The sequence below is a fragment of the Mycobacterium sp. 852014-52450_SCH5900713 genome (assembly GCF_001667075.1).
Lineage (GTDB): Bacteria > Actinomycetota > Actinomycetes > Mycobacteriales > Mycobacteriaceae > Mycobacterium.
Genome location: NZ_LZIL01000069.1, coordinates 115,344 through 173,014 on the forward strand (window position 1 = coordinate 115,344; position 57,671 = coordinate 173,014).

At 67.3% G+C, this 57,671-nt stretch carries 42 protein-coding genes and 2 pseudogenes (2 of these 44 cut by a window edge); 21 read left to right on the forward strand and 23 right to left on the reverse strand.

The features are described 5' to 3' along the window. Positions 1–829, forward strand: the 3' portion of a protein-coding gene (locus A5773_RS21120) for an acyl-CoA dehydrogenase family protein (RefSeq protein ID WP_067792397.1). Its footprint begins 278 nt before the window's first position; the window shows 829 of its 1,107 coding nt (coding positions 279–1,107); its start codon lies off the left edge, out of view; the stop codon is at positions 827–829. Positions 830–832: 3 nt separating this feature from the next. Then, positions 833–1,255 (forward strand): PPOX class F420-dependent oxidoreductase, encoded by a 423-nt coding sequence (locus tag A5773_RS21125; protein ID WP_067792399.1) that lies wholly within the window; start codon positions 833–835, stop codon positions 1,253–1,255. A gap of 28 nt (positions 1,256–1,283) precedes the next feature. Here A5773_RS21125 and A5773_RS21130 read toward each other — a convergent pair whose 3' ends face one another. Beyond that, entirely contained in the window at positions 1,284–12,272 is a 10,989-nt protein-coding gene (locus A5773_RS21130) for a type I polyketide synthase (protein ID WP_067792401.1), read from the reverse strand. A gap of 332 nt (positions 12,273–12,604) precedes the next feature. On the opposite strand from A5773_RS21130, the gene A5773_RS21135 reads away from it, so the two are divergent. The 6 genes from A5773_RS21135 to A5773_RS21160 all read left to right on the forward strand — a co-directional run bounded on the left by A5773_RS21135 (position 12,605) and on the right by A5773_RS21160 (position 22,939). Continuing rightward, positions 12,605–14,026, forward strand: a complete 1,422-nt coding sequence (locus A5773_RS21135) for a condensation domain-containing protein (protein ID WP_066952777.1) — start codon at positions 12,605–12,607, stop codon at positions 14,024–14,026. A 76-nt stretch (positions 14,027–14,102) separates the two neighbouring features. Further along, a complete protein-coding gene (locus A5773_RS21140; RefSeq protein WP_067792405.1) occupies positions 14,103–17,102 on the forward strand; it encodes an RND family transporter in 3,000 nt (999 codons plus the stop codon). A 72-nt stretch (positions 17,103–17,174) separates the two neighbouring features. Continuing rightward, a complete protein-coding gene (gene pe, locus A5773_RS21145) occupies positions 17,175–18,260 on the forward strand; it encodes an acyltransferase PE (protein WP_066952879.1) in 1,086 nt (361 codons plus the stop codon). Positions 18,261–18,334: 74 nt separating this feature from the next. Continuing rightward, positions 18,335–19,393 carry a dihydrodipicolinate reductase gene (locus A5773_RS21150; protein ID WP_066952773.1) on the forward strand — a complete coding sequence of 353 codons (1,059 nt, stop codon included), beginning with the start codon at positions 18,335–18,337 and terminating at the stop codon, positions 19,391–19,393. A gap of 172 nt (positions 19,394–19,565) precedes the next feature. Next, entirely contained in the window at positions 19,566–20,033 is a 468-nt protein-coding gene (locus A5773_RS21155; protein WP_197505366.1) for an MmpS family transport accessory protein, read from the forward strand. Beyond that, on the forward strand, positions 20,030–22,939 hold the full coding sequence (locus tag A5773_RS21160; RefSeq protein WP_066952769.1) for an RND family transporter: 2,910 nt from the start codon (positions 20,030–20,032) through the stop codon (positions 22,937–22,939). Before A5773_RS21155 ends, A5773_RS21160 begins: the two co-directional genes overlap by 4 nt. Here the strand turns inward: A5773_RS21160 and A5773_RS21165 are convergent. The 10 genes from A5773_RS21165 to A5773_RS21210 all read right to left on the reverse strand — a co-directional run bounded on the left by A5773_RS21165 (position 22,936) and on the right by A5773_RS21210 (position 33,801). Next, positions 22,936–23,766, reverse strand: coding sequence for a DegV family protein (locus tag A5773_RS21165; RefSeq protein ID WP_066952767.1), 831 nt, complete (start codon positions 23,764–23,766; stop codon positions 22,936–22,938). The genes A5773_RS21160 and A5773_RS21165 overlap by 4 nt on opposite strands. A 4-nt stretch (positions 23,767–23,770) precedes the next feature. Next, positions 23,771–24,613, reverse strand: coding sequence for a diglucosylglycerate octanoyltransferase (gene octT, locus A5773_RS21170; protein WP_066952765.1), 843 nt, complete (start codon positions 24,611–24,613; stop codon positions 23,771–23,773). Beyond that, on the reverse strand, positions 24,603–25,277 hold the full coding sequence (gpgP, locus tag A5773_RS21175; RefSeq protein ID WP_067792407.1) for a glucosyl-3-phosphoglycerate phosphatase: 675 nt from the start codon (positions 25,275–25,277) through the stop codon (positions 24,603–24,605). The genes octT and gpgP overlap by 11 nt, the downstream gene beginning before the upstream one ends. Then, on the reverse strand, positions 25,274–25,663 hold the full coding sequence (rsfS, locus tag A5773_RS21180; protein WP_066952762.1) for a ribosome silencing factor: 390 nt from the start codon (positions 25,661–25,663) through the stop codon (positions 25,274–25,276). The genes gpgP and rsfS overlap by 4 nt, the downstream gene beginning before the upstream one ends. Next, the gene (gene nadD, locus A5773_RS21185; RefSeq protein WP_255360749.1) at positions 25,660–26,313 is read right to left on the reverse strand and encodes a nicotinate-nucleotide adenylyltransferase; all 654 of its coding nucleotides are present in this window, start codon (positions 26,311–26,313) and stop codon (positions 25,660–25,662) included. The genes rsfS and nadD overlap by 4 nt, the downstream gene beginning before the upstream one ends. A gap of 131 nt (positions 26,314–26,444) precedes the next feature. After that, positions 26,445–27,890 carry a VWA domain-containing protein gene (locus A5773_RS21190; RefSeq protein ID WP_066952760.1) on the reverse strand — a complete coding sequence of 482 codons (1,446 nt, stop codon included), beginning with the start codon at positions 27,888–27,890 and terminating at the stop codon, positions 26,445–26,447. 10 nt (positions 27,891–27,900) lie between these two features. Then, a complete protein-coding gene (locus A5773_RS21195) occupies positions 27,901–28,776 on the reverse strand; it encodes a MoxR family ATPase (protein ID WP_066952758.1) in 876 nt (291 codons plus the stop codon). 34 nt (positions 28,777–28,810) lie between these two features. Then, positions 28,811–30,094 (reverse strand): glutamate-5-semialdehyde dehydrogenase, encoded by a 1,284-nt coding sequence (locus A5773_RS21200; RefSeq protein ID WP_067792409.1) that lies wholly within the window; start codon positions 30,092–30,094, stop codon positions 28,811–28,813. 105 nt (positions 30,095–30,199) lie between these two features. Continuing rightward, entirely contained in the window at positions 30,200–31,645 is a 1,446-nt protein-coding gene (locus A5773_RS21205; RefSeq protein WP_066952754.1) for a mechanosensitive ion channel domain-containing protein, read from the reverse strand. Further along, positions 31,642–33,801: an adenylate/guanylate cyclase domain-containing protein gene (locus A5773_RS21210; protein ID WP_066952752.1), complete on the reverse strand. Its 2,160-nt coding sequence runs from the start codon at positions 33,799–33,801 to the stop codon at positions 31,642–31,644. Before A5773_RS21210 ends, A5773_RS21205 begins: the two co-directional genes overlap by 4 nt. A 230-nt stretch (positions 33,802–34,031) precedes the next feature. Here A5773_RS21210 and A5773_RS21215 point away from each other — a divergent pair, with 230 nt between their 5' ends. Both A5773_RS21215 and A5773_RS21220 read left to right on the forward strand, forming a co-directional pair. Beyond that, positions 34,032–34,709, forward strand: a complete 678-nt coding sequence (locus A5773_RS21215) for a cation transporter (protein WP_082948331.1) — start codon at positions 34,032–34,034, stop codon at positions 34,707–34,709. Positions 34,710–34,773: 64 nt separating this feature from the next. Further along, complete coding sequence (locus A5773_RS21220; RefSeq protein ID WP_067792414.1) at positions 34,774–35,652, forward strand: ribokinase; 879 nt, start codon at positions 34,774–34,776, stop codon at positions 35,650–35,652. Here A5773_RS21220 and A5773_RS21225 read toward each other — a convergent pair. Further along, positions 35,649–36,473, reverse strand: a complete 825-nt coding sequence (locus A5773_RS21225; RefSeq protein WP_067792416.1) for a GntR family transcriptional regulator — start codon at positions 36,471–36,473, stop codon at positions 35,649–35,651. The genes A5773_RS21220 and A5773_RS21225 overlap by 4 nt on opposite strands. A 72-nt stretch (positions 36,474–36,545) precedes the next feature. Between A5773_RS21225 and A5773_RS21230 the strand changes: the two are divergent. The 6 genes and pseudogenes from A5773_RS21230 (at position 36,546) to A5773_RS21255 (ending at position 41,737) form a co-directional block, all read left to right on the forward strand. Then, positions 36,546–37,966: pseudogene (locus A5773_RS21230) on the forward strand (MmgE/PrpD family protein). Positions 37,967–37,976: 10 nt separating this feature from the next. Then, a complete protein-coding gene (locus A5773_RS21235; protein WP_067261601.1) occupies positions 37,977–38,861 on the forward strand; it encodes an oxaloacetate decarboxylase in 885 nt (294 codons plus the stop codon). Beyond that, a pseudogene (locus A5773_RS21240) lies at positions 38,852–40,098 on the forward strand (aconitase/3-isopropylmalate dehydratase large subunit family protein). The gene A5773_RS21235 and the pseudogene A5773_RS21240 overlap by 10 nt, the downstream one beginning before the upstream one ends. Then, complete coding sequence (locus A5773_RS21245) at positions 40,095–40,655, forward strand: 3-isopropylmalate dehydratase (protein WP_066952739.1); 561 nt, start codon at positions 40,095–40,097, stop codon at positions 40,653–40,655. Before A5773_RS21240 ends, A5773_RS21245 begins: the two are co-directional and overlap by 4 nt. Beyond that, positions 40,652–41,200, forward strand: a complete 549-nt coding sequence (locus tag A5773_RS21250; protein ID WP_066952737.1) for a YbhB/YbcL family Raf kinase inhibitor-like protein — start codon at positions 40,652–40,654, stop codon at positions 41,198–41,200. The genes A5773_RS21245 and A5773_RS21250 overlap by 4 nt, the downstream gene beginning before the upstream one ends. Positions 41,201–41,329: 129 nt before the next feature. After that, a complete protein-coding gene (locus tag A5773_RS21255; RefSeq protein WP_066952735.1) occupies positions 41,330–41,737 on the forward strand; it encodes a hypothetical protein in 408 nt (135 codons plus the stop codon). A gap of 48 nt (positions 41,738–41,785) precedes the next feature. Here the strand turns inward: A5773_RS21255 and A5773_RS21260 are convergent, their stop codons facing one another. Then, on the reverse strand, positions 41,786–43,828 hold the full coding sequence (locus A5773_RS21260; protein WP_067261598.1) for an NAD(+) synthase: 2,043 nt from the start codon (positions 43,826–43,828) through the stop codon (positions 41,786–41,788). Between the two features lie 59 nt (positions 43,829–43,887). Between A5773_RS21260 and A5773_RS21265 the strand changes: the two genes are divergently transcribed. Continuing rightward, positions 43,888–44,427, forward strand: coding sequence for a cysteine hydrolase family protein (locus A5773_RS21265; RefSeq protein ID WP_067792419.1), 540 nt, complete (start codon positions 43,888–43,890; stop codon positions 44,425–44,427). A 27-nt stretch (positions 44,428–44,454) separates the two neighbouring features. Further along, entirely contained in the window at positions 44,455–45,303 is an 849-nt protein-coding gene (locus A5773_RS21270; RefSeq protein ID WP_066952729.1) for an NAD-dependent deacetylase, read from the forward strand. Here the strand turns inward: A5773_RS21270 and A5773_RS21275 are convergent. Then, positions 45,300–46,577 carry a cytochrome P450 gene (locus tag A5773_RS21275; protein ID WP_067792421.1) on the reverse strand — a complete coding sequence of 426 codons (1,278 nt, stop codon included), beginning with the start codon at positions 46,575–46,577 and terminating at the stop codon, positions 45,300–45,302. The two genes, A5773_RS21270 and A5773_RS21275, sit on opposite strands and share 4 nt — an antisense overlap. Before the next feature lie 106 nt (positions 46,578–46,683). Here A5773_RS21275 and A5773_RS21280 point away from each other — a divergent pair, with 106 nt between their 5' ends. The 3 genes from A5773_RS21280 to A5773_RS21290 all read left to right on the forward strand — a co-directional run bounded on the left by A5773_RS21280 (position 46,684) and on the right by A5773_RS21290 (position 48,358). After that, a complete protein-coding gene (locus A5773_RS21280) occupies positions 46,684–47,334 on the forward strand; it encodes a TetR/AcrR family transcriptional regulator (RefSeq protein ID WP_067792423.1) in 651 nt (216 codons plus the stop codon). A 77-nt stretch (positions 47,335–47,411) separates the two neighbouring features. After that, a complete protein-coding gene (locus tag A5773_RS21285) occupies positions 47,412–47,903 on the forward strand; it encodes a MarR family winged helix-turn-helix transcriptional regulator (RefSeq protein ID WP_067792426.1) in 492 nt (163 codons plus the stop codon). A gap of 23 nt (positions 47,904–47,926) precedes the next feature. Then, positions 47,927–48,358 (forward strand): DUF5313 domain-containing protein, encoded by a 432-nt coding sequence (locus A5773_RS21290; RefSeq protein WP_066952722.1) that lies wholly within the window; start codon positions 47,927–47,929, stop codon positions 48,356–48,358. Between the two features lie 5 nt (positions 48,359–48,363). Here the strand turns inward: A5773_RS21290 and proB are convergent, their stop codons facing one another. From proB to A5773_RS21335, 9 genes are all read right to left on the reverse strand, one after another. After that, positions 48,364–49,467, reverse strand: a complete 1,104-nt coding sequence (gene proB, locus A5773_RS21295) for a glutamate 5-kinase (RefSeq protein ID WP_066952720.1) — start codon at positions 49,465–49,467, stop codon at positions 48,364–48,366. Further along, positions 49,464–50,906 carry a GTPase ObgE gene (gene obgE / locus A5773_RS21300; RefSeq protein ID WP_066952719.1) on the reverse strand — a complete coding sequence of 481 codons (1,443 nt, stop codon included), beginning with the start codon at positions 50,904–50,906 and terminating at the stop codon, positions 49,464–49,466. Before obgE ends, proB begins: the two co-directional genes overlap by 4 nt. A gap of 96 nt (positions 50,907–51,002) precedes the next feature. Further along, entirely contained in the window at positions 51,003–51,257 is a 255-nt protein-coding gene (gene rpmA / locus A5773_RS21305; RefSeq protein ID WP_046186480.1) for a 50S ribosomal protein L27, read from the reverse strand. 15 nt (positions 51,258–51,272) lie between these two features. Next, positions 51,273–51,584 carry a 50S ribosomal protein L21 gene (gene rplU / locus A5773_RS21310; RefSeq protein WP_007169506.1) on the reverse strand — a complete coding sequence of 104 codons (312 nt, stop codon included), beginning with the start codon at positions 51,582–51,584 and terminating at the stop codon, positions 51,273–51,275. A 213-nt stretch (positions 51,585–51,797) separates the two neighbouring features. After that, a complete protein-coding gene (locus tag A5773_RS21315; RefSeq protein ID WP_067792429.1) occupies positions 51,798–54,608 on the reverse strand; it encodes an Rne/Rng family ribonuclease in 2,811 nt (936 codons plus the stop codon). A 331-nt stretch (positions 54,609–54,939) separates the two neighbouring features. Next, positions 54,940–55,350, reverse strand: a complete 411-nt coding sequence (ndk, locus tag A5773_RS21320; RefSeq protein WP_066952715.1) for a nucleoside-diphosphate kinase — start codon at positions 55,348–55,350, stop codon at positions 54,940–54,942. A 72-nt stretch (positions 55,351–55,422) separates the two neighbouring features. Continuing rightward, complete coding sequence (locus tag A5773_RS21325) at positions 55,423–55,773, reverse strand: DUF4233 domain-containing protein (RefSeq protein WP_067261586.1); 351 nt, start codon at positions 55,771–55,773, stop codon at positions 55,423–55,425. After that, positions 55,770–57,215, reverse strand: a complete 1,446-nt coding sequence (locus A5773_RS21330) for a folylpolyglutamate synthase/dihydrofolate synthase family protein (RefSeq protein WP_066952711.1) — start codon at positions 57,213–57,215, stop codon at positions 55,770–55,772. Before A5773_RS21330 ends, A5773_RS21325 begins: the two co-directional genes overlap by 4 nt. Then, positions 57,212–57,671 carry the final stretch of a valine--tRNA ligase gene (locus A5773_RS21335; RefSeq protein WP_067792432.1) on the reverse strand. Its footprint extends 2,198 nt past the window's final position, so the window shows 460 of its 2,658 coding nt (coding positions 2,199–2,658); its start codon lies beyond the right edge, outside the window; it ends in the stop codon at positions 57,212–57,214. The genes A5773_RS21330 and A5773_RS21335 overlap by 4 nt, the downstream gene beginning before the upstream one ends.

A 57,671-nucleotide genomic window follows, 5' to 3' on the forward strand; every position in this document is an offset into this window, starting at 1 on the left:
GATCGCCGAGTTGGGCACCGACGCCCAGAAGGAAGGGCTGGACGACGTCGCGGCCGGCCAACGCTTGCTGGCCTTCGCCCACCTGGAACCCGGACATCGCAACCCGACCGCGGACGTGGGCACCAAGGCTGTGCGGCAAGGAGATTCGTGGACATTGAGCGGGCGCAAGAACCCGGTGCTCGCCGGTGACTGCGCCGACGCCCTGGTGGTCAGCGCCGCCTTGCCGGACGGCGGCACCGGCCTGTTTCTGGCCGACGCGAGCGCGGTCACGCGTCACCCGTACCGGACCTTCGACGGACAACGCGGCGCGCAGGTCGATTTCGAGGCCACACCGGCGGAACCCTTGGGCGAAGCGGCGGACGCGTCGCAGGCTATCCGCAACGCGGTGATCCGCATCCAGGCTGGGCTGTGCGCCGAAGCGGTCGGGGCGATGGAGGAGGCGCTGCGGCTGACCACCGATTACCTCAAGAGCCGCAAGCAGTTCGGCGTCACGCTCAACAAATTCCAGGCGCTCACGCAGCGCGCGGCCGACATGTACGTGTCGCTGGAACTGGCGCGCAGCATGGGACTGTACGCGTCGATGTCGATCGCTGACGGCAATTTCGACCCGGTGATCGCCTCGCGGGCCAAGCTGCAGATCGGCCGCTCGGGCCGGCACATCGCGCAGGAGGCGATCCAGCTGCACGGCGGAATCGGTGTGACCGCGGAATATCCGGTCGCCCACTACGCGGCCCGGCTCACCGCGATCGAAAACACGCTGGGCACCTCCGGCGAGCACCTGCACAACCTGATCGACCACATCGGCGACTACGACCTGGCCCGTCTCTAGCGCATGACAGAGCTCTCCGGCAAAGCCGTCGAGTTCCTGTCAGCCGGCACCCGCACCGGGATGCTCGGTTATGTCGCCGGCGACGGCCGACCCCTGGTCGCGCCGGTGTGGTTCGTGGTCGACGGGGACCAGCTGGCGTTCAACACCGGCCGCGAGACGTCGAAAGGCCGTGCCCTGCACCGCGATCCGCGTGTGGTGATCTGCGTCGACGATCCCCACCCGCCGTATTCGTTCGTTCAGGTCCAGGGCGTCGCCACGGTGAGTGAGGACCCGGCCGACGTGCTCGACGTCGCCACCCGAACCGGCGCCCGGTACATGGGCGCCGACCGCGCCGAGGAGTTCGGCCGCCGCAACTCCGCGCCCGGCGAGCTTGTGGTGCGGGTGCGCCCGACCAAGGTCATCGCCGGTTTCGATATCAGCGACTGACGCCGGCGCCGAAGAATCGCCGCCCGGATCATCCGCCGACGGGTTCGATTGACTCCGGGGCCAGGTCCGGCACCTGACTGGCCAGGTACTCGGCGAGCGAGCTGATCGTCGGATAGTCGAAAACCGCTGTGGCGCTGATGGTGAACGCGCCACCGAACTGGCCGTACAACCGATTACGGAGTTCGACCGCCATCAGTGAATCGGTACCGAGGTCGAGGAAGCGGCTGGTCGCGGCGGGAGGTTGCGCAAGCCGCAGGAATTGTTGTACTTCCCGCTGCAGGAATTCCGTCAGGAAACTGACTCGCTCCGCCTCCGGTACCTCGTGCAGCTTCTTGAGCAGCTCGCTGTCGCCGGGTGCCGTCGCGGCGTCGCTCGGCAGCAAGTGGTCGAGAATCGGTGGGCGTGAACCGCGCAGCATCTTCGCGGCACGCTGCCAGTTGGCTTTGATCACGGTCGCCTGCCCCGTTCCGTGGGCGACGATTTCGCCGAGCGCATTGAGGGCAGCCGTGGGTTCCATCGAAACCAGGCCTTGCGCACCGAGATTGGCGCGCGCCGCCTCCGAAGCGGCCATGCCGCCGTGCGCCCAGGGACCGAAGTTGACACTGGTCGCGGGAAGGCCTTGCGCTCTGCGTTCGGCGACGAGCCCGTCGAGCAGCGCGTTGGCGGTTGCATAGTTGGCCTGGCCGGGCGAACCGAGCACGCTGGAGATCGACGAGTAGAGGACGAAGAAGTCCAGATCGTCCTTCCTGGTCAATCGGTGCAAGTTCCACGCCCCCAATGCTTTCGGCAGCAGGGCTGTCCGGAAGCGTTCGACACTCTGCTGCGGCAGCAGCGCGTCGTCGAGTACGCCCGCCAGGTGCACCACCCCCGCCAGCGGCGGCAGCTCCGCCCGGATCCGCTCCAGCAACTCCTCGACCTGGGACTCGTCGCCGATGTCGGCCGCAAGGGTGTGGATCCGGCAGCGGTAGCGCTCAGTGATGTTGGCGATCACCTGTTGTGCGTCCGCGTCGGGTGCGCGGCGGCCGGTCAGCACGATGTCACCGGCACCGAGTTGGGCCAGGTAGGACGCCGTGTGTAGGCCGAGGGCACCAAGGCCCCCGGTGATCAGATAGCTCCGATCGCCCTGCGGCTGCAGCGGGTTGGGCATCTGCAGCACGATCTTGCCGATATGCCGCGCCTGCTGCATGCGCCGAAACGCGGTTTTGGCCTCGCTCAGGGGGTAGATCTCGGCGGACAGCGGTGCCCACTCGCCGCTGCCCAACCCGTCCGACACTTCGGCCAGCAACCGCCGGATGCGCTCGGGGTCTTGCAGAATGGTCCCGTCCAGCGCCACCACTTCGTAGTCGATGTCGGGACGGGCCTCCGCCATTCGCTCCGGAGTCCAGATGTCTCGCTTGGCGATCTCGGCGAAGCGGCCGCTGTGGGCGGTGGCCCGTACGGTCGCTTCGACAAAGCCCTCGTTGGTCAGGCTGTTGAGCACCACGTCGACGCCGGCACCGCCGGTGTCGGCGAGGATTTGGTCGGCGAAATCCGTTGTGCGCGAGTCGTACACATACTCGACGCCCAACTTGCGCAGGGTCGCGCGCTTGTAGGCGCTGGCGGTCGCGAAGACGGTCGCCCCGTGCTGCTGCGCCATTTGGATGGCGGCCAGTCCGACACCACCGCTCGCGGCGTGAATCAGCACGCGGTCACCGGGCCTCAGCTGCGCCCAGTCGAAGGCGAGCCGGGCCGTGAGTGCGGCAGCCGGAATGGTCGCCGCGGCCACCGCGCTGAGCCCGTGCGGTACCGGCGCCAGCAATTGAGCGGGAACATTGATCCGACTGGCAAATGCTCCCTGCATGAAGCCGAAGACGCGCTGGCCGACCTCGAATCCGGTTACGCCGGCACCCAACTCGGTGACGATGCCGGAGAAGTCGCCGCCGATCAGCCCCGGATCGCCCGGGTAGAGGCCCAGCACATTGAGCACATCCCGGAAGTTCAGACCGGCGGCCTCCACCCGAACTTGCACCTGGCCCGCAACCGGCGACAGCACTTCCGTCTCGGCGAGTCGCAAGTTGTCGATGGCGCCGCGTTCGGTCGGCGCGAGGACATAGTCGCCCGCGCGCGGCACCGCGAGGTAACCGCTGCGTGCCCATGGCACCAGCCTCGATGCCAGGAACTTTCCTTGCCGCAGTGCCAGTTCCGGCTCTTGAACGGATCCGTCCGGTGTGCGGAGCAGGCGCGCTAGCGAGTGCGCGGCCGCATCCGATCCGTCGTGGTCGATCAGCCTGCAGCGCAGTGTGGGCTGCTCGGCGATGGCGGTGCGTCCCAGCCCCCACAGCGCCGCCTGCACGGGATCGACCTGCTCGCCGGCTTCGGTCGCCACCGCTCGTTCGGTGACGATCCACAGCCCGCCGGGCAGTTGCACTCCCTCTTCGGCCAGCAGGGCGCGCATGGCGCCGAGGAGGTTGTCGACGTCGGCCTCCAGCCGAGCGCCGAATTCGTCACTTGACTCCTCCGCGTTCGGCCGGCCCCTGCCGCGCCAGACGATGCCGGTGACCGGCGTACCGCTCTCATGCGCGTGCGCGATGAGCTGCTGCCAGCCCTGCCGGCCCATCGCCCCTTCGGACCGGATACAACCCGGCAACTCGGCCGCCAGCTCGTCGAACCCTGCGACCAGCCATGGGCCGGGGGCCTTCTCGCCGTGCCCGGGATCGCTGATCGCCTCCGGCACCGGCACCTCGTGCCAGCCAAGCGTGTACAGCAGCCGGGAAACGTCGCCGCCAAGCCCGCGCAACAAGGCTTCCCGGGGCGCGCGTTTGACGGTGAACTCGCGTATTCCGCCGAGGTGACGGCCATTCCGATCCACGAAATCGAGATCGAAGACCTGAGTTTCGCTTTCGACGCCGCCGGTACGCCACTTCGCTCGGCAATAGAACCGCTGCGGCATCCGATCCGACAGCACCACTCGCCCGTACCGCAGCGGGAGAAACAGATCCGGAACCGCTCCGCGTTCGGTCGCCGCTAGCAGCGCCGGGAAGGCAGGGAAGGCGACGCCCGTGCACAGGTCCAGCAGCACCGGATGGACCGGCTCACTTCCCAGGTGTTCGGCGAGTTCATCGCCGACGACGACATCGCCGATCGCCTCACCTTCGCCCACCCACAGCGATTTCAGGGACGTCGACCAGGTCGGACCCCATGCCAGCTCCATGTCGGCGAAGGTGTCGAACAGCTGCTGGGGACGGGTGCGGTTCAACCGCTCGATCGCCGCTTCGACGGGGTCCGCCGGATCAACTGCCGACTCTTCGTCGACACCGGTGAAGACGGCGCCATCGGCGTTCAGCGCCCACTCGGCATCGCGGACGCCATATGGGCGGCTGTGCACTTGGAAGGTCCAGCCGCCGCGATCCTCGGAGGGATGCAATGTCAGCTGCACCTCGCGAGATTGCTTGTCGGCCAAGATGATCGGCTCATAGAAGAAGACGTCTCGTACGTGAGCCGGCGTTCCGACCGCCGCGAGGGCCATCGCCGCGTAGGTCGCGCCCGGAACGACGACGGTGCCATAGATGACGTGATGGGACAGCCACGGCTGGGACTTGACGGACAACCGGCTGGTATAGACGACGTCACCCGAGGCGAGGTCCTTTTCAGCGCCCAAGATGGCGGATACCGTGCCGCCCTGAGCATCGGTGCCTGCGATCCCGGACGCCTTGGGCCAAAAGTGCCGGCGCTGGAACGGATAGGTGGGCAGGTCGATCCTGCGGCGTGGGAGTTGTTGCAGCGCAGCGAACTCGAGCCGATGTCCGGCAACGTACGCCGCGGAAAGCGCTTCGGCCATCTGGCGCCGGGCGCCCGCTCCCTTGCGCAGGGAAACGATCGCCCGTGGCGCCGGCGAGTGTTCCGGCCAGACCTGCACCGCAGCCGCGGTCAGAATCGGTTGCGGCCCGATCTCCATCAACACCGAGCATCCCAGCGCCGCCAGCGTGCGGACGCTCTCGGTGAACTGCACCGGCTGGCGGGAATGCCGCCGCCAGTATTGCGCGTCGAGCGCGGTTTCCGCCGTGAGCACGGCGCCGGTGCGGTTGCAGACCAGCGGCCGTGTCGGTGTGGCGAACTGCAGCCGCGCCGCATACGACTCGAATTCGTCGAGCGCCGGCTCCAGCAGCTCCGAGTGGAAGGCGTGGCTGGTATCCAGCCATGTGCAGCGGATCCCGTCATCGCTGAAGATCGCGACAATCTTTTCCAGCTCGGCACCCGGACCCGACAGCACCGTATTGCGGCCGTTGTAGGCGGCGACCGAAACGGCGGAGAACTGCTTGGCGGCGTCCTCCACCTGCTCGGCGTCGGCGAACACCGCCACCATTCGACCGCCCTCGGCCAGATTGCCGAAGAGCCGGCCGCGTTCGGCCATCAACCGTGCCCCGTCCTCGAGGCTGAAGACTTCGGCCACGCATGCCGCCGCATACTGGCCGACGCTGTGCCCAAGCACAACGTCGGGTTCGATGCCCCACGACTGCCACAACCGGGCCAGGCCCATCTCGATCGCGAAGAGCGCCGGCTGAGCAAAAGAGGTGTGCCGCAACGCGTCTCCCCCGGAGTCGCGGTCGGTGTCGAACACCACCTCCAGCAACGGACGCGGCAGCAGATCTTCGACCGCTTCCGCGCACCTCGTCACCGTTTCGGCGAATACCGGCTCCGTGTCGAACAATTCGCGAGCCATCCCCGGGTACTGGCTGCCCTGGCCGGTGAACAGCCACGCCGTCTTCGGCGGGTCGGCACACTCGCCGCGGACCACACCCGGTCGCACCCGGCTCTCGGCCAATTCGGCCAATGCGTCGCGGGCACCTTTGACGGAATCGACGACCAGGGCGGCGCGGTGTTCGAAATGCGAACGCCCGACGCCGGCCGTGAAGCACACGTCGGCGATGTCAACCTCGGGGTGTGCGTCCAGCCAGGTGCCGTAGCGCTGCGCCAAGGCCGCCAACGCCTGCGGCGAGCGCGCCGACAACGCAAACACGCCGAGCCAATCACCCGAGACGCCCGACTCCGGCGCCGTCGCGTCACCGTTTGCGGGGTCGCCGGCCACCGTTTGCGGCGGCGCCTCCTCGAGCAGCACATGGGCGTTCGTGCCGGTGAACCCGAACGAGCTCACTCCGGCCCGGCGGGGCCTGCCGTCGGTCTGCCAGGGCATCGCCCTGTCCACCACCCGCACCGGCAACGAGTCCCACGGAATATGCGGCGAGGGATTCTGGAAATGCAGGTTCTGCGGCAGAAGTTCGTGCTGCAGAGACAACACGACCTTGATCAAACCGGCGACCCCCGCGGCCGACTCGAGGTGGCCGAGGTTGGTCTTCGCCGATCCAATGAGCAAGGGCCGGTTCGGGTCACGGCCGGCGCCGTAGACGGCCGCCGCGGCCTGCACCTCGATCGGGTCACCCAGGGAGGTACCCGTGCCGTGCGCTTCGAGGTAATCGATGTCTGGACCGGCGACGCCGGCCCGGGCCAGCGCCGCGGAGATAAGCCGCTGCTGCGCACCCCCGTTGGGCACGGTCAAACCGCTGGAGGCGCCGTCCTGATTGACCGCGCTGCCCCGAATGACGGCACAGACGCGGTCGCCACTGCGCTGCGCATCGCTCAGCCTCTTGAGCACCAGAACGCCGCAGCCTTCACTGCGCACGTAGCCGTCGGCGGCGGCGTCGAAGGTCTTGCACCTTCCGTCCGGCGACAACATCCGGGCGCGGGAGGCGGCGACGATCGAGGCCGGACTCAGCAAGACGTTCACCCCGCCGGCCAGCGCCAGATCGCAGTCACCGGAGTGCAACGCCTGGCAAGCCTGATGGACGGCCACCAGCGAGGAGCTGCACGCGGTGTCCACCGCCACGGCCGGTCCTTCCAGCCCGAGCGCGAACGCGACTCGGCCCGCGATGGCATTGAGCGCATTGCCGGTGATGAAGTGTGCTTCGATGCTCTCGACCGAGTCCCGCGACAGCAGGTGTGAGTATTCGTTGGCGGCCACGCCGACGAAGATGCCGCTTCGGCTACCGCGCAGGGCCGCAGGGGAATAGCCGGCGCGTTCCAGCCCCTCCCAAGCGATCTCCAGCATCAACCGCTGCTGCGGGTCCATCCATAAGGCCTCGCGCGGGGAGATACCGAAGAACTCCGGATCGAATTCGTCGATCCCGTCGAGGAATCCGCCGCTGCGGCTGTAGATCTTGCCCGGCGTTTCGGGGTCCGGGTCGTAGTACTCGTCGATTTCGAAGCGGTCATCCGGGATCTCCCGGATCGCGTCGACAGCGCCGGACAGGACTTCCCAATACGCTTCGGGATCGGGCGAGGCCGGAAAACGGCACGCCACCGCGACGATCGCGATCGGCTCGTCCGCGGACCCGGTCGACAGCGACGGCGGCGGCTGGGTAGCCGCCTTGGAGCCCGCCTGCGCGGTGAGGCCGAGGACGTCGGTGAGCAGGTACTCCGCCACGTCGGTGACACGCGGGTAGTCCATCGCCAGGGTCGCCGGCAGTTCCTTGCCCACCGCATGTTCCACGCGGCGCCGCAATTCGACCGCCATCAGCGAATCCATGCCCAGGTCGAAGAATCCGGCCTCCTCCCGAATCTCCGCCGCGTCGATCCGTGTCACCTCGGCGACAACATCGCGCAGGTAATCGACGAGGAGTTTCTTGCGCTGCTGCGCCGGGGCGAGGGTGAGCTGTTCCACGAACCGCGTGGGCCCAGCGGAAGGTTCGGGGGCCGTCACCGACTCGGGCACCTCGCGGCCGACCTCCTCGAGGAAGGACCGCTTGCCCGCCTGCTGATAGAGCGGCAGGAAACGGGACCAGTCGATCCGAGCCACCACCCCTTGCGTCGCAGAAGCCACGATGAGCTCGGCCATTCCGGCCAGCGCATCAGCGGGCGGCAGCGTGCGGACTCCGCGTTGCTCCAGTCGCGCACGTGCGTCTTCGTCGGCCATGCCGGCCGTCCACGGACCGAAGTTGACGCTCACCGCAGTGACACCCTGCTCGCGGAGCCGCCAGGACAATCCGTCCAGGAAGGCGTTGGCCGCGCCGTATGCGGTCTGGCCAAAGCTGCCCCATACCGAGGCGATCGAGGATGTGCTGAGGAAGAAGTCCAGCGCCAGGTCCACGGCAGCCTCGCTCAAATGCCAAGCGCCCCAGACCTTTCCCGCGAACACCCGATCCACTTCAGCATCGTCCAGGTGGCGCAGCGGCGTGTTACCGATCTCTCCGGCGGCATGGACGATCCCGGCGAGCGGCGGTAGTTTGGCCTGCACGGTGGCCAGCAGGCGAGCAACGTCGTGCGGATTGGCGACATCGGCTGTGATGACCCGCGTTTGGCAGCCCCACTGTTCGCGCATGGCATCGATCCGCCGTTGCGCCGCATCGCTGGGCGGGCGCCGGCCCGTCAACACCAGGTGCCCGGCACCGTGCGCGGCCAGGTATCCGGCGATTTCCAGCCCGACCGCGCCCAATCCACCGGTCACCAAATAGGTGGCCTCGGCACGCAAGGCGAGCGGTGTTCCGATCGGCCGCCCTTCGCGCCGGGTCAGCCGGGCGACATAGACACCTTCGTCTCGCAGCGCGACTTGGTCTTCGCCACGCGGCCCTGCCACCACCTGACTGATCAACCGGGTCCACTCGCCGGCAGTGCCTTCGGACAGATCAGCCAGCCCGCCCCACAACTGCGGATGCTCGAGGGAAGCGGCGCGCCCGAACCCCCACAGACAGGACTGTGCGGGCCGTACGCTGTCGGCCGCGGTGACACGTTGCGCGCCACGGGTTATCAGCCAGATGGGTGCGCGGATTTCGGCGGCGGCAGCGGCGCGGAAGAGTCGACGCGTTCCGCCCAGGACATGGTGTTGCATCCGCAACAAGGAACGCATCGATGGCGCATTGCCCCGATCGAGCCCCGCGCAATGCAGGATGCGTAGCGTCGGTTGCTCTGCCGCCGCCGCGCGCAGCGCCGATTCGAGCCGCTCCTCTTCGGCGTCGGACACCGGCAGCCCGACGATCCGGAACGGATGACCCTGAGCGGTCAGCGCGTCGGCTAACGGTGCGACCGCTTCGGCGTCATCGCCGATCAACAGCCAGGAAACGGTGTCCGTGCGGGTGGCCGCGGCAACGGATTTCTCCCAACGGATCTCGTACCGAGCATCCGCAATGGACTCGGTTTCCCGCTGTCGGTTGTGTTGTGCCGCAAGCCTGGTCAGCACGTCGGTGGTCTGCCGGCTGGCGTTCGCACCGTCGATCAGCGCGGCAAGTTCCTCGATCCGGCCGTCCTCGAGAAGTTGGACGGCTTCGGTGCGCGTGGCATCGGCTTTCGCGGGCACCTGGGTGGATGGAACGTCGTTGTCCCGGAACCAGTACCGGCGATGCTGGAACGGATAAGTGGGCAAGTCGAGCTTGCGCGTCGGCCCCTGCTGCAGAGCCCCGAAGTCCGGCAGGTGACCGCCGGTGTAGGCGGTGGCAAGGGCTTCGATGATCTGGCGGTGGTCGCCGCCGGTTCGGCGCAACGACGGGATCGCCCGCGGCGCCGCCGCCCGGTCAGGCCATGCCCGCAAAGCCGCGGCGGTGAGCACCGGTTGCGGACCCACCTCCAGCAGCATGGCGCAATTGAGATCGGCCAGGGTGGCCACACTCTTGGCGAATTCGATCGGCTGGCGCGCGTGGCGGCGCCAGTACGGTCCATCGAGTTTCGCATTCCGGCCGAGGGCGGCGCCGGTGCGGTTGCATACCAGAGTCCGTTGTGGCGAGCAGAAATCGAATCGGCTTGCGTACGACTCGAATTCATCGAGGGCCGGGTCCAGCAGCGCTGAATGGAACGCGTGGCTGGTGTCCAGCGACTCGCATCGAACACCGTCGGCGGTCAAGCTGGCCACCGCCCGGTCCAGATCCTCTGCTGGTCCCGACAGCACGGTATTGGCACCGTTGTAAGCGGCCACCGAGAGCCGCGGGAATTCGTCGGTGAAGCCCTCGACCCGCTCCGCGGCGGCGAAGACCGCCACCATCCGACCGCCCGCGGGCAAACCGCCGAAGAGGCGACCGCGTTCGGCGAGCAACGACGCTCCGTCCTCGAGGCTGAACACACCGGCGACGCATGCGGCGGCATACTGGCCGACGCTGTGACCCAGCACCACGTCGGGTTCGAGGCCCCACGACTGCCAGAGCCTCGCCAAGCCCATCTCCACGGCGAACAACGCCGGCTGGGCGTTGTTCGTCCGCCGCAGATCTTCGGAACTCGCGGGGTCGAAAATGACGTCCAACATTGGCTTTTCGAGCGCGCCATCGACCACCGCCGCGCAACGGGTCATCGTTTCGGCAAACACCGGTTCGGTTTCGAACAACTCCCGGGCCATGCCGGCGAACTGGCTGCCTTGACCCGGAAACAACCACGCCGTCTTCGGCCTGTCGTCGCACGTTCCCCGCACCAAACCCGGCGCGGGACGGTCGTCGGCGAGCGCCCCGAGCAACTCCGCGGCGGACTCCGTCGAATTGACCACCAACGCGGCGCGGTGCTCGAAGTGAGCTCGGCCGACGCCGGCGGTGAAGCACAGCTCTGACAGGCTGGTATCCGGATGCGCGCTCAACCAGCTGCGGTATCGACCGGCCAGCTGCGCCAAGGCTTCTGGGGTGCGCGCCGACAGCGGCAGCACGCTGAATCCTCCGTCCGCGGTCTTCGCGACGGGTACCGCGGGCGCAGCGAGCTGGGGCGCTTCCTCGAGGATGACGTGCGCGTTGGTCCCGGAGAAGCCGAACGAACTGACCCCCGCAACCCGGGGTCGACCGTTGCGCTCCCAGCTGGTGGCCTCGTCCACCACCCGCACCGCAAGCCGATCCCACGGGATGTAGGGCGATGGGTTCTCGAAGTTCAGGTGCTTCGGCAAAACCTGGTGCTCGAGCGACAGGACAACCTTGATGATTCCGGCGATCCCCGCGGCGGCTTCCAGATGCCCGATATTGGTCTTCACCGACCCGATCAACAGCGGCCGGCCCGCATCACGACCCTCGCCGAGTACCGCGGCCGCGGCCTGGACTTCGATCGGGTCGCCCAGCGATGTCCCGGTCCCATGCGCCTCCAGGTATCCCACGTCGCGGGCGGAGACGCCGGCGCGCTTCAGCGCCTCGGCGATGACGCGCTGCTGGGCGACACCGTTCGGCACGGTCAGTCCGCCCGACGCGCCGTCCTGATTCACCGCGCTGCCGCGGACCACCGCCCGAATCCGGTCACCGTCGCGGATCGCGTCGTCCAGCCGTTTGAGGACGACGACACCGCATCCCTCACCGCGCACGTAGCCGTCCGCCGCCGCGTCGAACGTCTTGCAGCGGCCATCGGGCGCGAGCATGTGCGCCCGCGAAAAGGTCATCATCGTGGCCGGGCTGAGCAGGACATTCGCACCGCCGGCCAGCGCGAGGTCACATTCCCCCAGCCGCAGCGCTTGGCAAGCCTGATGGACCGCCACCAACGACGAGCTGCACGCGGTGTCGACCGTGACGGCCGGGCCCTGCAGCCCCAACCGGTAACTGATCCGCCCGGCTGCCGCGGCGGCCGCCGTCCCGATCGCCATGTACGCGTCGATCGCGTCGTACTTCAGCTCATCCGAGACCATCGCCAGGTAGTCATGGGTGGACAGACCAATGAAAACCCCGGTGTTGGTATTCGCCAAAGCCGTTGGGGCCGTGCCTGAATGCTCCACCGCCTGCCATGCCGTCTCCAGCAACAGCCGATGCTGTGGGTCCATCAGCATGACCTCACGCGCCGATACCCCGAAGAACGGCGCATCGAACCCCACTGCGTCGTCGACGAAGCCCGCCCGTCGGCTCACAATCTTCCCGGGCGCGTCGGCATCGGGGTCGAAGAATTCCTCGACACGCCACCGGTCCGGGGGCACCTCTGACACCGCATCCCGCCCGTGCCGCAGCACGTCCCAGAACTCCGACGCGTCGGCAGCACCCGGAACACGGGCTGCGTAGCCGACTATCGCGAAACCCGATGCCTTCTCTGTTGAAGCTTCGGCGGTTCCCATGCATCTGTCCTCTCGCATCGACCCGCGAAGGTAGATCCCCGGGGCCGGCCTCCGGCGACGGGTCCGTAACTCCGGACCAAACCGTGTGACCCGATCACTGCACCACATGCCGACCCGGTACGCAGGAGAATCGTTCCCCCTACGGCGAGTAGTGTCGCCGGATGCCAGACTGCGTCCCACGCCGGGCCGCCCATCACCCTAATCGGTAGCCCCGCCTGTCGCTGCGAGCACGTGCGGCCCGGCATGTCGGGGACGGTGGGTGCCGAAGAAGCTATCTTGATCTCGCCAGCGGCCGGCCGGAACCGCAGCGCTGGCGGAACGAGGAGAAGATATTGCGTATCGGGAAAATCACCATCGGCTCAATCCGTGATTGGACGCCGAGCCCAGGAGTTCTCATCTCCTGGCACCCGACACCCACGGCCCGGGAAAGGGCCCGGCAAGCGCCGGTCAGCCCGGTGCCCGTCAGCTATATGCAGAGTCAGCATCTTCGGGGTTATCACCGGCAAACGACCTCGGGGCTCGACTATTCACGGCAAATCATCGCGACCTGCGAAGTCCCCGGCCAGTGCGACATCTCCGCCATGAATGACGCGCTCAATGCATATTTGCGCCGGCACGACACGTATCGCAGCTGGTTTGAGCACACCGACGCGGGCGACATCATTCGGCATACCATCGACGATCCCGCCGATATCGAATTCGCGCCCACCGACCACGGCGAAATGGCCGTTGACGACTTGCACAACCATGTGGTGGCCACACCCGATCCGCTGCACTGGGAGTGCTTCAGCTTCGGGATTGTCCAAAACGAGAATCACTTCACCTTCTACGCGAGCATCGACCACGTCCACGGGGACGCGGCGCTGATCGGCATCACGATGGTGGAGTCCCACGCGCTGTACATGGCGTTGACGGGTGGCGCGGGGCCCCTTGCGCTGCCCGCCGCCGGCAGCTTTGACGATTTCTGCGCCGAAGAGCGCCGCTACACGTCAGACTTGACCCTGGATTCGCCGCAGGTGCGCGCGTGGATCGACTTCGCCGAGAACAACGATGGAAGCCTGCCGGAGTTCCCTTTGCCACTGGGAAATCCGTTGGAGCCCAGCAAGAGTGAGATGATCACGGACACCCTGATGGACGCGCAACAAACCGCGAGATTCGAAGCGGCCTGCTCGGCGGCGGGTGCGCGCTTCGTCGGCGGCTTGTTCGCCTGCCTCGCCCAGGTGGAACACGAATTCACAGGTGCCGCCACCTATTACGGACTCACCCCCAGAGATACCCGAAAAACTTCGGACAACTTCATGACCCAGGGTTGGTTTACCGGCTTGGTTCCGATCACCGTGCCGATTGCCGCCGTGTCCTTTAGCGATGCCGCCTGGGCGGCTCAGAGTTCTTTTGACTCGAGTCTGAACATGGCGAAGGTCCCCTATTACCGCGTGCTGGAATTGGCGCCGTGGCTGAGCAGGCCCCGCCCTAACTTTCCGGTGACAAATTTTTTGCATGCGGATGCCGCTCCGATGAACGCCGTGCTCGCGGCAGCTGAGATGGGCTACACCAACAACATTGGGATCTACTCCGACGGAAGATATTCGTACCAGCTAACGATCTATACCTTCCGGTACGAGGAAGGCACCGCGATGGCGATAATGTTTCCAGACAACGCGGTTGCCCGAAAATCAGTCGCCCGGTATGTCGCGGCAATGAAGTCCGTCTGTATGCGGGTCGCTGATAGCGGGCATTGGGGGCGCGTTGCCTAGCGGGGAACAGTGCGATGGCTACTGATTTTCTCCGGACTCGGCCTTTTCACGCGGCCGGGAGCGTAGCGAGGTCGATGTGCGACGGCTAGCTGATTTTGTGGTGCGTTGGCCCGGGGTCGTCATAGGTTTCTGGGTCCTGATCGCGGTCGCACTGCCGCTGACGTTCCCGCCCCTGAACGAGATGGCGCAGAAGCACCCACTCGCGATGCTGCCGAGCGGCGCGCCGTCGAGCGTGGCCGCCCGGAAGATGACCGAAGCGTTTCACGAATCGGGCGCCGAAAACCTCATGCTGGTGGTGCTCAGCGATGAGAAAGGGCTTGGGCCCGCCGACGAAGCCACCTACCGCAAGCTGGTGAGCGCCCTGCACGACGACCGGCGCGACGTGCTGATGTTGCAAGATTTCGTCAGCACGCCGCCCTTGCGTCCGGTTTTGACCAGTAAGGACCGCAAATCCTGGGTGCTGCCGGTCGGCCTCGCCGGCGAATTGGGCACACCAAAGTCCTACGCCGCCTACCTCCGCGTTGCCGACATCGTCAAACACAACGTCGCCGGATCCCCGTTGACAGCGAACCTGACCGGACCCGCTGCCACCGTCAGCGATCTCACCGTCGCGGGCGAGCGGGATCGCCTTCCGATTGAACTGGCGATCGCCGCCCTGGTGCTCGTCGTCCTGCTGGTGGTCTACCGCAACCCACTCACCATGCTGCTGCCGCTGCTCGCGATCGGAGCGTCGATGGTGATCGCGCAGGCCGTCGTCGCCGGAATCTCGCAAATCGGCGGCCTAGGCGTTTCGAACCAGTCCATCGTCTTCTTGAGCGCCATCATCGCCGGCGCGGGAACCGACTACGCGGTCTTCCTGATCAGCCGCTACCACGACTATCTGCGACGCGGCGCGGACTTCGACGAAGCCGTGCGGCGGGCGCTCACCTCGATCGGAAAAGTGATCGCCGCATCCGCGGCCACGGTCGGAATCACTTTCCTCGGAATAAGTTTCGCCCGAATGGGTGTGTTCTCCACGGTGGGTGTCTCGTCGGCCATCGGGATCGGCGTCGCCTTCCTCGCTGCGATGACCTTGCTGCCCGCCATCCTGGTAGTGGCCGGGCCGCGCGGCTGGGTCAAGCCCCCACGCGAACTGACCGCCCGGTTCTGGCGACGTTCGGGGATTCGCATCGTGCGCCGGCCCGGCGTGCATCTGGTTGCCAGCGTGCTGGTGCTGATCATCCTCGCCAGCTGTGCGGGCTTGGTGCGCTACAACTACGACGACCGCAAGGCCCTGCCGTCCTCGGCACCGAGTTCGATCGGGTATGCCGCGCTGGATCGCCACTTCCCGGTCAATCAGTCCATTCCCGAATACATCCTCGTCCAGTCACCGCACGACCTGCGTACGCCGCGGGCGCTTGCGGATCTGGAGCAGATGGCCGACCGAGTCAGCCAACTGCCGAACATCGCTGCGGTCAGCGGCGTGACCCGGCCCGCGGGCGCGGTGCCGGAACAGTTCAGGGCCACCTACCAGGCGGGCGCCATCGGCGCTCGCCTGGGCGCCGGTTCGGCCCTGATCAGCGACCACGCCGATGATCTCAACCGACTGCTCGCCGGGGCCAACACCCTGGCCGACAACCTCGGCGATGTGCGGGGCCAGGTCAACCAGATGGTCGCAGGGATGCAAGGCCTGACCGAGGCTTTCACTTCGATGAGGACCCAGTACGGCGGCGACAAGTTGGTCAAGGAAGTCGTCACCGCCGCCAAGCTCGTCAGCAGCATCAATTCCCTCGGCCATACCATCGGCGTCAACTTTGCGGCCGTCAAGGACATGTTCGCCTGGGTGGCCCCGGTGCTGGCGGCGCTCGAGGGCAACCAGGTTTGCGATGCCGATCCGTCCTGCAGCGCCACCCGCGCCCAATTCGAGCGTGTGGTCAATGCCCGCGGTGACGGAAGCCTCGACCAGATCAACGATCTGGCCGGACAGCTCCAGGCGTTCCAAGACCGGCAGACCCTCAACGCCTCGGTGGATCACCTGCGTGGTGCACTCGCCAACTTCGTCAAGGCGCTGCATGCCATGGGGCTGGACCAGCCCGGCGGCCTGCAGGCCGACCTGAACCATCTGCAACAAGGCGCTGACCGGTTCGCCAGCGGAAGCCGGCAAGTGGCCGATGGGGTGGACCAACTCGTCGACCAGATCAAACAGATGGGTACGGGGCTCGGCGAGGCGTCGGCGTTCCTCCTCACGCTGAAACGCGACGCGGCGGAACCGTCGATGGCGGGGTTCAACGTTCCGGCGCAGCTGCTGCACATGGAGGAGTTCAAAAAGGCCGCCAAGGCGTTCATTTCGCCCGACGGGCACTCGGTGCGGTATTTGGTGCAGACCAAACTCAACCCGTTCAGCGCCGAGGCGATGGATCAGGTCAGCGCGATCAGCGATACCGCCAGAGGAGCCCAACCGAATACGTCATTGGCGGATGCGTCGATATCGATGGCCGGATATCCCGTTACGCTCCGGGACACGCGAGACTTTTACGAGCACGACATCAAATTCATCATTGTCGTCACCATCATCGTCGTGCTGATGACGCTGATCGCGCTGCTGCGTGCGGTCGTCGCGCCGCTGTATCTGGTCGCTTCCGTCGTTATCTCGTACTTGTCGGCGGTGGGTATCGGCGTCCTGACATTTCAATTCCTACTGGGCCAGCAATTACATTGGAGCGTCCCGCCGTTGGCCTTTGTGGTATTGGTCGCCGTCGGGGCCGATTACAATATGCTTTTCGTCTCGCGAATGCGTGACGAATCCCCGAACAGCATGCGTTATGGCGTCATCCGCGCGTTGAGTTCGACCGGCGGTGTGATCACCGCGGCGGGTTTGATCTTCGCCGCCTCGATGTGGGGCCTGGTGTTTTCCAGCATCGGCACCGTCGTCCAGGGTGGCTTCGTGATCGGGATCGGAATCTTGCTCGACACCTTTCTGGTCCGCACCATAACGGTGCCCGCCTTGGCTACGCTGGTCGGGCGGGCCAGCTGGTGGCCGTCACGGCCGGGAGCGCAGCGGTCGCGAGCCCAGTCACCGGCCGGGACCGCGGACTAGTACCAGTCAGCTGCGAGGCCGACGAGCGATATGCGACACTACGAGACCAAGTCGGGCAGGCGGGAAGTGGCGATGCGGCAAGTACTCGCAGGAGTTACCGCTGTGGTAACCCTCGGCGTCACAGGATATTTCGGCCTCGGGATCGCGACGGCCGATGACGAGCCCGGCGACGGGACGGCGTACGCGTTGGGCGGCGCGCACGTTCCCGGCATTCCGTACGACGAGTACGGCAGGCGCCTGGGTGCCGGCTGGTTTCCCGGGCTGAGCCGAGAGATCGTCGACTACCCGGCGGGGCAGGTGCAGGGCCACGTGCTCGAACGGCTCTTTCCGGGGATTGGTCGGCTCGATGAATCCTTCCCGGGTTTGGGCGTGGATGGCCCCAGCGTCGGCGAGTCGGTCGCCGTGGGGACCGAGAACCTGGATGCGGCGATCCGCAGGGGTGGGCCCGGTGCCGCGATCGGGTTGTCCGAGGGTTCGCTTGTGGTTGACGCCGAGCAGGCCCGGCTCGCGAACGATCCGACCGCTCCCCCACCAAACCAATTGGTCTTCAGCACATTTGGCAATCCGGTCGGGCATCACGCCTTCGGCGAGAGTTTCCTGACCTCATTCTTTCCGGTCGGCGCCGTCGTTCCTGCAATGGACTACCGCATACCGCCCCCCGTGGAAAGCCAATACGACACCAAGGCCTTCGTCGCCGCCTACGACATGATCGCCGACTTTCCGGACCGGCCGGACAACCTGTTAGCGCTGGCCAACACGCTCGTGGGCGAAGCGACCGGTCATACCGCGGTCGCGTTCACCGACCCCAGCATGGTGCCGCCGCAGAACATCAGGACGACCGTCAACTCCAGGGGCGCGAAGACGACGACGTATCTGATTCCCGAAAGGCACCTCCCGCTGGTACTGCCCTTGGGCTACCTGGGCGTGCCGGAAGACGTGCTGAATCAGCTCGACGCGGAGCTGACCCCGATGGTGAATGCGGGCTACTCGCGCAACGACGACCCGCTTACCGCTCCGCTTCAAGTGGATCCAGTGCGGGGCTTCGACCCCGCGGCCGTGATCGCACCGGCCAGTCAGGCCACCTTCGGCGGGGGCGGCGATCCCTTTTCGCAGCTGATGTCCAGTGCCATGGCTGCGCTGAATCAGGGCAACCGCTGACCTTGAGGGTGTAGACACGCCCGGGCGTATGGCGGCGATAATGACCCAAATTCGCCCACGTCAAAGGAGACGCGATGAGCAAACCCCCGACGGACCGCCCGCTGCGCGTCATCCAGTGGACGACCGGCAACATCGGGCGACGTTCGCTGCACGCCATCATCGGCAGGCCGGACATGGAGTTGGTCGGGGTGTACGCGCACGGAGCGGACAAGGTCGGCGTGGATGCCGCCGAACTGGCCGGCTGGCCGAAACCGACCGGCGTGCGCGCGACGAACGACATTGACGCGCTGATCGCCCTAGGTGCCGACGCGTGCTGCTACAACCCGTTGTGGCCCAACATCGATGAGCTGGTGCGCTTGCTGGAGGCGGGCGTCAACGTGTGCTCCAGCGCGGCCTGGATCACCGGCGGCAAGCAGACGCCCGAGGACCGCGAACGCATCGTGGATGCTTGCAAACGAGGCGGTTCGACGATCTTCGGCAGTGGGGCGCACCCGGGCATGACCAACATGGTGGGCATGGTGCTCAGCGGCGCGTGCGAACGCGTCGACGAAATCCGGATCACCGAGTCCGTGGATTGCTCGACCTACGAGTCGGCGGAAACGCAGACGGCGATGGGCTTCTCGCAGGATCCCGACACGCCGGGGCTGGCGGAAAGCGTGCGGCGCGAAAGCGAGGTCTTCGCCGAATCGGCCGCCATGATGGCAGACGCGATCGGCGCGAAGCTGGACCGGATGACCTTCGACGTGACCTTCACCGCGGCCACCGGGGATTCGGATCTGGGCTTCATGAAAATCCCCGCGGGAACGGTCGGCAGCGTCTATGGATACCACCGCGGCTGGCAGGGCGACCGCAACGTGGTCAGCGTCGGGTTCAACTGGACCATGGGCAATCATGTGGTGCCGCCCAAGCCGCTGGAGCACGGCCACGTCATCCAGGTGTACGGACTGCCCAACATGCGGACGGTCCTGCATTGCCTGCCACCGAAGGATTGGACGGAGCCCGGGTTCATGGGGTTGGGAATGATCTACACGGCGATGCCGGTGACCAATGCGGTCCCGGCGGTGGTGGCGGCCGAGCCCGGGATCGTGACGCTTGCCGATCTGCCGCCGGTCACCGGCAGGGTGGCCCGGTAACGGCCCGGAACCATATGCGGTTCACCACATCGGAGGCACCCGGAGGAACGCTTGCGTGCACTAAGGTTTAGAGTGCTTAGCTGAGCAAATTGTCGAGGGACATCGGTGTCGTCGGCGACGTAGGTGAGCTTTGCGGCAGCGCCGGGGTGGCGGTAATGCGGAAGGCGGTCAGGTGGTGGCTAGTCCAGACTCAGGTCCACGTACCGGCACCGTGACCCGCGTCCTCAAAAGGGCGTGGATACCGCTGCTTCTGGTGGTGGTCTTGGCCCTTTCGGCGTTGATCGTGTCGCGGCTCCACAAGATTTTCGGCTCGCAGGATCTCAACGCGAACTCCGGCAAGGGGATCGAAATCGTGCAGTTCAACCCGAAGGTCGTCGTGTACGACATCACGGGGCCACCCGGGGCCACCGCCAACATCAACTACTGGGACGAGAACGCCAACACCCATCAGGTCAATGCGGCGCCACTGCCGTGGTCGACCACCATCTCGACCACCTTGCCCTCGGTGAGCGCCAACATCATGGCGCAGAGCGACAGCGGTGAGATCAGCTGCAAGATCACCGTCGACGGCGTCGTCCGCGAACAGCGGAACTCCGACGGCCACAACGCGCAGACCTTCTGCCTGGTGAAGTCCGCATGAGCGACGGCACGGGCAAGGGCCACCTGGGCACCGCGGACACCGAGGACACCGGACCGGTCACGACGCCGGCCCAAGCAAAGGCCGAGCGCGGCCACCGGCCATACCTGCCCCACTCGATCCGAATCTTCGCGGTGCCGATCATCGTGGGCTGGGTGTTCGTCACGGTCCTGGTGAACGTCATCGTCCCGACGCTGGAAAAGGTCGGCGAGGCCCATTCGGCGCCGATGACACCGCTGGACGCGCCGTCGATGAAGGCGATGATGCGGCTGGGCCACAACTTCCGCGAGTTCGATTCCAACAGCACGGTCATGATCGTGCTGGAGGGCCAGCAGCCCCTCGGCCCGGACGCGCACCAGTACTACGACAAGCTGATTCGGGACCTCCGCAAGGATCCCCAGCACATCCAGCACATCCAGGACTTCTGGGGCGATCGGCTCACCGCCGCGGGCGCGCAAAGCGCCGACGCCAAGGGCGCGTACGTGATGATCAACCTGGCCGGAAACCAGGGCACCACGCTGGCCAACGAGTCGGTGGACGCCGTGCGCAAGGTGATCGACGAGAACAAGGCACCACCGGGTGTGAAGGCCTACGTCACCGGTCCCGCCGCGTTGTCCGACGACATGCACATCATCGGTAACGCCAGCCTGGCCAAGATCACGCTGTTCACCTTGGGTGCCATCGCGATCATGTTGCTGCTGGTCTATCGGTCCATCGTCACCACGCTGGTCCAGCTGTTCATGACCTTTGTCGCGCTGGCCTGTTCGCGGGGTGTCGTCGCCGTTCTCGCGTACCACAACGCATTTGGGCTCACCACTTTCGCCGCCAACATCCTCACCATGCTGGCGATCGCGGCCGGCACCGACTACGGCATCTTCCTCGTCGGCCGTTATCAAGAAGCGTTGCGCGCCGGCGAGGATCGAGAAACCGCGTACTACACCACCTTCAAAGGGGTGGCCCCGGTTGTGCTGGGGTCGGGGCTGACCATCGCCGGGGCGACGTACTGCCTGAGTTTCACGCGGTTGCCCTGGTTCAACACCATGGGCGCCCCTGTGGCGATCGGCATGCTGGTGGTGGTGCTGGCCGGACTGACGCTGGGTCCGGCGGTTGTCTTCGTGGGCAGTCGCTTTCACCTCTTCGAGTCCAAGCGGGCGGCCAAGCGCGGGCGGCTCTGGCGGCGGGTGGGCACCGCGGTGGTGCGCTGGCCCGCACCGGTTTTGGCCGTGAGCGCCGCGGTCGTGTTGGTGGGCATGGTCGCGTTGCCGAGCTACAAGACGAGCTACAACGACCGCTACTACCTACCGACCTCCGCCCCATCCAATCTCGGGCAGGCGGCCGCCGACCGCCATTTCTCGCAGGCCCGGATGAACCCCGACATGCTGATGGTGGAGTCCGACCATGACATGCGAAACCCGGCCGACATGCTGGTGTTGGACCGGGTCGCCAAGAACGAGATGCGCACGCTCGGCATCGCCATGGTTCAGGACATCACCAGGCCGCTGGGCATTCCGATTCAGCACAGCTCGATACCGTTCCAGAACAGCATCCAAAGCCAGACGACGATGCAGAACATGGGCTTCCTGAAGGAGCGCATCGCCGACATCCTCAGAATGGCCGACGACCTGCAGACCCAGATCGAAACCACACAGCGCCAATACGAGGTGTCACTAGACCTGTCGAACGCCGCGGACGACAGCGCAAAGACCACGGCCGTGACGTCGCAAATCACCGATACCCTGCGTGACCACATCGCGGATTTCGACGACACCTTCCGGCCGATTCGCAGCGTCTTCTACTGGGAGAGGCACTGCTACGACATCCCCGTGTGCATCGGGTTACGGTCCCTCTTCGACACGTTCGACGGGTTCGACCAGCTCGCCGAGCAGTTCCACTACCTCACCGCCGACATCGCGCACACCGCCAAAGCCACCCACGACCTGAATGCGCTGTTTCCCACGCTGATCACCACGCTGAAGACCACCAGGGGCATCACGCTCACCCTGTACCAGACGTTCAAGGCGATGATCGACCAGATGGAGGCGATGAGCAATACGGCGATCGTGATGGGGCAGAGCTTCGACGCGTCGAAGAACGACGACTTCTTCTACCTGCCGCCGGAGGCTTTCGACAACCCCGATTTCCAGACGGGCCTTCGCATGTTCTTGTCGCCCGACGGTAAGTCGGCGCGATTCTTCATCACCCACCAGAGCGATCCGATGACGCCGGAAGGTATTTCGCGGGTCGACGCCGAGCGCACCGCCGCGCAGGAGGGACTCAAGCAGTCGTCTCTGCAGGACGCCAAGGTCTATCTCGGCGGCACGGCCCCGACGTTCAGGGACATGGCCGACGGCGAGAAGTACGACCTGATGATCGCCGTGGTGTCGGCCCTGACGCTGATCTTCATGATCATGCTCCTGCTGACTCGAAGCGTGGTTGCCGCGCTGGTGATCGTCGGCACTGCGGCCAGCTCGATCGCCGCGTCATTCGGCCTGTCCGTGCTCATTTGGCAGGACCTGTTCGGCATCAGAATCCACTGGATCGTGATGGCGCTGTCCGTCATCATCCTGCTGGCCGTCGGATCCGACTACAACCTGCTGCTGGTCTCGCGATTCAAAGAAGAGATCCATGCCGGGCTCAAGACCGGAATCATCCGGTCGATGGCGGGTACCGGTGGGGTGGTGACGGCCGCGGGCCTGGTGTTCGCCTTCACGATGGCCTCGATGCTCGGCAGCGACTTGCGGGTGCTGGGCCAGTTCGGCTCGACGGTGTGCATCGGTCTGCTGCTCGACACCCTGATCGTGCGCACGCTGCTGATGCCGTCGATCGCGACGCTGCTGGGACGATGGTTCTGGTGGCCGCAGGTGGTACACCCCCGCGGCGACAACGCCCGGCGCGCGGTGCCGGCTTAAGTCGGCAGCTGCACGACCACCGCGACGGCTCCGGCACCGACATGCAGCGCCAGCACCGGCCCCAGCGGGGTGATGATCGCCGGCTCGCAGACCGGTAGTCTGCGCGCCAGCTCCGCCGCCACTTCCTTGGCGCCGTCCGGGTTGGCGACGTGATGAACCGCCAGCGCGGCCGGACTGTCGCCGGCGACCCCGCAGACCCGGTCGATCATCGCCTCCGTCGCGTGGGTGACGGTGCGTACCCGTTGCGCCAGAACGAGTTTGCCGTCGTCGATGCGCAGCAGCGGCTTGAGCGCCAGCGCCGTGCCCAGCCATGCCTTGGCGCCGCCGATTCGCCCGCTGCGGCGCAGGTTGTCCAGCCGGTGCACCACCATGAAGGCGTGGCTTTGCCGTGCGGCCGCGGTCGCCGCGCCGGCGACAGCGTCGAGGTCACCGCCGGCGGCGGCGGCCCGCGCGGCGGCCAATGCGATGAAGCCCGTGCCCATGGCGGTCGACTTCGAGTCGACGACCCGTACGTGGGCGTCCAGGTCGGCGGCGGTCCGTTCCGCCGCGCCGCAGGTGCCCGACAGTGCGGACGAAATGTGCACCGCCACCACGCCGTCCCCGCCGCTGTCGGCCAGCGCCTGCTGGTAGGCGTCGGCCAGTTCGGCCGGTGTGGCCGCCGCGGTGGTGGCGTGACGCTTGTAGATGTCGTCGGGGATCTGGTCCACGCCGTCACGCAAATCGACACCGTCGAGCAGGATGTGCAGCGGCACAACCCGTATCGCCCACTGCTCCAGCAAGTCGGCCGGCAAGCGCGCCGACGCGTCGGTCACCACTACGACGGACATCGAGCTACCCGCGTGGCTTGTCGGTGTGAACGCCGGTCTGATTGCGCGGCTCTCCCCCGCAAGCGGGAGGTGCCCCCACCTCATCGCGCTGCGCGTCCCCCGCAAGCGGGCGGTGCCCCCCCTGCATCGTCGCCACGCCGGCTTCGGCCAGGGCCTTCAGCATCAGCTCGGCGACCGCCTGGTGCGCTTCGAAATTCCAGTGAATGCCGTCGGGATTTCCGCGCCCACTCATGATGTGCTCGGCGACAGCCGCTTTGAGGTCCACCAGGGGAACGTCGTGGGTTTGCGCCCACTCCGTGATCGCCGCGGCGGTCGCCGGGCGGCCATGGTGGGCCCTGCCGTAGGTGTCGGCGATATGCACCGACGGCAGCGAGGCCACGATCGGGATACCCGGGCGGTTGAAATCGATTGCGTTGCGGGTCTGTTCGAGGTACTCGGCGCTCAGGTGCGCGGGCAGCGCGGACCGGGCCACCGGCGAGAGCCTGGGCTGCAGCCAGCCGTAGCCGTCGCGGACCCAGCGCCGCACTCGCGGCGGGCGCACGTAGCGGATCAGTTCGCGCAGCGCGGTCGGCAGCACCGACGGCAGCGAATCCATGCCGCCGGTCGCGAAAATGACCGCCCCGGCCCTGGGCAGCGCCGCCCAGGCGCGCGGGTCCTGGGTCGCCGCCCACCAGATATCGCGGCAGGTCCAGCCGATGCGACCGATGAGTTCCACATCCCAACCCAATTGCGCTGCAACGATATTGGGCCAGATGCGCGGATCGTCGGCGGGCAGGCCGCCGGTGGGCCCGTAGTAGGCCAGCGAGTCGGCGAAGATCAGCAGGGTGGGCCGTGCATCAGAAGACATCGTTGGGCACCTGCGCCGAAGCGTTCCACACATCGAGGCGCCAGCGGATGCTGTCGAAACCCGCCCCGGAGTCGTCGGCATGGCCGGAAAGCTGCACCCAGCTGGCGTTGCCCATGCCGCCCAAGGTCGGCCAGTTCGCGACCGGAAGCTTGAGCAGCGCGGCCGACAGCGCGGCGATCAGCCCGCCGTGGGCCACCAGCACCACCGGCCGATCGGCGTGCTGGGGGCCACCCCATTCCGGCTCGCCGGAGACCAGTTCGGTAACCAACGGAACGCTGCGGGCGGCGACGTCGACCCGGCTTTCGCCACCATGGGGCGCCCAGGTGGCGTCTTCCCGCCAGGCCAGCCGGGCACCGGGGGCCTGCGTGTCGACCTCGGTGTGCGTCAGCCCCTGCCAGTCGCCGAGATGGGTTTCCCTCAACCGCGGATCCACCCGGATCGGCAGGCCGGTCCGCTCCCCGAGCCGGATCGCCGTGTCGTAGGCGCGATGCAGATCCGACGACACGATGAGCAATGGCTGTAGCTTGCCGAGCACCTCGGCGGCGGCGATCGCTTGCGCCCGCCCGAGCTCGCTGAGTTGGGAATCCAGCTGCCCCTGCATGCGGCTGCCCGCGTTGAACTCGGTTTGCCCGTGCCGCAACATGATCAGCCGACGAATCGTCATTGCGCGCCCGCCGAGTCGTCGGGAACCGCGGCCAGGTCCACCGGCACGACCGGGCAGTCGCCCCACAACCGGTCCAGGGCATAGAAGTCGCGGTCGTCCTGGTGCTGGATGTGCACGACGATGTCGCGGTAGTCCAGCAGCGTCCAGCGGCCCTCCCGGGTGCCCTCCCGGCGCGCCGGCTTGTAGCCCGCCCTGCGCATCTTCTCCTCGACCTCGTCGACTATGGCATTGACCTGCCGCTCGTTGGACGCCGAAGCGATGACGAAGCAGTCGGTGATGACAAGTTGACCGGACACGTCGATCACGACGACATCGTCGGCCAGTTTCGAGGCGGCCGCGCCGGCGGCCACGGTCGCCATGTCGATCGCCTCCTGCGTGGCGGTCATGTGTTCTTCCCGGCGGGCAGGGTTGATCGGCTCACGGTGTCCTTCGATTGTTCGCCGCGATACAGCCGGCGCTTGGAGACGTACTGCACCACGCCGTCGGGCATCAGGTACCACAGGGGCCGGTGCTGCTCGGCGCGCAGACGGCAGTCGGTCGACGAGATCGCCAGCGCCGGGATCTCGACGAGCGTCAGCACGTCCTCCGCCAGCTCGCCCAGCACGCCGGTGATGTGTTCGCGCCGCAGCTCGTAGCCGGGCCGGCTGACGCCGACGAACCGCGCCAGCTCGAACAACTCCTCCCAGCCCTGCCAGGACAGGATGGAAGCGAGCGCGTCGGCCCCGGTGATGAAGTACAGCTGCGAATCGGGGTTGAGGGCGTGCAGTTCCCGCAGGGTGTCCTTGGTGTAGGTGGGCCCGGCGCGGTCGATGTCGACCCGACTCACCGAGAAGCGCGGGTTGGACGCGGTGGCGATCACCGTCATCAGGTATCGGTCCTCGGCGGCGGAAACGTGGCGGTCCTTCTGCCAGGGCTGACCGCTGGGGACGAACACCACTTCGTCGAGGTCGAACAGGTCGGCGACCTCACTCGCGGCAACCAGGTGCCCGTAATGGATGGGATCGAACGTCCCACCCATCACTCCCAGCCTGCGCAGCTGCTTTTGCACGATTTGCCAGCTTACTTGAGGCGGCGATCCGGCCCGATTCCTCAGCCCGCGGGCCGGTCGGCACCCCGGGGGCCTCCCGCGAGCGTCACGCCAGCGTGACGCAGGGAGGAAGAACGCCCTCAGACCGGTAGCAGCTGGTCGATCACGGCGGCGAGCTGCTTGGCCGACCGGCATTCGTGCATCGTGATGACCTCTTGGTAACGCGGCACCGCCGAGTCGCCGCTGCCCCACAGGTGTTTGGGCTCGGGATTCAGCCAGTGCGCGTGCCGGCTGGCGGTCACCATGTGGGCCAGCAGCTCGGTCTCCGGATTGCGGTAGTTGGTGCGGCCGTCACCGAGCACCAGCAGCGAGCTGCGCGGGGAAAGGACGTTGGGGAACGCCTGCACGAACGACGCGAAGGCGTTGCCGTAGTCGGAATGCCCGTCGCGGCTGTACACGCCGGCCTCCCGGGTGATCCGCTGGATCGCCACGGCCAGGTCGGCTTCGGGCCCGAACATGTGGGTGACCTCGTCGGTGGTGTCGATGAACGCGAACACCCTCACCCGCGAGAACTGTTGGCGCAGCGCGTGTACCAGCAGCAGGGTGAAGTGGCTGAACCCGGCGACGGAGCCGGACACGTCACACAGCACCACCAGCTCCGGGCGCGCGGGGCGGGGTTTGGCCAGCACCACGTCGATCGGCACGCCCCCGGTGGACATCGACTTGCGCAGCGTCTTGCGCAGGTCGATCACGCCCGCGCGGCTGCGGCGCCGCCGGGCCGCCAGCCGGGTGGCCAGAGTCCGGGCCAGCGGAGCCACCGCCCGTTGCATCTGGCGCAGCTGTTCGCCGGAGGCCCGCAGAAACTCGACGTTCTCGGAAAGCTGTGGGATGCCGTACATCTGGACGTGGTCGCGGCCCAGCTGCTCGGCGGTCCGCCGCTTGGTCTCGGCGTCGACCATCTTGCGCAATTGCGTGATCCGCTGCGCCGCCATGGCTTTGGCGATCTGTTCCTGGGTGGGCGTGGGTTCGTCGCCGTACGGGGCGAGCAGCCCGGCCAGCAGTTTGCCCTCCAACTCGTCCAGGGCCATCGCCTTGAGCGCCTGGTACGACGAGAACGACGGGCCGCGGCTGGAACTGTATTTGCCGTAGGCCTCCACGATGCGCGCGATCATCGCGACCAGCCGCTGGTCCATGTCGGCGAGCTCGGGGTTCTCGGTGAGCAGATCCAGCAGCATCTGGCGCATCGCCTCGACGTCGTCGGGCGGCAACGAGGTATCGCCTTGCGCGTCGGCCTCCTCGTCGGTCACCACCGCGCGGGTGCCCAGCGCCGCGGGAAACCACAGGTCGAACATGGCGTCGTAAGTCTCGCGGTGTTCGGGACGGCGCAACACGGCGCAGGCGATGCCCTCGCGCAACACCTCACGATCGCCCAAACCGAGGGTGGCCATCACCCGCCCGGCGTCCACCGTCTCGGACGGTCCCACCGAAATCCCCACCGCGCGAAGGGCTTCCACGAAGCCAACCAGGTGGCCGGGCAGCCCGTGCGGGGCGAGGGGCCGGGTCGGTCGGATGCGGCGGGGGGCCATCGGTGCGTCCCTAGTTCAACCGGAGCTCGCCGGTTGCGCGCTGCTGGTCGGACTGATGCTTGAGAACCACGCCCAGGGTGGCGGCAACGACGGAGTCGTCGATGGTGTCCAGGCCCAGCGCGAGCAGCGTCCGGCCCCAGTCGATGGTCTCGGCGATGGACGGCACCTTCTTGAGTTGCATGCCGCGCAGCACGCCGATGATTCGCACCAGCTCCTCGGCGAGGTGCTGGGGCAGCTCGGGCACCCGCGACAACAGGATGCGGCGTTCCAATTCGGGACTGGGAAAGTCGATGTGCAAGAACAGGCAGCGACGCTTGAGGGCCTCCGACAGTTCGCGGGTGGCGTTGGAGGTCAGCAGCACGAACGGCGTCCGCTCGGCGGCGATCGTGCCCAGCTCGGGCACGGTCACCGCGAAGTCGGACAGCACCTCGAGCAGCAGGCCCTCGATTTCGATGTCGGCCTTATCGGTTTCGTCGATCAGCAAGACCGTGGGCTCGGTGCGCCGGATGGCGGTCAGCAGCGGACGCTGCAGCAGGAACTCCTCGCTGAACACGTCGTCCTTGGTCTGGTCCCAGTCCCCGGAGCCGGCCTGGATGCGCAGGATCTGCTTGGCGTGGTTCCACTCGTAGAGGGCGCGAGCCTCGTCCACCCCCTCGTAGCACTGCAGGCGGACCAGTCCGGAACCGGTCGCCTGGGCGACGGCGCGGGCCAGCTCGGTCTTGCCCACGCCGGCGGGGCCCTCCACCAGCAGGGGCTTGCCCAGCCGGTCGGCCAGGAACACCGCGGTCGCGGTGGCGGTGTCGGGCAGGTAACCGGTCTCGGCCAACCGTCGCGAGACGTCGTCGATGTCGGCGAACAGCGGCTTGGGCCGGGCGGGCACGCTCACTATCTCGGTTCTCCTAAAGCACTTTTCGTCGCGGTCAGGCGGGGCGGATTTGCCCGTCGCCCCACGCGATCCACTTGGTCGAGGTCAATTCCGGCAGCCCCATGGGGCCGCGCGCGTGCAATTTCTGGGTGGAGATGCCGATCTCGGCGCCGAAACCGAACTGCTCACCGTCGGTGAACGCCGTCGACGCGTTGATCATCACCGCGGCGGCGTCGACGCCGTCGCTAAACCGTTGCGCCGCAGCCATATTGCTGGTGACGATGGCCTCGGTGTGCCCGGTGCCGTACTCGTTGATGTGGGCGATCGCGGCGTCGATGCCGTCGACCACCGCGACAGCGATGTCCATCGACAGGTACTCGCGGCGCAGGTCGTCCTCCCCCGCGTCCGCCGAGAACCCGCCGTGCACGGTCACGCCGGCATCCTCCAGGGCGGCCACCAACCGGGGCAGCGCCTTCTTGGCGATGGCGGCATCGACCAACAGCGTCTCGGCGGCGTTGCAGACGCTGGGCCGACGGGTCTTGGAGTTCAGCAGGATCCGTTCCGCCACGTCCAGGTCGGCGCCCTCGTGGACGTATACGTGACAGTTGCCCACGCCGGTCTCGATGGTGGGCACCTGCGCGTCGCGGACCACCGCGTTGATCAGGCTGGCTCCCCCGCGCGGAATCACCACGTCGACCAGGCCGCGGGCCTGGATCAGGTGCGTGACCGTCGAGCGGTCGGCGGCCGAAAGCAGTTGCACCGCATCGGCGGGCAGGTCCTCGCTGACCAGCGAAGCGCGCAGCACCTGCACCAGCGCCTGATTGGACCGGGTGGCCGAAGAACTTCCGCGCAGCAACACGGCGTTGCCCGACTTGAGCGCCAGACCGAAGGCGTCGACCGTCACGTTGGGCCGGCCTTCGTAGATCATGCCGACGACGCCGAGCGGCACGCGCTGCTGCCGCAGATGCAAACCGTTGGGCAGGGTGTAGCCACGCAGCACCTCGCCGACCGGGTCAGGCAACCCGGCGACCTGACGCAGGCCGGCGGCAATTCCCTCGACACGTCTGGGGTCCAGCGCCAACCGGTCGAGCATCGCGGTCGGGGTGCCGGAGGCCTCGGCGGCGCCGAGGTCTTCGGCATTGGCCGACAGGATCAAATCGGTGTGGGCCGCTATCGCGTCGGCCGCCGACCGCAGTGCCTGGTCCTTGGCGACCGTCGGCAGCAATGCCAGGACGCGGGACGCGACCCGGGCGCGGCGGGCGGCGTTGTGGACCTCCCGGCGCAAGTCAGACTCCCGCTGTTGAGCCCCACCGCTGAGGAATGGTGCTTGCAGACTCATTGAACCAGGGTATCGGGCCTTAACCGGCCAGGTGAGGCGGCCCGGGTATTACGGCATCCGCCCCGCGCGTAACGCGCCGACTATCAAGTCGCGGTCTCCGGTGGGTCAGCGAAGTGTTTTTGCCGCCGTCGGTACCCCGATGCGGGCCGGGCTGGTCCGTTCACGGTGCGTCACCTGTCGCACCTTGGCTTGTCGCTCCTCGATGAGTCGTCCTAAGTCTTGGAGCAGCAATGGCTTACGCATCACCAGATGCTCGAGGTGCTCGCGATCGATCTGCAGTGCCGTCACCTCGTCCAGCGCATACGCGCCGGCGAGGTTGGGCTGGCGGGTCAGCGCGGTCAGGCCTAGGAACGATCCCTCGTCCAGGGTGGTGACTGGCACCACCGAGCCGTCGTCGGTCGTCGCCGTCAAGCGCACCCGGCCGGCCACCAGGAAGGTCATGCCGGGCGAGACCTGGCCGGCGGATTCGAGGATTTCGTCGGCACCGTAGCGGACGAGCTTCGCGTACGGGACGAGCGATTGCTGATCGGTATGGCTCAGCCGCAACGCCGGCGCGACGACCGTGCGCAAGGCTTTTTCCACGCGTTGTTTGGTGGAGTAGTTGTCGTCGGCACCGTCAAGATGCAGGCGCGCCCGCCGCGCCGCATACCAAACCCAGCGCAGGAAGGTCGCTTCGGTGGCTTCGGCGTCGGCGGGGGACGCCAACCGGATGGTCGTGCGGTACTGGGCGCCGCCCAAGGAGACTGCGGTGGGCAAGATTCCGGGCCTGCGGGCCGGCAACGCCGTAGCGACCCGCGTGAGCATCGCGCACACCTTGTCCGGGGAATCGCCGGGCGCGAACTTGGTTGTGATCGCGCAGTCGTACGCGCGCGACGGGCGACTGAGGTTGGTGAACGAGGTGCTCGCGAGCATCGAGTTGGGCATGATGCGGATGCCGCTGCCGGTGTCGATGTGCACGGACCGCCAGTTCACTTCGACGACACGCCCCCGCGCGGTCCCGGTGTCCAGCCACTCATCGATCCGGAACGGCTGCTCGAACAGCATGAACAACCCGGACACCACCTGGCCGACGGAGTTCTGCAGCATCAGACCGATGACCACCGAGGTGACGCCCAGCGCGGTGAACAGGCCACCGATCCGGACGCCCCAGATCATTGACAGCATCACCGCCAGGCCGACGCCGATGACTCCGAAGCGGGCGACATCGACGAAGATGGTGGGCAGCCGTTTGCGCCAGCTCTTGTCGGGCGCGCCCTCGAACACGGTGGCGTTCAGCGCGGACAACACCAGCACGAGCACCAGCAGGCCGAACAGCGTGGTCAGGATCCGCACCGAGCCGTCTTTGGCGGGCACCTGCGAAGCCTCGACGAGCAGCAGCAACAACGCACCCAGCGGCAGCAGGTAGTTACGCAGCAGGCTTACCTGCCGGGCCAACTGGCTGTGTCGGCGGACCAGCGTGCGGTGCAGCTCGGTAAGCAGGATCAAGGCCACCGGGAATCCGACCGCTACGCCGATGGCCCAGTAGAACCACGATGAGTCGAACAGGTTCATGATCGCTCCGACAACCGGTAGATCGCCTGGTCGGTTCCGCTGACCGAAATGGTGCCGGCCGGCGTGAACTGCCGCACGTCCCGCATCGCCTCGTAGACCTGGGAGGTGACGTAGATACCCGATTGGTTTGCGCCACTTTGCATCCGGTAAGCGAGGCTGACCGCGGCGCCCCACATGTCGTAGACGAGCCCCGAGCGGCCCACCAGTCCGCTGATGACGTCACCGGTGCTGATGCCCACCCGAAGGCGCAGCTGGTGGCCGGTCTGGCCGTTGAATCTATCGATGATTTGGCGCATTTCGATAGCAAAGTCGACGCTGCGGTGGATGCTGTCCAGCCGCCGCGTGACCACACCGCAGCTGGCGAGATAGCCGTTATGGAACGTGCGAATCCGCTCGACGCCCAGAGATTCGGCCGCCGAATCGAACTGCCGGAACAGTTCGTCGACGATCCCGACGAGCTCGTCGCCGGATACATCCACGGAAACCTCGTCGAGCCCGACGATTTCGGCGAAGATGACGGCCACGCCCTGGTGTTCCAGCGCGATGGTCTCCTGACCCTCGCGATATCGCTGAACGACGGACTCGGGCATCAGCGCCAGCAACAGGCGGTCGTTCTCCCGGCGCTGTTCGTTGAGAAGTTCCTCCTTGATTGCCAGGCTGCGACTCATTTCGTTGAAAGCAGCGGTCAGGTCGCCGATCTCGTCGCGGGTGGTGACCGGGATGTCGACCTCGTAGTTGCCGGAGCTGATCTTCTGCGTGCCGGCCTGCAGCCGACGGATCGGCCGCAACATCAGTTGGGCCAGCACCATCGACGCCACGCAGATGGCGAAGATCATGATCGCCACCGCCAGCACTACCGTCCTGCTGAACCTGCCCAGGCGCGCGAAAGCGTCGGAGTTGTCCCGTGTCGCCAGGATCGACCAGTGCAGATCGGAGTTCGGCACGCTCAGCGGCGCGTAGGCTTCCAGCTCCCTGTTGCCCATATAGTCGGTGGCGCTGATGACTCCGGTCTGTCCACGTTGGGCGGCGCGAAGGCCCGCGGTGGGGACCGGCTGGACCAGGGTCGTGCCACCCAGCCGGATCGCTTCGTCGACCACGTCGGGCGGCGTGCCCGATGCCACCGCCTCGCGCCGGTATTCGGCCGGATCCTCCAGGAAAAGCCTCGAGTCGGAACGCATCAGGTTGTCGGCTCCGGCGAGGTAAGTCTCGGTCGACGGGCCCATTCCCGCGGCATCCCAGTGTTTGTCGGCGGTCATGATCCTGTTGATCTTCGAGATCGGCAGTGGCAGGGCCATGACGCCGTTGAATTTCCCGTTCATTCCCACCAGCGACACCGCCCACGCCGTGGGGGTGTCGAGTTCCGGCTGGTACGGCTGGAAGTCGGTGATCCAGACGAAGCTGAGATCGTTGGAGCGCAAGGCCTTTTGGTACGCATCGCGCAACTTGGATTCCCGGTAAGGCCCGGTCAGAATGTTGGTGCCCAAGTCCGGGCCCTTATTCACCGAATAGACGACGTTGCCCTGCATGTCCAGCAACAGCGCATCGGGGTATTCGAAGCGGCTGACGATCTCGCGCATGTAGAAGCCGTAGCGAGCGTTGGCCGCCGACCACGCACTGCCATCGCCGGCGTCGTCGACCTTCCTCGCCTCGGAGATCGAACGGTAGGGCGCGGTGTAGTAGGCCTGAAGGTACTTCTGCGCGTTGGAACTCGGGAGGATGGCGTTGCGATCGAGATCTTCACCCGTGATCCGTTTGATCGGCTTGATCATGTTGTCGTCGTAGTAGTTGACGATCGCCTGCTGCTGGGCCGGGTTGATCGTCGCATTGGACAACTGGGCGAATCCATCGGTGAACGCCGTCATCGCCTCGACGATGCTGAAGCCGCCGCTGTAGACGATCAGGGAGTTGGTCACCTCTCTGAAGAGCGACTGCACCTGGCGCGCCTGGGACTCGCGCAGTTCGGTGAGTCGCTCGGATTCGACTTGGCGCAGGGCGTTGCGGCCCGACGACGCCCCGATGAACCCGATCACCCCGATCGACAGGATGCTGGAGAGCAGCAACATCAGCAGCAGCTTGGATTGCAGGCCGATTCGGAAACGCCGACGGCGACGGAACTTATGGCGCTTGCGGGCCGGGCCTTGCTCTGTCACAGGCATTTCGGCCGGAGCCTGCCCCGCGGCATGTTCCGGTGTGGTGTTGGAAGCCGGCTCAGCGTCTCTTAGCTCGCTCGATGTCACTCGACTTCGCCCTTCCTCGGACACGCAGCATCGCTCACGCAGCACACTAGCGCGCGTGTCTGCAGATATGGGCGATTGCGCCAAAGCATTCGACGCCGACGCCGCCCAACCCTTCATTCAGCTAACGGAGCCCACTTATTCTTGGCGTTATGAGCGATGGGTGCGCGGAGGGTTGCGGTTGCGGGACGACCGACGTGACGACCATCCGTCGCCCGGAGCGTGACGCCGAATGGGTTCGGGCTGCGCGCGTGGCGCGATGGCTCGCGTGGGCGAGCCTGGCGTGGATGTGCGCGGAGGGCGGGCTCGGCCTGTGGCAAGGGTTCACCGCCGGATCCGTCTCCCTGATCGGCTGGGCGCTGGGTAGCGCGGTCGAGGGCTTGGCGAGCGTGATCGTCGTGTGGCGGTTCACGGGTGCACGCACGCTGTCGGAGACCTCGGAGCGCCGGGCGCAACGTGGGGTGGCCATCTCGTTCTGGCTCGTCGCGCCCTACGTCGCCTTCGAATCGGTCCGTAGCCTGCTCGCCGGGGCCCGCCCCGAAACGACATGGATCGGGATGGCGTTGACCGCCGCGGCGCTAATCCTGATGCCGCTTCTCGGCCGGGCCAAGCAGAGGCTCGGCAGGCGCCTGGACTCGCAGGCCACGGCCGGGGAGGGCACACAGAACTATCTTTGCGCCGCGCAATCAGCGGCGGTCCTTCTCACGTTGGTCGTCATCGCCGTGTGGCCGGGCGGCTGGTGGCTGGACCCGGCGGTCGGACTCGCCATCGCCGGCTTTGCGGTCCGGGAGGGCTTCGCGGCGTGGCGTGGCGAGGAATGCGCATGCTGACCCAGGCGCCAAAACCACGTCACGGCACACTGTTTGGCTCTTGGAATCGGCTAACGTCAACGTAATGGCACGGGTCTGTGTGGTCGGCAGCGTGAACATGGACCTGTCGCTGCGCGTCGATGCCCTCCCCTCTCCCGGCGAGACGGTGCTGGCGTCGTCGCTGACCTACGCGCCCGGCGGCAAGGGCGGTAACCAGGCGGTGGCGGCGGCGCGCGCCGGCGCACGGGTTCAATTCGTCGGCGCGATCGGCGATGACCCGGCCGCCCGCCAATTGCGCGCCCACCTGCTGGACAACGGCGTGCGCCTGGACGCCACCGCCGAAACGCCCGGGCCGAGCGGCACGGCGATCGTCGTCGTCGACGCCCACGCCGAGAACACCATCGTGGTCGCGCCGGGCGCCAACGGCCGGCTGGCGCTGGATGCCGCGGCCGTGCGAAGCGTCATCGCCGGCTGCGATGTGTTATTGACGCAGTTGGAAATTCCGGTGCAGGCGGCGGTGGCCGCAGCGCAACAGGCCCGTTCGGCCGGGGCGGTCGTCATCGTCAATGCCTCGCCGGCCGGCCGGGACCAGTACTCGCTGGCCGACCTGGCGGCCGCAGCCGACGTGGTGATCGCCAACGAAGCCGAGGCCGACGAATGGCCCTGGCGCCCAACACACTTGGTGACGACGCTGGGCGCGCGCGGCGCCCGGTACGTCGGTGTCGACGGCGAATTCCTGGTGCCCGCTCCCCCGGTGGCCGCGGTGGACACCACCGGGGCCGGTGACGTGTTCGCCGGAGTGCTGGCCGGCAGCTGGCCGCCGCATCCCGGTTCGTCCGCCCAGCGGCTGAGCGCATTGCGGCGCGCCTGCGCCGCCGGCGCACTGGCGACGCTGGTGCCGGGCGCCGGCAACTGCGCACCGGATGCCGAAGCGATCGACGCGGCGCTGCACGACGCCCGTTAGCCGGTGTCCCCGCCGACGTCGTGGGCGATTCTCAGGCCGTCGCCGGTCTCCATCTCCTCCGCCGTCTGGCTGAGCAGGACACGGCTGCGGCTCGGCGACAACACGGTCGACACGTAGTGATGCGGCGCCTCGGCCACGAACGACAGGCGGTTGACGCGCAGCAGCGCGGCGCCGATGGCGGTGCCGAGCAGGTGCGCGTGGCGGGGTCCGGCGATCTCCGCCGTGATCTCGTGCAGCACGCGGTCCACGACGACGCCCCCGTCCGATAACAGCTCGTAAAGCGGTCTGCGCCGCAGTTCCCGCTCGGTCAGCACGTCGGACCATTCCGGCGGCAGCCAGGCTTCGGTCACCATCAACGGCTCATCGGTTCGGCGTTGGCGCCGCACCCGCACGATCTGCAGCAACTCGCCGGGAGCTTCCAGCGCCTCACCGATGGCCCTCGGGGGACGGCGCTTCCCCAGCTCGACGACATCGACCTTGGTTTCGAATTGCGTCTGTCGCAGCCCCTGCATAAAGGAACGCCCCGCCGCCAAAACGCCCGAGACATCCGCTGGGCCGTGCGGCCGCACGAACGACCCGACACCGTGCCTGCGCTCGATGTATCCCTGCTCGGCCAGGTCCCCCAGCGCCCGGCGCACGGTGATGCGCGATACGCCGAACTGGTCGCACAGGGTCTGCTCGGTTGGCAACGCGTCGCCAGGGGCGATGACGCCACGGTCGATCTCGTCGTGCAGCACCAAGAACAGCTGCCGGTGCAGCGGTACCCCGGCCGCCGCCGATACCGGCCCACCTTTGCCCTGCACGGTCGTCAATGCTTCCACACGGCCTCCCTTGCGCAGTCCGATCAGTTGTTATATGTATATAACAACTAACCCAGAGCGCAGGGAGGCCCGATGAACGCCCCGGCCGCCACCGACCCGGAAGGGCCGACCGGGCGACTTGCCACCTGGGTCGCCGGTCTCACGCTCGACACCGTCCCGCGTCCCGTCCTCGACCGTGCGAAACACCTGCTCCTGGACGGGATCGGCTGCGCGCTCGTCGGGGCGCAACTGCCGTGGTCACGCATCGCGACCGACGCCGTCGTCGCGCTCGAAAGTCCCGGCGACACCGTGGTCATCGGCACCGGACGCACCTCCGGAGCGCCTGCGGCGGCGATCCTCAACGGCACCTTCATCCAGGGCTTCGAGCTCGACGACTTTCACCCCCTTGCCCCGCTGCACAGCTGCTCGCTGCTGATTCCCGCGCTGCTCTCGACGGCGTCCACGCGGCCGCACCGTTCGACCGGTGCCGACCTCCTGCTGGCCGCGATCGCCGGCTTCGAGGTGGGTCCGCGCGTCGGCTACACGCTGCACGGCACTCAGATGCTCGACCGCGGCTGGCACTCGGGCTCGGTTTTCGGCACCCACGCCGCGGCAATGGCGTCGGGAAAGTTACGCGGGCTGCCGCCGGCGCAATTGGAGGACGCCCTCGGGCTGGCCGGCACGCAGTCGGCGGGTCTGATGGCCGCGCAGTACGAGGCCATGAGCAAGCGCATGCACCACGGCTTCGCGGCGCGCAACGGCTTCTACGCGGCGGGACTGGCGGCGGCCGGTTACACCGGCATCAAGCGGGTGTTCGAGCGCGAATACGGCGGGTTTCTCAGCGTTTTCGGCGAGGGGCACGATCCCGACGCCGCGCCGCTGACCGGCGAACTCGGCCAACGCTGGGAGACCACCATCATCATGGTCAAGTCCTACGCCGCGATGGGTGGGGTGCACGCAGCGATCGACGCCGCCAGGCTGGTGCGCGAATCCGTTGCGCCCGAGGATATTTCGAAAATCGACATCACCGTGGGCGAGACCATCTACAAGCACGGCTGGTGGCAGCCGGACAAACCGCTGACCCCGATCGGCGCCCAGATGAACATCGGCTATGTGACCGCCGCGGCGCTGCTCGACGGCAACGTGCTGCCCGAGCAGTTCACCCCCGCCCGCCTCGATTCGGACGACATCTGGTCGCTCATCGCGGCGACGACGGTGCACCTGGACGAATCGCTCACGCACGCCGATTTCACCGAGAAATTCCGCACCGATGTCGCGGTCACCACCCGTGACGGTGCGGTCCACCGCGCCCGTGTGGCCTTGCCGCATGGCGCGCCCACCGACCCCGTCGCCAACGACGAACTCGTCGACAAGTTCCACTCGCTCGCCGACCGGTCACCAGCCGGTCGCGCGCCGAAGCGATCGAGCGGGCGGTGGTCAATCTCGACGACCTCGACGACATCGACCAACTGACGGATCTGCTCGCGGCCCCGGTCGCGGGCGCGCTGGACTGAAAGGAAACTCATGGCCACTACCCCGGCCCGACAACGGCTGAAGGACATGCTCAGCACCCGGGAACTCATCGTCGCGCCAGGCGTTTTCGACGGCATCTCCGCACACCTGACGAAACGCACCGGCCACACCGCGGCGTACATGACCGGCGCCGGCGTGGCAGCCTCCGGCTTCGGCCTACCCGACATCGGGCTGGTCACCGCAACCGAGATGGCCGGCCGGGTCGCGATGATCACCGACGCGCTGGGTGACGTCCCCCTGATCGCCGACGCCGACACCGGCTACGGCGCGCCCATGAACGTGGTGCGCACCGTTCGCTCCTACGACGCGGCGGGGGTGGCCGCGATTCAGTTGGAGGACCAGGTCTTTCCGAAGCGTTGCGGCCACCTGCCCGACAAACAGGTGGTCGACACTGCGGTGTTCGAGCAGACTCTGGCCGCGGCGCTGGACACCCGCTCCGATGACAACCTGTTGGTGGTGGCCCGCACCGACGCGCGGGCGCCCCTCGGCCTGGACGCCGCCATCGAGCGCGCCAACCGGTACGCGCAGGCGGGTGCCGACATCATCTTCGTCGAGGCGCCGCAGGACGCCGGCGAGGTGGAGCGCATCGCGCGCGAAGTGGACGCACCCCTGCTGATCAACCTGGTGCTCGGTGGCCTGACACCGCTGCAGTCGGCCTCGCGGCTGCAGGAGTTGGGCTACGCCATCGCGATCCATCCGAGCAACCTCTTGATGCAGGCGACTTTCGGTATGTTGCAGAGCCTTTGCGAATTGAACGGCACCGACATCGCCGGCCACCTGCCCAGCACACCCGCCGATTTCTTCAACATGGTCGGAATGGCCGACTGGCTGGAACGCGATGCCCGCTACGCGCGAAAGGACCCCTCATGGGCATGACGATCATCGAGAAGATCTTCGCCCGCAAAGCCGGTCTGGATGCGGTGTCCGCGGGTGACACCGTCGTGGTCGACGTCGATATGACCGTGCTCATCGATTTGCAGTTCGCCACGATGTGGATTACGCCCAACCGGATTCACGACCCCGACAAGCTGGCGGTCGTCATGGACCACGCCGTGCCCGCACCGACAATCAAAGACGCCGCGGGCGGTCCGCGGGCCCGCGAATTCGTCGCCGATTTCGGCGTCGAACGGTTCTATGACGTCGGCCGGCACGGCATCTGCCACCAGGTGATCGCCGAGAACGGACTGGCGCGGCCCGGAGAAATCTTGGCCTGCACCGACTCTCACACCTGCGCGGCGGGCGCCTACAACACCGCCGCGCGGGGCCTCGGGCCCGCGGAGATCTATTCGATCATGTGCACCGGCACGACATGGTTTCAGGTCGCGCCCACAATCCGCTACGAGCTCGAGGGCGCCAAGCCCGAGACGTCAGCGGAAAAGACATCTTCTTGCATATCGCCAACGAGTACGGCGATGCCCCGAACCGCAACCTGGAATTCGGCGGCACCGGCCTGGCCGGCATCCCGATGCATGACCGGCGGACCGTCGCGACCCAGTGCGCCGAGGTTTCCGCCGACTTCGCGACGTTCGAGCCCGACGACGTATTGACGTCGTTTCTCGACGACCGTGGTGTCACCGAATACGGTGCCGTCACACCGGATTCCGATGCCGCATACCAAGAGATCCGCCGTGTCGATCTGACGACACTGGAGCCCTACGTGGCGCGACCGGGAACGGTCAGCCGCAACGGGCTGCCCGTCTCCCAGCTGGACCGCCGCAAGGTCGACCAGGCCTTCATCGGCTCGTGCGCGAACGGACAGCTCGAAGACCTCGCTATCGCCGCACGGGTGATGCGCGGCAAGTCCGTCGCACCCGGTGTGCGCCTGTTGGTCACGCCCGCCTCCCAGGCGGTGTACCGGGAGGCCATGCGGCTGGGGTACTTGCAGGACCTGGCGGACGCGGGTGCGGTCATCACGAACTCCACCTGCGGCGCCTGTTTCGGCTACCACATGGGTGTGGTCGGTCCCGGAGAGGTATGCATCACCTCGAGCACCCGCAACTTCACCGGGCGCATGGGCAGCACCGAGGCCGAGATCTTCATGGCATCACCGGCCACCGTCGCCGCGTCGGCGATCACCGGCTACATCACCGACCCGAGGAGTGTGACGGCATGACCGTGGAGTTTCGGGGCAAGCTCTGGCTGTTCGGAGACAACCTCAACACCGACGCCATGTATCCGGCCTTCGCGATGAAGATGGATCCGTCCGAAGCCGCCAGGCACATTTTCTACGAGGTTCGTCCGGGTTGGACCGACCAGGTGTCCCCGGGTGACATCGTGGTGGCGGGCAGGAACTTCGGGCTCGGATCCTCACGGCCGGTGGCGGCCCTCTTCGTCGAACTCGGCGTCGCGGGACTGGTCGCCGAGGAATTCAACTCCTTGTTCTTTCGCAATGCCGTCAACGCCGGCCTCCCGGCCATGACCGTGCCCGACGCCACCAGCGTTTTCCACGAAGGCGACACGGCCACCTTCGACCTGACCGGCGGCACCTGGCGCAACGACACCACGGGTGCATCCGGACGCGTCCCCAGACTCCCCGGGCTCATCCTCGACATCATCGAAAGCGGCGGCGTACTGCCCCGGTTGGTGGAGCAGGGTTATCTTCCCAGCGAACTGGGTGATCTCCTGCGGTCGCCCACTGTTGCGATCCGCAGCGCGGGCAGCGGCGCATGACGGCGCTGCCGGGCCGGCTGCTGCGCGGCGTCCGCGCCGGCGCGCACCGAAGTCCCCTTGCCGGGCCGGCGTTCGATGCGCCCGCCTCCATCAGCCTCAGCAGCGCCGCGTTCACCGATGGCGGCGGCATGCCGGCCTCCAGCGCCGGCAAGGGCGTCGGGGACAATGTGTCGCCGCCGTTGCGGTGGAGCGCGCCGCCGCCGGGGACCCGGCAGCTGGTGCTCATCATCGACGACGTCGACGTGCCGCTGCCCCGCCCGCTGCTGCACACCGCCGCGGTGATCGAGCCGACGCTGGAGGGCCTCGATGCCGGCGGGTTGCAGCCCGACGCGGCAGGCCTGCGGTGCCTGCGAGCCGATCTGGGCCATCGCGGGTACGCCGGGCCGCGCCCGATCCCCGGCCACGGGCCGCACCACTACCGATTCCATGTGTTCGCGATCGACCAGCGGGTGCCGGACGGCATCGCCACGGCCAAGGCGCTGCTGGCCGCGATCCGTGGGCACGTGCTGGCCCGCGGCGTGCTGACCGCAACCTACGAACGCTGAGCGCGCGGGTCGACGCGACCCGCCTGACCTGCGGTTGGCAGTGGTTGGCAGCGTCTGGTGTCGATCTGGCAGTGGTTTGCGGGCAGCGTCAGTGGCGATCGTTGTCAGCCATCGACGAAAGGAACATCAATGTCCGCCACCACCATTGACCGCACGGGCACCCGGGACGGCCTGCTTCGCCTCGCCATGCGCGCCGACGCCGCCATCAGCGGCCTGGTCGGCCTGGCCGGTATCCCGCTGGTCGGCCGGCTCGCCGAGCTTTCGGGCACCACGAAGGCGTTCGAATACACCATGGCCGCGTTCTTGATCGGCTACGGCGTGCTCGTGTTCGGGCTCGCCAGCATGCGATCGGTGCTGCGCGCCGGTATGGGCGTCATCATCGCCAATGTGGCCTACACGGTGGCCGCCGTAGTTCTGGTGCTCGCGGATGTCTTCCCGCTGACCTCGGCCGGCATCGCGTTGAATCTGGCGGCGGGCGCCTACACGCTGGTGTTCGCGGAGTTGCAGTACCAGGGCTGGCGCCGCGCGCGGGCGTGAGCGGACGCTCGGGGCCGGTCCAATGATCCCGGGCGGGCCCCGAGCGGTCTACTCCTCGGGTATTTGCCGTTCGATCTCGTCGAGCCAGATGCGCGCGGACATGTCCGACGGGGCACGCCAATCACCGCGCGGTGACAGCGCACCACCGTGCGACACCTTGGGGCCGTTGGGCAATGCCGAGCGCTTGAACTGGCTGAACGAGTAGAACCGCTGCACGAAGATTCCGAGCCAATGCCGAATTTCCTTGAGCGAGTAAACCGGTCGCTTGTCGGCGGGGAATCCCGGCGGCCAGTTCCCACGCTCGGGGTCGCTCCACGCGTGCCATGCCAGGAACGCGATCTTCGACGGCCGGAACCCGTAGCGCAGCACGTGGAATAGCGAGAAATCCTGCAGGGCATACGGTCCGACCTTGTCCTCGCTGCTCTGCAGCTCTTCCTCTTCGCCTTTCGGTACGAGCTCCGGGGAGATCTCGGTGTCCAGCACCGACTCCAGCACGTCGGTGACGTCGGACTCGAACTGGCCGGACGAGATGACCCACCGGATCAGGTGCTGGATGAGCGTCTTGGGGACACCGCCATTGACGTTGTAGTGCGACATCTGGTCGCCCACCCCGTAGGTCGACCAGCCCAGCCCGATTTCGGAGAGGTCGCCGGTGCCGAGCACGATGCCGCCGCGCTGGTTGGCCAGCCGGAACAGGTAGTCGGTGCGCAGGCCCGCCTGCACGTTCTCGAAGGTGACGTCGTAAACCTTCTCCCCGCGCCCGAACGGATGGTCGATCTCCTTGAACATCACCATTGCGGTCTCGGTGATGTCGATTTCGGAGAAGGTGACCCCGAGTGCCCGGCACAGCTCGATCGCGTTGCGCTTGGTGCGATCGCCCGTCGCGAACCCGGGCAGCGTGAACGCCAAAATGTCGCTGCGCGGCCGTTCCTCGCGGTCCATCGCCCGTGCGGCGACGATCAACGCGTGCGTCGAGTCCAGGCCACCGGAAATCCCGATGACGATCTTCGGATAGTTCAGCGCGCGCAGCCGCTGCTCCAGCCCGGACACCTGGATGTTGTAGGCCTCGTAGCAATCCTGTTCCAGGCGTTGCGGATCGGCGGGAACGAAGGGGAAACGCTCGATGTCGCGGTGCAATCCGATATCGCCGTCGGGCGGGTCCAGCCGGAAGTCGATGCGCCGGAACGAGTCGGCCGACCCGCGGTGGTGGCGCCGGTTGTCGTCGAATGTCCCCATGCGCAGCCGTTCCGAACGCAGCAGGTCGATGTCGACGTCGGCGACGCTGCGTCGCTCCCCTTTCGGGAAGCGCTCCGATGAGGCCAGCAGCTCACCGTTCTCCCACACCATGGTCTGACCGTCCCAGGCCAGATCGGTGGTCGACTCGCCCTCGCCCGCGGCGGCGTACACATAGGCGGCCAGGCACCGCGCCGACGCCGAACGGGCCAACAGGCAGCGGTCCTCTGCGCGGCCGATTGTGATCGGGCTGCCGGACAGGTTCGCCAGCACCGTCGCGCCCGCCAGCGCCGCTTCCGCGCTGGGCGGAATCGGCACGAACATGTCCTCGCAGATTTCCACGTGCAGCACGAAATCGGACACATCGGACGAGGCGAACAGCAGGTCCGGGCCGAAGGGAACGTCGGCGTCACAGATCCGGATGGTGCCGCGCTCGTCATCTCCAGCCGCGAGCTGGCGGCGCTCGTAGAACTCCCGGTAGGTGGGCAGGTACGACTTCGGCACCACCCCGAGCACCTTGCCCCGATGGATGACCACCGCGGTGTTGTAGATGCGCTGGCGGTACCGCAGTGGGGCACCGACAACAAGAACCGGCAGCAGATCGGTCGAGGACCCGACGATGCTCTCGATGGCGGCCGCGACGTCGTCGAGCAACAGGTCCTGCATCACGATGTCCTCGATGGAGTACCCGGACAACGTCAGCTCCGGGAACACCGCCAGCGCGACGCCGTCGTCGTGACAAGCCTGCGCCAACCGCAACACCGACTCCGCGTTGGCCGCCGGATCGCCGAGCGTGGTGTGATGCGTGCACGCGGCGACCCGGACAAAGCCCTGGCTGTAAGCGTTGTAAAAGTCCATCGCCCTTCCATTGTCGCCTGACCTGTGTCAACCCGCGGCCGCCGGGTATCCCCTCCATCATGAGCGATACTGCCGTCGTCGTGGTCGACATGATGAACACCTATCAGCATCCCGATGCTGAAGAACTAATACCCAATGTCGCCAGCATCATCGACCCCCTGGCCGATTTGGTCCGGCGCGCACGCGAATCCGACGACGTGGACCTGGTCTACGTCAACGACAACTACGGCGATTTCGCGGCCCAGTTCTCCGACATCGTCAGCTCCGCGCTCGACGGCGCGCGCCCCGATCTGGTGAAGCCGATCGTGCCGGCCGGGGACTGTCGAGTGATGACCAAGGTCCGGCACAGCGCCTTCTATGCGACCGCGCTGGCCTACCTGCTGAACCGCCTGGAGACCAAGCGGTTGGTCATCGCCGGACAGGTCACCGAGCAGTGCATCCTCTACACCGCGCTCGACGCCTACGTGCGCCACTTTACCGTCGTGATTCCGACCGACGCGGTCGCCGGCATCGACGCCAGGCCCGCCGCGGCGGCGCTGAAGATGATGGAGAAGAACATGTCCGCGGAGCTCACCACCGCCGCGGAGTGCCTCGGTTAACCACCCCGTGGCCGTACGCTGGACGGGGTGACCACCCCCCGCGCAGAATCGCCGGAGTTGGTCGCGTTGCTGGCCGGCCGCCGGATGGCGGTGCTGACGGGGGCGGGCCTGTCCACCGACTCCGGCATTCCCGACTACCGGGGGCCTGATTCCCCGCCCAGCAATCCCATGACGATCCGCCAGTTCACCTCGGATCCGGTGTTCCGGCAGCGGTACTGGGCGCGCAACCACGTCGGCTGGCGGCACATGGATGACACCATGCCCAACGCCGGTCACCGGGCGTTGGCCGCGCTCGAGCGCGCTTCGGTGGTGACCGGGGTGATCACCCAGAACGTCGACCTGCTGCACACCAAGGCCGGCAGCGAGAACGTCGTCAATCTCCACGGCACTTACGCGCGGGTGGTCTGCCTGGACTGCGGATACACCATGAGCCGCGCCGCGCTGGCCGAACAACTGGAAGCGCTCAACCCGGGATTCGTCGAGCGCGCCGAAGCGGTCGGCGGCCTCGCGGTGGCCCCCGACGCCGACGCCGTCGTCGCCGATACCACGTCATTCCGCTATCTGGACTGCCCGCGCTGTGGCGGAATGCTCAAGCCGGACATCGTCTACTTCGGCGAAAGTGTCGCCAAAGAGGTTGTCGACCAAGCATATTCACTGGTAGACGAGGCCGATGCACTGCTGGTCGCCGGCTCGTCGCTGACTGTGTTCTCTGGCTACCGCTTCGTGCGTCACGCCGCCGCGCTGGGCAGGCCCATCGCCATCATCAACCGGGGCCGCACCCGCGGGGATGACCTGGCCAACGTCAAGGTCGACGGCGGCTGCTCGGAGCTGCTGACGCTGCTGGCTGACGAGTTATCGCCGATAGCAGCGGGTTAGAACGTGCACGGCATGCTGCGCACGGCGTGAATGAAGTTGCCCGCAACGTAGGTGGGCTCACCCGCCTCAATGTCGGGCAGCTGCCGCAACAATTCGCCGAAGATGGCCCGCAGCTGCGCCCGGGCCACATGCGCGCCGAGACAGAAGTGCACCCCGCCGCCGCCGAAGCCGACGTGCGGGTTGGGGTTGCGGCTCAGGTCGAAACGCTCCGGATGGTCGAAAGCCTCGGTGTCCCAGTTCCCGGACGGATAGAACATCACCACCTTCTCCCCCGCCCGGATGGTCTGGCCGCCCAGCTCGACATCCGTTGCCGCCGTGCGCCGGAAGGTCATCACCGGTGAGGCCCACCGGATGAACTCCTCGACCGCCATGGGAATCCGATTGTCGAAATCCTCGAGGAGCCAGGCGCGCTGATCGGGAAACTCCGTGAGCGCCTTCATCGCATGGCTGGTGGTCTGGCGGGTGGTGTCGTTGGCGGCCACGGCGAGCAGCACGAAGAACGCCGCCACGTCGGCGTCGGAAAGCCTGTCGCCGTCCACCTCCGCGTTCACCAGGCCGCTGAACAGGTCGTCGCCCGGCCGTTCGCGGCGGTCGGCGGCCAGCGCGCCGGCGACCTGGTGCAGATACATCTGATTCTCGACCAGGACCTCCAGCGGATTGCGCCCGTCGAGGTAAACGGGGTCGGCCCACGACACCAGCGCATCGGCGGCCCGCGCCACGGGCTCGCGCTCGGATTCTTCGATCCCCACCATGTCCGAGAGTGTGCGGATGGGCAGCTGCTTGGAACACTGCTCGACGAAATCGACGCCGCTGCCGGCGGCCCGGAGTTCTTCGACGATGGTCTTGGCGTTCGCCTTGATCGAGTCCTCGATGCGGCGGACCTGCCGCGGGGTGAACGCCGCGCTGACCAGCTTGCGCAGCTTGGTGTGCCGCGGTGGGTCCATCGCCAGGAAGGATTGCGACGCCTCGAGCAGTTCCACGGGAACGTTCTCGAAGATCACGCCTTTGCCGGACAGGAACACCTCGTTGTTGCGGCTGACCGAGACGATGTCCGCGCGCCGGGTTAGCGCCCAGTAGCCGGGATCGTCGGGATCGGACATCAGGGCGTCTTCGACCGGGGGGTGCCAGCTCACCGGGCGTTCGGCCCGCAGCACCGCGAATGAACGCTCGCGATCGGCCGCGGTGGTCGACCAAAACGCCCGCGAGGACAGGTCGATGGGGTCGTAGGCACGCCCGGGTTTCCCGGTCCCCGACATCCCGGTCATCAAGGTCATTGGTGATCCCTCCGTTGCGTATGACGCCGGTCACAGACTCGCTTGCGACACTATTCCTAGACAGAGTGTCTAGTCAATACGTCAAACCGCGTTCTATGCTGGGAAGATGCCATCGGTCACCCGGAAGCCGCAGGCCAACCGCGAACAGGAACGTCAGCAGCGGCGAAAGCACATCGAGCGCCGGCTGCTGGACGCCACCGAGCGGCTGATGCGCGACGGCGCCAGTTTCACCGAGCTCAGCGTGGACCGGCTGTCTGGCGCGGCCGGCATTTCCCGCGCGAGCTTCTACATCTACTTCGAGGACAAAGGGCACCTGCTGCGCCGACTGGCCAACCAGGTGTTCTCCGACCTCGCCGACAGCGCGGATCGCTGGTGGAGCGTGGCCGGGCGGCACGATCCGGGCGACGTCCGCGCCGCGATGGACGGCATCATCGCCAGCTATCGGCGGCACCAACCGGTGCTGGTCGCGCTCAACGAGATGGCCGGCTATGACCCGCTGGTCGCGGCGACCTACCGCAATCTGTTGACCGCGGTCACCGGGCGGATGACCCGGGTCATCGAGGAGGGGCAGGCCGATGGCTCGATCCGGCCGGAATTGCCGGCGGCCACCACTGCCAACGCGCTGACCTGGATGGTCGAGCGGGCCTGTCAGCAGAACCTCCCGCTGAACCCGCACGACTACGACGCGGAACTGGCCGCCACGTTGACCGAGATCGTTTGGGGTGCACTGTATCTCACGGCCACGTCGGTGCGCTGATGCGCAGGCGACTTCGGTGGCCGTCTGTGACGGAGCCGACATAGTTAGCACAATAACTATTGGCGTACCATGTAAATATGGCGCCGCTGACCGCACCGGAGATCGACCCGCTCTCCCTCGAACAGCAGGTTTGCTTTGCGCTGAGCGTGACCAACCGCGCCGTTTTGGCGGTGTACCGGCCGCTGCTGGAGCCGTTGGGGCTGACCCACCCGCAGTACCTGGTGATGCTGACGCTCTGGGATCACCAGCGGGCAGCAAGGGGACAGCGAAACGCGCTGTCGGTCAAGGAGATCGCGGCCACGCTGCAGATGGATCCGGCCACGCTGTCGCCGATGCTCAAGCGCCTGGAGGCGCTCGGCCTCGTCACCCGTACGCGAAGCACCGTCGACGAGCGCTCCACTGATGTCAAACTCACCGACAGCGGCACAGCCTTGCGGCGCCGTGCGCTGAAGATTCCACCCGCCGTGGTCGCGCGTCTGGGCGTCGACATCGCCGAACTTCAGCACCTGCACCAGGTGCTGACCCGCATCAACGCGGCCGCCTTGGCAGCGGGCGCCTTGCAGTCCTGAACCCGCCGCCCAAAGGAGTCACTGTGACCGATCCCAAGACCCGCACCAAACCCAGCTTCTGGCAGCACATCGCCTACTCGTACGGTCGGTGCCTGCCCAGCTCGATGCGCGACTGGGTCGCCAACGATCTGGCGGGCAAGGGAGCCGTGCGCCGGCACATGATCCGCTGGGCCATCCCACCGCTGTTGGTTCTCGCGCCCTTCTGGCTGCTGCCCGCTTCGCTGTACGTGCACACCGAGATGACGGTGCCCCTCTACACCTGGGCCCTGCTGATCTCGCTTGCGTTGAACAAGGTCTGGCGTCGGCACCGGCTGGCGCAGCACGGGCTGAACCCGAACCTGGTCGACGTGCTCAAGAACAAGAAGCAAGCGAGGATGCATGAGGACTACGCCCTGCGTTACGGGCCGCGTCCCGAATCAGCGGCGTGGCAGGACAACAGCAACCCCTTCAGCTAGCCGCCTTAAACCGCCACCAGGTCGTCGGCATGCACCGCGGGCCTGCGCAACTCCCCCGGCAACTCGGAGGTCGACCGGCCGATCATGCTCGCGAGCTCGGTCGCGTCGTAGGCCACCACGCCACGGGCCACCATGGCCGCATCCGGGCCGCGCAGTTCGACGACGTCTCCGGCGTAGAACCGGCCCGACACCGCGGTGATGCCGGCGGCCAGCAACGAGCGACGCTGGGACACCACCGCACGCACCGCGCCCTCGTCCAGGGTCAGCGCGCCCGCCGCCTCGGCTGCATACCGCACCCAGAACCGGCGGGCCGACATCCGAACGGGCCGGGCGGCAAACACCGTGCCGACCGAGGCATCGGTCAGGGCGGTCGCGGCGTCGGCTGCGGCGGCCAGCAGGACCGGTACTCCCGCGTCGGCGGCCAGCGATGCCGACGACATCTTGGACACCATCCCCCCGGTACCGAGGTCGCTGCCCGGCCCGGCAACCACACCGGTCAGGTCCGCCGCGCCAGAGACTTCCGCAATGAAGCGGGCGCCCTGGGTTTTTCGGGGATCGGAGTCGTACAGACCGTCGATGTCGGAGAGCAGCACCAGGGCCTCGGCTCCGACCAGGTGAGCCACCAGCGCCGAAAGCCGATCGTTGTCGCCGAACCGAATCTCGTTGGTGGCCACCGTGTCGTTCTCGTTGACGATCGCCACCGCGTGCAGGGCCCGCAGCCGGTCCAGGGTGCGCTGGGCGTTCGTGTGCTGGGCCCGCATGGAGATATCGTGCGCGGTCAGCAGCACCTGCCCCACCGTGCGGTCATACCGCGCGAAGGCCGCACTCCACGCGTTCACCAGCGCGACCTGCCCGACGCTGGCCGCGGCCTGCTTGGTCGCCAAATCCTTGGGGCGACGGTTTAACCCGAGCGGTTCGATGCCGGCGGCGATCGCGCCCGAAGAGACGATGACGACGTCGGTGCCCGCCTTCATGCGCGTTTCGATGGCGTCGGCCAGCCCGGCCAGCCGACCCGCGTCGAACACCCCCGACGGTGTGGTCAGCGCGTTGGTCCCGACCTTGACCACCAGGCTGCGCGCGGTCCGGATGGCTTCACGGTGCGTGCTCACGACTCGTCACCGCGTTCGCGCCGCTGACGGCGGGCGGCCTTGCGCTCCGCGGCCCCGGTGCGTTCGCTGCGTTCCAGCCGCACATCGGTGCCTCTCCCAGACATCGCAACCTGTTGTCCCGCAGGCGTTTGCGGCTCCCAGTCGAATGTCATGTCCCCGATGGTCACGGCGCACCCGGGTTGCGCGCCCAGCCGCAGCAGTTCATCCTCGACACCCAACCGGGCCAGGCGGTCGGCGAGGTAGCCCACGGCTTCGTCATTGTCGAAGTTGGTCTGCCGGACCCAACGCTGGGGCCGCGCGCCCGTGACCACGAAGCCGCCCTCGCCGTCCGGCTCGACGGTGAAGCCGCTATCGTCGACGGGAACCGGCCGGATGACCGGCCGACGCGGCACCACCTGCGGGCGGGCGGCGTTGTATTCCGAGATCATCCGCCACAGCCCGAAGACCAACGGCTGCAGGCCTTCCCGCGATACCGTCGACACGAGGAACACCGGCCAGCCGCGTTCGGCGATGTCGTCGCGGACGAATTCGGCGAGTTCCCGCGCCTCGGGCACGTCGATCTTGTTGAGCACCACCGCCCGTGGCCGCTCGGCGAGATCGCCCAGGACCGAATCACCTTGCAGGGTGGGCGTATACGCGGCGAGTTCGGCTTCCAGCGCGTCGATGTCGGACATCGGGTCGCGGCCCGGCTCGGCGGTGGCGCAGTCGACGACGTGCACCAGCACCGCGCAGCGCTCGATGTGCCGAAGGAAATCCAGGCCCAGGCCACGGCCCTGCGCTGCGCCGGGAATCAGGCCCGGCACATCGGCGACGGTGAAGGTGTGCTCGCCCGCCGACACCACACCGAGGTTGGGCACCAGCGTCGTGAACGGGTAGTCCGCGATCTTCGGTTTGGCCGCCGAGATCGCCGACACCAGTGACGATTTCCCGGCCGAGGGAAAACCGATGAGGCCGGCATCGGCGACGGTCTTGAGCTCGAGCGTCAGGTCCCGGGCTTCGCCCTGCTCACCGAGCAGCGCGAAACCGGGGGCCTTGCGGGCCCGCGACGCGAGTGCGGCGTTGCCCAGGCCGCCACGGCCACCGGCCGCGGCTTCGAAGCGGGTGCCCGCACCCACCAGATCTGCCAGCAGCCGGCCGTTTTCGTCCAAGACCACGGTGCCGTCGGGAACCTTGACTTCCAAGTCCGCGCCGGCCGCACCGTCGCGGTTGTTGCCCATCCCCTGTTTGCCCGACGGCGCGGTGACGTGCGGATGGAAGTGGAAGTCCAGCAAGGTGTGGACCTGCGGGTCGACGACGAACACGATGCTGCCGCCGCGGCCGCCATTGCCGCCGTCGGGGCCGCCCAGCGGCTTGAATTTCTCGCGATGGACCGACGCGCAGCCGTTACCGCCGGAACCCGCGCGCGCGTGGATGACGACCCGATCGACAAATCGAGGCATCGAATACCAGCCCTTCGAATGTCACGCCAGGGCGAATACCTCGCGAAGCCGCCGAAACGTTCCCCGCACGGGGGCGGTGCCCCCGGCTCGTGAGGCCTAGACCTGGGGCGTGATGCTGACGGTTTTGCGGCCGCGCTTGATGCCGAACTCGACGGCTCCGGCGGCCTTGGCGAACAACGTGTCGTCACCGCCACGCCCGACGTTCAGGCCGGGGTGGAACTTGGTGCCACGCTGGCGAACGATGATCTCGCCCGCCTTGACGATCTGGCCGCCGAACCGCTTCACGCCGAGCCGCTGAGCGGCGGAATCCCGGCCGTTGCGCGAGCTGGAAGCGCCCTTCTTGTGTGCCATGTCTGTCGCCTCCCGCTACTTGATTCCGGTGACCTTCAGGACCGTCAGCTGCTGACGGTGCCCCTGACGCTTGTGGTAGCCGGTCTTGTTCCTGAACTTGTGGATACGGATCTTCGGGCCCTTGGTGTGCTCGAGCACCTCGCCGGTCACCGCCACCTTCGCCAGCGCGGCGGCGTCGGTGGTCACCTTCGCGCCGTCCACGACCAGGGTGACGGGGAGCGACACGTTCGCGCCCGGGTCGGAGTCGAGCTTCTCGACCTTGACCACGTCCCCGACGGCGACCTTGTACTGCTTGCCGCCCGTCTTGACGATTGCGTAGGTCGCCATCGTTGCTCCTGCCTTCTTTCCTGTGCTCAGCCGCTCTTCGGCTCTTCGCGCGCGAGCCACCGGCGGTGCGCTCGGACAAAGCTAAGTGGGTCTGGGTTGCGGGTCTGCGCCGGCTGCCCGGGAGTCCCGCTGTCGCCGGCCAAAGTCCACCCGGCCTGACGACAACTGTCCTAGGGTACTTGACCAGCGGCTACAGGGTCAAACTGGTCCAGATCAGTCCGCGTGGATGGGCGGGCCCGCCGGTCTGCCTGCCGCGCGGCGCCGCCGCAGACGTTCGAAGCCCGGTCCGCCGTTGACGGACCCGTCGGAATCCTCGTCGGAATCGGAGTCATCGGAGTCGGAGTCGTCCTCGACGTCCAGGTCGTCGTCGTCCATCTCGAGGTCCTCGTCGTCCTCGCCGAGGTCGTCCTCGTCGTCGAGATCCTCGTCGTCGTCGTCGTCGAGATCGTCCTCAGAGTCGTCGGTGTCTTCGTCGGTGTCTTCGAAGTCCTCTTGGTCGGTGTCCTCCACGTCGGCCACGCCCCGCTGCTTGCGCTCGTCGAGCTCGTCGGTCGCTTCCTCGGCGGACTCGTCTGACTCGTCGTCGTCACGGTCGGCCTGCGCGGACCCGCCGGCGGCCATCGCCTTGAACATCGGGTGCTCGCCGGGAGCATGAGCCGGCACCTTGGCCACCACCGGCTCCTCGGTCCCTTTCTTCTTGGAGCGCCTGCCGCGGCGACCACCGGACTCCGACTTGCGTCCGTTCGAGGGGGCCGAATCCACCGGGTCGGTGTGCAGCACGATCCCCCGGCCGCCGCAGTGGGTGCACGACGTCGAGAAGGCCTCGATCAGCCCGGTACCCAACCGCTTGCGGGTCAGCTGGACCAGACCCAGCGACGTCACCTCGGACACCTGATGGCGGGTGCGGTCGCGCGCCAGCGCCTCGGTGAGCCGCCGCAACACCAAGTCGCGGTTGGACTCGAGGACCATGTCGATGAAGTCGATGACCACGATGCCGCCGATGTCACGCAGCCGGAGTTGGCGGACGATCTCCTCGGCCGCCTCCAGGTTGTTCTTGGTGACCGTCTGCTCGAGGTTGCCGCCGGACCCGGTGAACTTGCCGGTGTTGACATCGACCACCGTCATGGCCTCGGTCCGGTCGATCACCAGCGTGCCGCCCGAGGGCAGCCAGACCTTGCGCTCCATCGCCTTGGCGAGTTGCTCGTCGATGCGATGCACCGCGAAGACGTCGGGCCCCGGCTGACCGTCGGCGCCGCTGGGCGGTTCGTACTTGTTCAGCTTCGAAACCAGGTCGGGCGCAACGGAATTCACATAGTCGGTGATCGTCGTCCACGCCTCGTCGCCGGAGACGATGAGGCCGGCGAAGTCCTCGTTGAACAGGTCACGGATGACCTTGACCAGCACGTCGGGCTCTTCATAGAGCGCGACGGCCGCGCCGGCGGCCTTCTCGGTGATCTCGCCCGCCTTGGCCTCGATTTGCTTCCAGCGCTCCTGCAGCCGGGTGACGTCGTTGCGGATGTCGTCTTCTTTGACACCCTCGGATGCGGTGCGGATGATCACCCCGGCATCGGACGGCACCACTTCGCGCAGGATTTCTTTCAGCCGCTGCCGTTCGGTATCCGGCAGCTTGCGGCTGATCCCGGTCGACGACGCGCCCGGCACGTAGACCAGGTAGCGGCCGGCCAGCGATACCTGGGTGGTCAGCCGGGCGCCCTTGTGCCCGACTGGGTCCTTGCTCACCTGGACCACGACGTAATCGCCCGGTTTGAGCGCCTGTTCGATCTTGCGGTCGGACCCGCCCAGGCCGGCGGCTTCCCAGTTGACCTCGCCGGCGTAGAGCACGCCGTTGCGGCCGCGGCCGATGTCGACGAACGCCGCCTCCATCGACGGCAGGACGTTCTGCACGATCCCGAGGTAGATGTTGCCCACCAGCGAGGCGGACGCGGCCGAGGTCACGAAGTGCTCGACCACGATGCCGTCCTCGAGCACGGCGATCTGGGTGTAGCGCGCCCCCTGATGCGGCGGCTCGGTGCGGACCCTGTCGCGCACGACCATGATTCGTTCGACGGCCTCGCGACGCGCCAGGAACTCCGCTTCGCTCAGTACCGGCGGACGACGCCGTCCGGCGTCGCGGCCGTCACGGCGCCGTTGGCGCTTGGCCTCCAGCCGGGTGGAGCCGTCGATGCCCTTGATCTCGGCGTTTGACGAGCCATTTCCGCCATTGCCGCCGTTCTTCCCGCTGCGGGGCGGCCGCTCGTGCACCACCGTGTTGGGCGGGTCGTCGGAAGATGCGTTTTCATCACCGTCGTCGCCCGAGCCCGACTTGCGTCGCCGGCGCCTGCGGCGGCGGCGGTTGCCGCCCTCCGCCGAACCGTCATCGCCGGTGTCGGAGTCATCGGAGTCGTCGTCTTCGCCGTCGTCGTCCTCGGCGTCGGAGGAGTCGCCCTCTCCCGCCTTCTGGCCCCGTTGTTGCGGCTCGTCGTCGTCGCCCGAGTCGTTCTGGTTGTCGGGTCCGCCCTGCTCACCCCGGCCGCGGCCGCGCCCGCGTCGGCCCCGTCGGCGCCGCCGGTTGGCCGGTCGATCGGCCTGCTCGTCGTCTTCGTCGTCGGCGTCGGAATCATCGGAGTCGGTGTCGTCGTCGGCGTTGCCGTCGTCTTCCTCCGCCTGTACCGGCTGCGGCGCGACGAACAGCGGCATGTAGTGCGGCCGCTCGACCGCCGTCTCGAGCATCAGCCGGGATTCGGGTTCCCCGGCCGCGGCGGCGTTCTCGCCGCCGGCTCCGGCGTCCGCGGCGCCCTCATCGGGCTGGGCAGCCAGCAGATCGCGTACCCGTACCGCGTCATCACGCTCCACGGTGGAGTGCGCGCTGCGTATCCGTCCGTCGAGGGCGCTGAGCGCATCCAGCACTCGCTTACTGGTCGTCCCCAGCGTTCGGGCGAGCGAATGGACTCTCAGGCGGTCCGGCAGTTCGTCGTGCCGAGTCGGCTCTTCGGATGACTCTGCGGATGGTGCACCGTCTACCACGTATTCTCCTCAAGCCCCCGGGCGCGTCCTTGCGACGCGGCCACGCGAGGGCTTCGCTATGGGCCCGGCTAACTTCCCCCGGGCTTGTGATGGTCTCGCCCCGAGCGGTTCGCGGGGAATGCACTCGGCGCCGTGCTGAATGATGGCCTGACATGCCGCGCACCAACGCCGGGGTGGCGATGATCGCGCTTGTCTAAGTCTTCATTCGGGTGTCCGAAGCCGGTCCGGCGACGTTCACCCTCCGTCAGTATCCCACATCACTCGGCGAGCCCCACCAACCCGTGAGCCAACGGGCCGTCAGCGGCGCGGCGCGGCCCCGTTAACCGGGGCGCTACGCGTCGGGAAACCAGAGCGCGATCTCGCGCTTTGCGGAGTCGGTCGAATCGGACCCATGCACGAGGTTGAACTGCGTCTCCAGCCCGAAATCGCCCCGGATCGTGCCGGGTGTGGCCTTCTCCACCGGGTCGGTTCCGCCCGCGAGCTGCCGAAACGCAGCGATCGCCCGCGGTCCCTCGACGATTGCCGCCACCACCGGACCCGAGGTGATGAACTCCAGCAGCGAGCCGAAAAACGGCTTGCCCTCGTGCTCGGCGTAATGCTCGGCGGCCAGGTCTTCGCTGACGCGCCGAAGCTCCAGCGCAGCGATGCTCAGGCCCTTCCGCTCGATGCGGCCGATGATTTCCCCGACCAGCTGCCGCTGGACGCCGTCTGGCTTGATCAGTACCAGGGTCCGTTCGGTCACGGCGCACAGCGTACAGAACCGGGCGGCGATCGGTCGGGCGGCGAGTGCGGCGGGGTCCTCTGGGGGCCGCCCCTACCGCTGGCGGCGTTGCACCTCGGCCCGGAAGTACGCGATCAGAGCCCACAATCCCGTGAACAGCACCCCGATGATCCCCACGCCGGGATACACCGCAAAGCCGGCAAGCAGGAGGACTTGGACACCCAGGTTCACCCAAATGGCCCAGGGTTTGCGCTGCACCCCGCCCAGCAGGATGAGCAGCGCGGCCACCCCGATCAGATAACCCAGCGACACCGGCCTCAGTCCACCGCCGACGGCGCTGACCACCGGAATCGCCAGCAGCACCACGATCGCTTCCAGGAGCAGCGTCGCGGCCATCACCGCGCCGAAGCTCTTCCAGGGGTCCGCCCGGTTCTGGTCGGTCATTCCGGATCCCGACCGAACAGGGTCCGCGCCGCCCCGGCGGTGACGACCGAGCCCGTGATGACGATTCCCGCGCCGGAGAAGGCTTCGGGTTCTCCGTCCACCGTCGCGTCGTCGACCAGGGCGGTCGCGGCGTCGATGGCGTCGCGCAGGTTCTCGGCGGAAAACACCCGATCGGGCCCGAACCGCTCCCCCGCCGCCAGCGCCAGCGACTCGACGTCCAGTGCCCGCGGCGACCCGTTGTGGGTCACGACGACGGCATCGAGGACCGGCTCGAGCGCCCCGAGGATGCCGTTCACGTCCTTGTCGGCCAGCACGCTGAGCACGCCGACCAGGTAGCGGAAGTCGAATTCGTCGCTCAGGGTCTGCGCCAGCGCGGCCGCACCGGCCGGGTTGTGGGCGGCGTCGATGAAAACGGTCGGCGCGCTGCGCATGCGTTCCAGCCGGCCGGGGCTGGTGACCGCGGCGAACCCGGCCCGCACCGCCTCGACGTCGAGTTGCCGCTGCGCCCCGGCGCCGAAGAACGCTTCCACCGCCGCGAGTGCGACCGCGGCGTTGTGCGCCTGGTGTTCGCCGTGTAGCGGAAGGTAGATGTCGGAATACACCCCGCCGAGGCCCTGCAGCCGCAGCACCTGCCCGCCGATCGCGACCCGACGCTCCAAAACCGCGAACTCCGAATCCTCGCGGGCCACCGCGGCGTCGGCCCGCACGGTCTGGGCCAGCAGCACTTCCATCGCTTCGGGCGCCTGGCGCGCGATGACGGCGACGGTGTCGGGTGCGCCGTCGGAAGCCTTCGTGATGATGCCGGCCTTCTCGGCGGCGATGCCGGCGAGGTCGTCACCGAGGTATTCGACGTGGTCGATGCCGACCGGGGTGATGACCGCCACCGGGGCGTTGATGACGTTGGTGGCGTCCCACCGCCCGCCCATGCCGACCTCGATGACCGCGACGTCGACGGGCGCGTCGGCGAACGCGGCGAACGCCATGGCGGTCAGCACCTCGAACTTGCTCATCGCCGGGCCGCCGGCGGCGTTCGATTGCGCGTCGATCATCTGCACGAAGGGCTCGATCTCTCGATACGTCGCGACGTACTGCGCCGGGGTGATCGGACGACCGTCGATCGCGATCCGCTCAACCGCCGACTGCAGGTGCGGGCTGGTGGTTCGCCCGGTACGACCGTGCAGCGCGGTGACCAGCGCGTCGACCATGCGCGCCACCGAGGTCTTGCCGTTGGTGCCCGCGATGTGGATCGAGGGATAGGCCAGTTGCGGTGAGCCCAGCAAGTCCATCAGCGCGCTGATCCGGGTCAGGCTCGGCTCGATCTTCGTCTCCGGCCAGCGTTGGTCCAGCAGGTGTTCGACCTGCAGGAGGGAGGCGATCTCGTCCGGCGTGGGAGCCAGGCTGGTGGCCTCGCCGGGCTCGGACCAGTCGGAGGGCTCGCTCACTGCAACCCGGCCAGCCGCGCGTTAATCCGGTCGGTCTCCTCCTGCGCCACGCGCTGGCGGTCGCGGATCTTGTCGACGACCTTCTGCGGGGCCTTGGCCAGAAAGTCTTCGTTGGCCAATTTGGCTGTGGTCGAGGCCAATTCCTTCTGCGCCGCGGCGAGGTCTTTCTCCAGGCGGCGGCGCTCGGCGGCGACATCGATGGTGCCCGAGGTGTCGAGCTCGACGACGACCGTGCTGTTCATGCCGGGACCGAGCCGCACCTCCAGCGACACCGACGGCTCGAACGCATCGCCCGGCGCGGTGAGCCAGGCCAGCGATGTCACCGCGGCCACCTGGGTGCTCAAATCGGCGCTGTCCATGCCGCCCAGCCGGGCCGGCACTTTCTGCCGATCGGCCAGGCCTTGATCGCTGCGGAACCGGCGGACCTCGGTGACCAGCCTTTGCATGTCGCTGATC

Excerpts from the sequence above, each read along its gene's own strand:
- A5773_RS21125 (WP_067792399.1), top strand. The coding sequence starts at position 833 with ATGACAGAGCTCTCCGGCAAAGCCGTCGAGTTCCTGTCAGCCGGCACC.
- A5773_RS21130 (WP_067792401.1), bottom strand. The coding sequence starts at position 12,272 with ATGGGAACCGCCGAAGCTTCAACAGAGAAGGCATCGGGTTTCGCGATA.
- pe (WP_066952879.1), top strand. The coding sequence starts at position 17,175 with ATGCGGCAAGTACTCGCAGGAGTTACCGCTGTGGTAACCCTCGGCGTC.
- A5773_RS21150 (WP_066952773.1), top strand. The coding sequence starts at position 18,335 with ATGAGCAAACCCCCGACGGACCGCCCGCTGCGCGTCATCCAGTGGACG.
- A5773_RS21160 (WP_066952769.1), top strand. The coding sequence starts at position 20,030 with ATGAGCGACGGCACGGGCAAGGGCCACCTGGGCACCGCGGACACCGAG.
- A5773_RS21165 (WP_066952767.1), bottom strand. The coding sequence starts at position 23,766 with ATGTCCGTCGTAGTGGTGACCGACGCGTCGGCGCGCTTGCCGGCCGAC.
- octT (WP_066952765.1), bottom strand. The coding sequence starts at position 24,613 with ATGTCTTCTGATGCACGGCCCACCCTGCTGATCTTCGCCGACTCGCTG.
- gpgP (WP_067792407.1), bottom strand. The coding sequence starts at position 25,277 with ATGACGATTCGTCGGCTGATCATGTTGCGGCACGGGCAAACCGAGTTC.
- rsfS (WP_066952762.1), bottom strand. The coding sequence starts at position 25,663 with ATGACCGCCACGCAGGAGGCGATCGACATGGCGACCGTGGCCGCCGGC.
- A5773_RS21190 (WP_066952760.1), bottom strand. The coding sequence starts at position 27,890 with ATGGCCCCCCGCCGCATCCGACCGACCCGGCCCCTCGCCCCGCACGGG.
- A5773_RS21200 (WP_067792409.1), bottom strand. The coding sequence starts at position 30,094 with ATGAGTCTGCAAGCACCATTCCTCAGCGGTGGGGCTCAACAGCGGGAG.
- A5773_RS21205 (WP_066952754.1), bottom strand. The coding sequence starts at position 31,645 with ATGAACCTGTTCGACTCATCGTGGTTCTACTGGGCCATCGGCGTAGCG.
- A5773_RS21210 (WP_066952752.1), bottom strand. The coding sequence starts at position 33,801 with ATGCCTGTGACAGAGCAAGGCCCGGCCCGCAAGCGCCATAAGTTCCGT.
- A5773_RS21215 (WP_082948331.1), top strand. The coding sequence starts at position 34,032 with ATGAGCGATGGGTGCGCGGAGGGTTGCGGTTGCGGGACGACCGACGTG.
- A5773_RS21220 (WP_067792414.1), top strand. The coding sequence starts at position 34,774 with ATGGCACGGGTCTGTGTGGTCGGCAGCGTGAACATGGACCTGTCGCTG.
- A5773_RS21235 (WP_067261601.1), top strand. The coding sequence starts at position 37,977 with ATGGCCACTACCCCGGCCCGACAACGGCTGAAGGACATGCTCAGCACC.
- A5773_RS21245 (WP_066952739.1), top strand. The coding sequence starts at position 40,095 with ATGACCGTGGAGTTTCGGGGCAAGCTCTGGCTGTTCGGAGACAACCTC.
- A5773_RS21250 (WP_066952737.1), top strand. The coding sequence starts at position 40,652 with ATGACGGCGCTGCCGGGCCGGCTGCTGCGCGGCGTCCGCGCCGGCGCG.
- A5773_RS21255 (WP_066952735.1), top strand. The coding sequence starts at position 41,330 with ATGTCCGCCACCACCATTGACCGCACGGGCACCCGGGACGGCCTGCTT.
- A5773_RS21260 (WP_067261598.1), bottom strand. The coding sequence starts at position 43,828 with ATGGACTTTTACAACGCTTACAGCCAGGGCTTTGTCCGGGTCGCCGCG.
- A5773_RS21265 (WP_067792419.1), top strand. The coding sequence starts at position 43,888 with ATGAGCGATACTGCCGTCGTCGTGGTCGACATGATGAACACCTATCAG.
- A5773_RS21275 (WP_067792421.1), bottom strand. The coding sequence starts at position 46,577 with ATGACCTTGATGACCGGGATGTCGGGGACCGGGAAACCCGGGCGTGCC.
- A5773_RS21280 (WP_067792423.1), top strand. The coding sequence starts at position 46,684 with ATGCCATCGGTCACCCGGAAGCCGCAGGCCAACCGCGAACAGGAACGT.
- A5773_RS21285 (WP_067792426.1), top strand. The coding sequence starts at position 47,412 with ATGGCGCCGCTGACCGCACCGGAGATCGACCCGCTCTCCCTCGAACAG.
- obgE (WP_066952719.1), bottom strand. The coding sequence starts at position 50,906 with ATGCCTCGATTTGTCGATCGGGTCGTCATCCACGCGCGCGCGGGTTCC.
- rpmA (WP_046186480.1), bottom strand. The coding sequence starts at position 51,257 with ATGGCACACAAGAAGGGCGCTTCCAGCTCGCGCAACGGCCGGGATTCC.
- rplU (WP_007169506.1), bottom strand. The coding sequence starts at position 51,584 with ATGGCGACCTACGCAATCGTCAAGACGGGCGGCAAGCAGTACAAGGTC.
- A5773_RS21325 (WP_067261586.1), bottom strand. The coding sequence starts at position 55,773 with ATGACCGACCAGAACCGGGCGGACCCCTGGAAGAGCTTCGGCGCGGTG.